This is a genomic window from Thermosynechococcus sp. PKX95, assembly GCF_031583295.1.
GTDB lineage: Bacteria > Cyanobacteriota > Cyanobacteriia > Thermosynechococcales > Thermosynechococcaceae > Thermosynechococcus.
Genome location: NZ_CP134171.1, coordinates 1149951 through 1204153 on the forward strand (window position 1 = coordinate 1149951; position 54203 = coordinate 1204153).

Annotated in this window: 68 protein-coding genes and 1 pseudogene (2 of these 69 cut by a window edge); 31 read left to right on the plus strand and 38 right to left on the minus strand. The window is 53.5% G+C overall.

Annotation, left to right across the window (positions count from 1 at the left end; genetic code table 11):
• A protein-coding gene (locus RHH81_RS05330) for a glutathione peroxidase (RefSeq protein ID WP_302679045.1) crosses the window boundary here: on the minus strand, positions 1-366 show its start. It extends 369 nt beyond the left edge of the window; 366 of the gene's 735 nt are visible here — the first part of the coding sequence; it begins with the start codon at positions 364-366; its stop codon lies off the left edge, out of view.
• Between the two features lie 247 nt (positions 367-613).
• Here RHH81_RS05330 and RHH81_RS05335 point away from each other — a divergent pair, with 247 nt between their 5' ends.
• The 3 genes from RHH81_RS05335 to RHH81_RS05345 all read left to right on the plus strand — a co-directional run bounded on the left by RHH81_RS05335 (position 614) and on the right by RHH81_RS05345 (position 3396).
• Entirely contained in the window at positions 614-1240 is a 627-nt protein-coding gene (locus RHH81_RS05335) for a hypothetical protein (protein WP_310743490.1), read from the plus strand.
• A 62-nt stretch (positions 1241-1302) separates the two neighbouring features.
• On the plus strand, positions 1303-1557 hold the full coding sequence (locus tag RHH81_RS05340; protein WP_206201399.1) for a hypothetical protein: 255 nt from the start codon (positions 1303-1305) through the stop codon (positions 1555-1557).
• A 21-nt stretch (positions 1558-1578) separates the two neighbouring features.
• Positions 1579-3396, plus strand: a complete 1818-nt coding sequence (locus RHH81_RS05345; protein WP_310438423.1) for an HMA2 domain-containing protein — start codon at positions 1579-1581, stop codon at positions 3394-3396.
• An 18-nt stretch (positions 3397-3414) separates the two neighbouring features.
• Here the strand turns inward: RHH81_RS05345 and RHH81_RS05350 are convergent, their stop codons facing one another.
• On the minus strand, positions 3415-3591 hold the full coding sequence (locus RHH81_RS05350) for a hypothetical protein (protein ID WP_302679048.1): 177 nt from the start codon (positions 3589-3591) through the stop codon (positions 3415-3417).
• A 63-nt stretch (positions 3592-3654) separates the two neighbouring features.
• Here RHH81_RS05350 and RHH81_RS05355 point away from each other — a divergent pair, with 63 nt between their 5' ends.
• Both RHH81_RS05355 and speY read left to right on the plus strand, forming a co-directional pair.
• Positions 3655-3786, plus strand: a complete 132-nt coding sequence (locus RHH81_RS05355; protein WP_255451698.1) for a hypothetical protein — start codon at positions 3655-3657, stop codon at positions 3784-3786.
• Positions 3787-3989: 203 nt separating this feature from the next.
• Entirely contained in the window at positions 3990-5153 is a 1164-nt protein-coding gene (gene speY, locus RHH81_RS05360; protein ID WP_286649814.1) for a homospermidine biosynthesis protein, read from the plus strand.
• Here the strand turns inward: speY and RHH81_RS05365 are convergent.
• Positions 5150-5896, minus strand: a complete 747-nt coding sequence (locus RHH81_RS05365) for a metal ABC transporter ATP-binding protein (RefSeq protein WP_206201402.1) — start codon at positions 5894-5896, stop codon at positions 5150-5152. The genes speY and RHH81_RS05365 overlap by 4 nt on opposite strands.
• Positions 5893-6843 (minus strand): metal ABC transporter substrate-binding protein, encoded by a 951-nt coding sequence (locus RHH81_RS05370; RefSeq protein ID WP_225901664.1) that lies wholly within the window; start codon positions 6841-6843, stop codon positions 5893-5895. Before RHH81_RS05370 ends, RHH81_RS05365 begins: the two co-directional genes overlap by 4 nt.
• Positions 6844-6903: 60 nt before the next feature.
• Here RHH81_RS05370 and RHH81_RS05375 point away from each other — a divergent pair, with 60 nt between their 5' ends.
• The 4 genes from RHH81_RS05375 to RHH81_RS05390 are packed head-to-tail and all read left to right on the plus strand — an operon-like array spanning position 6904 to position 9807.
• Positions 6904-8082, plus strand: a complete 1179-nt coding sequence (locus RHH81_RS05375) for a peptidylprolyl isomerase (protein WP_310743491.1) — start codon at positions 6904-6906, stop codon at positions 8080-8082.
• Positions 8083-8120: 38 nt separating this feature from the next.
• Entirely contained in the window at positions 8121-8582 is a 462-nt protein-coding gene (locus RHH81_RS05380; RefSeq protein ID WP_206201404.1) for a pentapeptide repeat-containing protein, read from the plus strand.
• A gap of 3 nt (positions 8583-8585) precedes the next feature.
• Positions 8586-8738: a hypothetical protein gene (locus RHH81_RS05385; RefSeq protein WP_310743492.1), complete on the plus strand. Its 153-nt coding sequence runs from the start codon at positions 8586-8588 to the stop codon at positions 8736-8738.
• A complete protein-coding gene (locus tag RHH81_RS05390; protein ID WP_206201405.1) occupies positions 8731-9807 on the plus strand; it encodes an Era-like GTP-binding protein in 1077 nt (358 codons plus the stop codon). Before RHH81_RS05385 ends, RHH81_RS05390 begins: the two co-directional genes overlap by 8 nt.
• Here RHH81_RS05390 and dcd read toward each other — a convergent pair.
• The 5 genes from dcd to petN all read right to left on the minus strand — a co-directional run bounded on the left by dcd (position 9774) and on the right by petN (position 12847).
• Positions 9774-10355 (minus strand): dCTP deaminase, encoded by a 582-nt coding sequence (gene dcd, locus RHH81_RS05395; RefSeq protein WP_181496856.1) that lies wholly within the window; start codon positions 10353-10355, stop codon positions 9774-9776. The two genes, RHH81_RS05390 and dcd, sit on opposite strands and share 34 nt — an antisense overlap.
• A gap of 84 nt (positions 10356-10439) precedes the next feature.
• Positions 10440-10703: a hypothetical protein gene (locus RHH81_RS05400; RefSeq protein WP_206201406.1), complete on the minus strand. Its 264-nt coding sequence runs from the start codon at positions 10701-10703 to the stop codon at positions 10440-10442.
• A gap of 126 nt (positions 10704-10829) precedes the next feature.
• Complete coding sequence (gene argS, locus RHH81_RS05405) at positions 10830-12584, minus strand: arginine--tRNA ligase (RefSeq protein WP_206201407.1); 1755 nt, start codon at positions 12582-12584, stop codon at positions 10830-10832.
• Entirely contained in the window at positions 12584-12739 is a 156-nt protein-coding gene (locus tag RHH81_RS05410) for a hypothetical protein (RefSeq protein ID WP_149817663.1), read from the minus strand. The genes argS and RHH81_RS05410 overlap by 1 nt, the downstream gene beginning before the upstream one ends.
• A gap of 18 nt (positions 12740-12757) precedes the next feature.
• Positions 12758-12847 carry a cytochrome b6-f complex subunit PetN gene (gene petN / locus RHH81_RS05415; protein WP_011056671.1) on the minus strand — a complete coding sequence of 30 codons (90 nt, stop codon included), beginning with the start codon at positions 12845-12847 and terminating at the stop codon, positions 12758-12760.
• Positions 12848-12941: 94 nt separating this feature from the next.
• Here petN and RHH81_RS05420 point away from each other — a divergent pair, with 94 nt between their 5' ends.
• Complete coding sequence (locus RHH81_RS05420; RefSeq protein WP_310438420.1) at positions 12942-13409, plus strand: ankyrin repeat domain-containing protein; 468 nt, start codon at positions 12942-12944, stop codon at positions 13407-13409.
• Entirely contained in the window at positions 13406-15190 is a 1785-nt protein-coding gene (locus tag RHH81_RS05425) for a mechanosensitive ion channel domain-containing protein (protein WP_206201410.1), read from the plus strand. Before RHH81_RS05420 ends, RHH81_RS05425 begins: the two co-directional genes overlap by 4 nt.
• On the opposite strand, the gene RHH81_RS05430 is transcribed toward RHH81_RS05425, so the two are convergent.
• From RHH81_RS05430 to lipB, 3 genes are all read right to left on the minus strand, one after another.
• Complete coding sequence (locus RHH81_RS05430; protein ID WP_302679057.1) at positions 15187-15696, minus strand: cupin domain-containing protein; 510 nt, start codon at positions 15694-15696, stop codon at positions 15187-15189. The genes RHH81_RS05425 and RHH81_RS05430 overlap by 4 nt on opposite strands.
• A complete protein-coding gene (locus RHH81_RS05435) occupies positions 15677-16660 on the minus strand; it encodes an RNA polymerase sigma factor, RpoD/SigA family (protein ID WP_315862901.1) in 984 nt (327 codons plus the stop codon). The genes RHH81_RS05430 and RHH81_RS05435 overlap by 20 nt, the downstream gene beginning before the upstream one ends.
• Positions 16661-16880: 220 nt before the next feature.
• The gene (gene lipB / locus RHH81_RS05440) at positions 16881-17561 is read right to left on the minus strand and encodes a lipoyl(octanoyl) transferase LipB (protein ID WP_206201412.1); all 681 of its coding nucleotides are present in this window, start codon (positions 17559-17561) and stop codon (positions 16881-16883) included.
• Between the two features lie 160 nt (positions 17562-17721).
• Between lipB and hpf the strand changes: the two genes are divergently transcribed.
• Together hpf and RHH81_RS13005 are read left to right on the plus strand one after the other, a co-directional pair.
• Positions 17722-18339, plus strand: coding sequence for a ribosome hibernation-promoting factor, HPF/YfiA family (gene hpf, locus RHH81_RS05445; RefSeq protein WP_310743494.1), 618 nt, complete (start codon positions 17722-17724; stop codon positions 18337-18339).
• Between the two features lie 2 nt (positions 18340-18341).
• Positions 18342-18455: pseudogene (locus RHH81_RS13005) on the plus strand (response regulator); the annotation flags it as partial.
• On the opposite strand, the gene RHH81_RS05450 reads toward RHH81_RS13005, so the two are convergent.
• The 3 genes from RHH81_RS05450 to RHH81_RS05460 form a co-directional block, all read right to left on the minus strand.
• Complete coding sequence (locus RHH81_RS05450) at positions 18452-18958, minus strand: hypothetical protein (protein ID WP_310743495.1); 507 nt, start codon at positions 18956-18958, stop codon at positions 18452-18454. The pseudogene RHH81_RS13005 and the gene RHH81_RS05450 overlap by 4 nt on opposite strands.
• A gap of 85 nt (positions 18959-19043) precedes the next feature.
• On the minus strand, positions 19044-19736 hold the full coding sequence (locus RHH81_RS05455) for a HEAT repeat domain-containing protein (protein ID WP_206201415.1): 693 nt from the start codon (positions 19734-19736) through the stop codon (positions 19044-19046).
• 152 nt (positions 19737-19888) lie between these two features.
• On the minus strand, positions 19889-20020 hold the full coding sequence (locus tag RHH81_RS05460; RefSeq protein WP_149817644.1) for a photosystem II protein Y: 132 nt from the start codon (positions 20018-20020) through the stop codon (positions 19889-19891).
• Positions 20021-20243: 223 nt separating this feature from the next.
• Between RHH81_RS05460 and RHH81_RS05465 the strand changes: the two genes are divergently transcribed.
• Positions 20244-21440, plus strand: coding sequence for a pentapeptide repeat-containing protein (locus tag RHH81_RS05465; protein ID WP_302676536.1), 1197 nt, complete (start codon positions 20244-20246; stop codon positions 21438-21440).
• A gap of 8 nt (positions 21441-21448) precedes the next feature.
• Here RHH81_RS05465 and rodA read toward each other — a convergent pair whose 3' ends face one another.
• A complete protein-coding gene (rodA, locus tag RHH81_RS05470) occupies positions 21449-22717 on the minus strand; it encodes a rod shape-determining protein RodA (RefSeq protein ID WP_206201417.1) in 1269 nt (422 codons plus the stop codon).
• A 146-nt stretch (positions 22718-22863) separates the two neighbouring features.
• On the opposite strand from rodA, the gene RHH81_RS05475 reads away from it, so the two are divergent.
• A complete protein-coding gene (locus RHH81_RS05475) occupies positions 22864-23580 on the plus strand; it encodes a pyridoxine 5'-phosphate synthase (RefSeq protein ID WP_310743496.1) in 717 nt (238 codons plus the stop codon).
• Here RHH81_RS05475 and RHH81_RS05480 read toward each other — a convergent pair.
• Positions 23570-24025 carry a YbjN domain-containing protein gene (locus RHH81_RS05480; protein WP_310743497.1) on the minus strand — a complete coding sequence of 152 codons (456 nt, stop codon included), beginning with the start codon at positions 24023-24025 and terminating at the stop codon, positions 23570-23572. The two genes, RHH81_RS05475 and RHH81_RS05480, sit on opposite strands and share 11 nt — an antisense overlap.
• A 31-nt stretch (positions 24026-24056) precedes the next feature.
• The gene (locus tag RHH81_RS05485) at positions 24057-24494 is read right to left on the minus strand and encodes a hypothetical protein (RefSeq protein WP_310743498.1); all 438 of its coding nucleotides are present in this window, start codon (positions 24492-24494) and stop codon (positions 24057-24059) included.
• Positions 24495-24689: 195 nt separating this feature from the next.
• On the opposite strand from RHH81_RS05485, the gene RHH81_RS05490 reads away from it, so the two are divergent.
• From RHH81_RS05490 to scpB, 6 genes are all read left to right on the plus strand, one after another.
• Entirely contained in the window at positions 24690-25298 is a 609-nt protein-coding gene (locus RHH81_RS05490; RefSeq protein ID WP_225901665.1) for a DUF3038 domain-containing protein, read from the plus strand.
• On the plus strand, positions 25298-25972 hold the full coding sequence (locus RHH81_RS05495) for a DUF4335 domain-containing protein (RefSeq protein ID WP_206201421.1): 675 nt from the start codon (positions 25298-25300) through the stop codon (positions 25970-25972). Before RHH81_RS05490 ends, RHH81_RS05495 begins: the two co-directional genes overlap by 1 nt.
• Positions 25973-26037: 65 nt before the next feature.
• Entirely contained in the window at positions 26038-26571 is a 534-nt protein-coding gene (locus RHH81_RS05500) for a gamma carbonic anhydrase family protein (RefSeq protein WP_302676532.1), read from the plus strand.
• Between the two features lie 117 nt (positions 26572-26688).
• Positions 26689-27714, plus strand: coding sequence for a phosphate acyltransferase PlsX (gene plsX, locus RHH81_RS05505; RefSeq protein WP_206201423.1), 1026 nt, complete (start codon positions 26689-26691; stop codon positions 27712-27714).
• Positions 27714-28703 carry a beta-ketoacyl-ACP synthase III gene (locus tag RHH81_RS05510; RefSeq protein ID WP_206201424.1) on the plus strand — a complete coding sequence of 330 codons (990 nt, stop codon included), beginning with the start codon at positions 27714-27716 and terminating at the stop codon, positions 28701-28703. Before plsX ends, RHH81_RS05510 begins: the two co-directional genes overlap by 1 nt.
• 2 nt (positions 28704-28705) lie before the next feature.
• Complete coding sequence (scpB, locus tag RHH81_RS05515) at positions 28706-29215, plus strand: SMC-Scp complex subunit ScpB (protein WP_206201425.1); 510 nt, start codon at positions 28706-28708, stop codon at positions 29213-29215.
• Here the strand turns inward: scpB and RHH81_RS05520 are convergent.
• Positions 29187-30065 carry an FHA domain-containing protein gene (locus RHH81_RS05520; RefSeq protein ID WP_225901666.1) on the minus strand — a complete coding sequence of 293 codons (879 nt, stop codon included), beginning with the start codon at positions 30063-30065 and terminating at the stop codon, positions 29187-29189. The two genes, scpB and RHH81_RS05520, sit on opposite strands and share 29 nt — an antisense overlap.
• A 51-nt stretch (positions 30066-30116) precedes the next feature.
• Positions 30117-30296, minus strand: coding sequence for a hypothetical protein (locus tag RHH81_RS05525; protein WP_302679063.1), 180 nt, complete (start codon positions 30294-30296; stop codon positions 30117-30119).
• A gap of 365 nt (positions 30297-30661) precedes the next feature.
• Here RHH81_RS05525 and RHH81_RS05530 point away from each other — a divergent pair, with 365 nt between their 5' ends.
• From RHH81_RS05530 to cysE, 3 genes are all read left to right on the plus strand, one after another.
• Positions 30662-31216: a late competence development ComFB family protein gene (locus tag RHH81_RS05530; RefSeq protein WP_206201625.1), complete on the plus strand. Its 555-nt coding sequence runs from the start codon at positions 30662-30664 to the stop codon at positions 31214-31216.
• Positions 31213-32823 carry a citramalate synthase gene (gene cimA / locus RHH81_RS05535; RefSeq protein WP_302676527.1) on the plus strand — a complete coding sequence of 537 codons (1611 nt, stop codon included), beginning with the start codon at positions 31213-31215 and terminating at the stop codon, positions 32821-32823. The genes RHH81_RS05530 and cimA overlap by 4 nt, the downstream gene beginning before the upstream one ends.
• A gap of 75 nt (positions 32824-32898) precedes the next feature.
• Positions 32899-33639, plus strand: coding sequence for a serine O-acetyltransferase (gene cysE, locus RHH81_RS05540; protein ID WP_149817618.1), 741 nt, complete (start codon positions 32899-32901; stop codon positions 33637-33639).
• Here cysE and RHH81_RS05545 read toward each other — a convergent pair.
• From RHH81_RS05545 to RHH81_RS05585, 9 genes are all read right to left on the minus strand, one after another.
• The gene (locus tag RHH81_RS05545; protein ID WP_302679064.1) at positions 33636-34154 is read right to left on the minus strand and encodes a DUF721 domain-containing protein; all 519 of its coding nucleotides are present in this window, start codon (positions 34152-34154) and stop codon (positions 33636-33638) included. The genes cysE and RHH81_RS05545 overlap by 4 nt on opposite strands.
• Positions 34155-34170: 16 nt before the next feature.
• Positions 34171-35058, minus strand: a complete 888-nt coding sequence (locus tag RHH81_RS05550) for a PRC-barrel domain-containing protein (RefSeq protein WP_225901667.1) — start codon at positions 35056-35058, stop codon at positions 34171-34173.
• 148 nt (positions 35059-35206) lie between these two features.
• Positions 35207-35677 (minus strand): allophycocyanin, encoded by a 471-nt coding sequence (locus tag RHH81_RS05555; protein ID WP_206201429.1) that lies wholly within the window; start codon positions 35675-35677, stop codon positions 35207-35209.
• A 21-nt stretch (positions 35678-35698) separates the two neighbouring features.
• Complete coding sequence (locus RHH81_RS05560; protein ID WP_302676524.1) at positions 35699-36172, minus strand: allophycocyanin; 474 nt, start codon at positions 36170-36172, stop codon at positions 35699-35701.
• Positions 36173-36217: 45 nt separating this feature from the next.
• Positions 36218-36904 (minus strand): V4R domain-containing protein, encoded by a 687-nt coding sequence (locus tag RHH81_RS05565; RefSeq protein WP_206201431.1) that lies wholly within the window; start codon positions 36902-36904, stop codon positions 36218-36220.
• Positions 36905-37061: 157 nt separating this feature from the next.
• Positions 37062-39134, minus strand: a complete 2073-nt coding sequence (gene ligA, locus RHH81_RS05570; protein ID WP_206201432.1) for an NAD-dependent DNA ligase LigA — start codon at positions 39132-39134, stop codon at positions 37062-37064.
• Between the two features lie 18 nt (positions 39135-39152).
• Positions 39153-40073 (minus strand): NAD(+) kinase, encoded by a 921-nt coding sequence (locus tag RHH81_RS05575; protein ID WP_206201433.1) that lies wholly within the window; start codon positions 40071-40073, stop codon positions 39153-39155.
• Positions 40074-40081: 8 nt separating this feature from the next.
• Complete coding sequence (locus RHH81_RS05580) at positions 40082-41074, minus strand: NAD(P)H-binding protein (RefSeq protein ID WP_149817603.1); 993 nt, start codon at positions 41072-41074, stop codon at positions 40082-40084.
• Between the two features lie 120 nt (positions 41075-41194).
• The gene (locus RHH81_RS05585; protein ID WP_310453436.1) at positions 41195-41722 is read right to left on the minus strand and encodes a pentapeptide repeat-containing protein; all 528 of its coding nucleotides are present in this window, start codon (positions 41720-41722) and stop codon (positions 41195-41197) included.
• A 51-nt stretch (positions 41723-41773) separates the two neighbouring features.
• On the opposite strand from RHH81_RS05585, the gene aat reads away from it, so the two are divergent.
• From aat to RHH81_RS05605, 4 genes are all read left to right on the plus strand, one after another.
• Positions 41774-42364, plus strand: coding sequence for a leucyl/phenylalanyl-tRNA--protein transferase (gene aat, locus RHH81_RS05590; protein WP_310743499.1), 591 nt, complete (start codon positions 41774-41776; stop codon positions 42362-42364).
• A 159-nt stretch (positions 42365-42523) separates the two neighbouring features.
• Positions 42524-43288 carry a YgcG family protein gene (locus RHH81_RS05595; protein ID WP_206201436.1) on the plus strand — a complete coding sequence of 255 codons (765 nt, stop codon included), beginning with the start codon at positions 42524-42526 and terminating at the stop codon, positions 43286-43288.
• Positions 43289-43362: 74 nt separating this feature from the next.
• A complete protein-coding gene (locus RHH81_RS05600) occupies positions 43363-43881 on the plus strand; it encodes a hypothetical protein (protein WP_024125793.1) in 519 nt (172 codons plus the stop codon).
• Positions 43882-43957: 76 nt separating this feature from the next.
• The gene (locus tag RHH81_RS05605) at positions 43958-44218 is read left to right on the plus strand and encodes a YkvA family protein (RefSeq protein WP_206201437.1); all 261 of its coding nucleotides are present in this window, start codon (positions 43958-43960) and stop codon (positions 44216-44218) included.
• A 3-nt stretch (positions 44219-44221) separates the two neighbouring features.
• Here RHH81_RS05605 and RHH81_RS05610 read toward each other — a convergent pair whose 3' ends face one another.
• Genes RHH81_RS05610 through RHH81_RS05630 form a run of 5 tightly spaced genes read right to left on the minus strand, consistent with a single transcriptional unit; the run spans position 44222 to position 47795 of the window.
• The gene (locus RHH81_RS05610; RefSeq protein ID WP_206201438.1) at positions 44222-44491 is read right to left on the minus strand and encodes a hypothetical protein; all 270 of its coding nucleotides are present in this window, start codon (positions 44489-44491) and stop codon (positions 44222-44224) included.
• Positions 44492-44493: 2 nt separating this feature from the next.
• Positions 44494-44931: a tetratricopeptide repeat protein gene (locus tag RHH81_RS05615; protein WP_310743500.1), complete on the minus strand. Its 438-nt coding sequence runs from the start codon at positions 44929-44931 to the stop codon at positions 44494-44496.
• A 12-nt stretch (positions 44932-44943) separates the two neighbouring features.
• The gene (locus tag RHH81_RS05620) at positions 44944-45297 is read right to left on the minus strand and encodes an iron-sulfur cluster assembly accessory protein (RefSeq protein ID WP_206201439.1); all 354 of its coding nucleotides are present in this window, start codon (positions 45295-45297) and stop codon (positions 44944-44946) included.
• A gap of 40 nt (positions 45298-45337) precedes the next feature.
• A complete protein-coding gene (gene lpdA, locus RHH81_RS05625; RefSeq protein WP_302676517.1) occupies positions 45338-46774 on the minus strand; it encodes a dihydrolipoyl dehydrogenase in 1437 nt (478 codons plus the stop codon).
• Between the two features lie 58 nt (positions 46775-46832).
• A complete protein-coding gene (locus tag RHH81_RS05630) occupies positions 46833-47795 on the minus strand; it encodes a DUF362 domain-containing protein (protein WP_206201441.1) in 963 nt (320 codons plus the stop codon).
• Positions 47796-47937: 142 nt separating this feature from the next.
• On the opposite strand from RHH81_RS05630, the gene RHH81_RS05635 reads away from it, so the two are divergent.
• The gene (locus RHH81_RS05635) at positions 47938-48342 is read left to right on the plus strand and encodes a hypothetical protein (RefSeq protein WP_149817595.1); all 405 of its coding nucleotides are present in this window, start codon (positions 47938-47940) and stop codon (positions 48340-48342) included.
• On the opposite strand, the gene RHH81_RS05640 is transcribed toward RHH81_RS05635, so the two are convergent.
• Complete coding sequence (locus RHH81_RS05640) at positions 48316-49773, minus strand: site-2 protease family protein (protein WP_310743501.1); 1458 nt, start codon at positions 49771-49773, stop codon at positions 48316-48318. The two genes, RHH81_RS05635 and RHH81_RS05640, sit on opposite strands and share 27 nt — an antisense overlap.
• Here RHH81_RS05640 and RHH81_RS05645 point away from each other — a divergent pair.
• Positions 49772-50446 carry an MBL fold metallo-hydrolase gene (locus tag RHH81_RS05645; RefSeq protein ID WP_206201443.1) on the plus strand — a complete coding sequence of 225 codons (675 nt, stop codon included), beginning with the start codon at positions 49772-49774 and terminating at the stop codon, positions 50444-50446. The genes RHH81_RS05640 and RHH81_RS05645 overlap by 2 nt on opposite strands.
• 232 nt (positions 50447-50678) lie before the next feature.
• The gene (locus tag RHH81_RS05650) at positions 50679-51116 is read left to right on the plus strand and encodes an Hsp20/alpha crystallin family protein (protein WP_206201444.1); all 438 of its coding nucleotides are present in this window, start codon (positions 50679-50681) and stop codon (positions 51114-51116) included.
• A gap of 102 nt (positions 51117-51218) precedes the next feature.
• Here the strand turns inward: RHH81_RS05650 and grxD are convergent, their stop codons facing one another.
• The 3 genes from grxD to RHH81_RS05665 form a co-directional block, all read right to left on the minus strand.
• Positions 51219-51542 (minus strand): Grx4 family monothiol glutaredoxin, encoded by a 324-nt coding sequence (grxD, locus tag RHH81_RS05655; RefSeq protein WP_181496364.1) that lies wholly within the window; start codon positions 51540-51542, stop codon positions 51219-51221.
• A 61-nt stretch (positions 51543-51603) separates the two neighbouring features.
• On the minus strand, positions 51604-51855 hold the full coding sequence (locus RHH81_RS05660) for a BolA family protein (protein WP_149817589.1): 252 nt from the start codon (positions 51853-51855) through the stop codon (positions 51604-51606).
• A gap of 69 nt (positions 51856-51924) precedes the next feature.
• Positions 51925-54203 carry the 3' portion of a response regulator gene (locus tag RHH81_RS05665; protein ID WP_310744319.1) on the minus strand. The gene runs 778 nt beyond the window's last position, so 2279 of the gene's 3057 nt are visible here — the last part of the coding sequence; its start codon lies off the right edge, out of view — the gene reads right to left on this strand; the stop codon is at positions 51925-51927.

The following is a 54203-nucleotide window of genomic DNA, read 5'->3' on the forward strand; positions in this document are numbered from 1 at the left end:
GCCAAAGCCAAGGTCTTCCTTATCAACAAGCATTCCCATGCCGGCGGTAAACTCACCATTACCATCGGGAATGAGGCGCACATTCTCGGCTTGCTGGGTTTTGCCCCACTCATTCATGACAAAGGCATCATTCACGGAAATGCAGAGGATATCATCCACGCCACAGTTACGAAATAGGGGTGCTAATTCGTTGTAGCCGGGGAGATGGGTTGAAGAACAGGTAGGGGTGAAAGCGCCCGGCAAAGCAAACACAACAACGGTTTTGCCATTGAACAAATCATTGGTAGTCACATTGACCCATTGATCGCCTTCACGGGTGCGAAAGGTGACTTCGGGAACACGTTGCCCTTCACGGTTGGGTAGCATGGTGGAGTCCTCTACATAACCTTACTTCCTAAAGTGTAATCGTTATGACTTTGATTTGTCAAGCGACAATGGCTAGTTTTTGATCTCAGGTGCTCCCCTCTAACCTAGGAAGTGATCTACAGCCTTCTGATATGGTCTCCTGATTGACAGGCTATTTGGAAAACTTTGTGGCTTGACTCAAGTTTGCTATCGTACAGGTAGACTTACTCAGCGTACGATTACGACCACAACCTTTGGCAAGCTTCTGATGGACGAACTGCTTAAAACCAGCCAAGAATTAGCTGAACTGTTCCCTGACGGTGCGATTTTTATTGGCGGAATCGCAGTTTATCTGCATAGCAAATCCCAAGGTCTATTGCATCTTGCTGAAAGCAGTCATGATGGAGACTTCTACATCTCCCTTATTGATTTTGCAGATTTACGAGATTTGGAAGAGATCACACCAAACCGGCGCTTAAATAAGTATCAGCTCATTAAGAATGGATGGGAATTTGATGTCTATGTTGAAAGAAATAATCATCTCGCTATACCCTTTTGTGAGGTCAATGCAGAAAAAATAGTTATTGATAATTTGCCCTGTGCGTGTTTAGAGCATCTATTAATTCTTAAGTTAGATGCTTATTCTGACAGGCTTCATTCATCAAAAGGCGATAAAGATAAGCGAGATATTATTCGCATCTTAAACATGATGAAAAATCCAAGAATTGATATTTTGAAAAACTACTTAAATCAAGAAAAAATAAAACTCATTAAATTGGCAATTAGTGATAATTCAAAGTATCTAGAAATGTGCAAAAACAATTCTCAACAAGCAAGTGCATTACGTAAGTCAACACAGAAAAATAGTCAAATTTTGCTCGATTTAGAAGTATGAGAAAACTATATCGTGTTTTTATACCACCGCCAAAATATGAGAAAAGGTGTTACTCCTATGAAGTGATTTATACACTTGAGGAAATATGTGAAAAAGCGGGCTACAAATTAAAAGTAACAGGATGCCTAACACCGAAAATAATTTTCGCAGAAAAAGAAAATACAATTGCTTTTGATCGAGAGGGAAATCCAATCTATATCGTAGATGTTAGAGGTATTGATTTGTCGAGACCTGAAGGGTGGGAAATGATTTTGGAAACATTAGCCTATGGCTTTATGGATTACGCCACACGAGAAACGGTGCGTCACCTGTCTTGATTGAACTTCATGGGAGCGTTGATGGAGCAGCAAATTGTCCATGCCACAACAGGACGGGTGCGATTTCGGGTGCCGCGTGTGCAGCGAGATTCGGCCTACGGAGAGTTATTGGTGCAGTTGCTGGAGTCTTTGGCCATTGTCGAGCGGGTACGGCTCAATCCCCAAGCGGCAACGGTGGTGGTGGAGTATCAACCCCATTTGCTCCATGAAGCGGCGGTCTATGAAAGTTTGAATCACTGTTTTCAGCAAGCCATGGTGGCCATGCCGCAGCCCTTGCCGGAGAGTGCGGCTCCTGCGGATGCGATCGCCCTTGAAGATTACGAAGCACAAGTCGAGGCCGATGCTCGCCTTGAAACCGATTGGGAACGCTTGGGTCTGCCCTTGGTGGCCTTGGGGGTCTCGCTCCTCAGTGTGCCCTTGGAATTGCCCTTCGCGGTGGTTGGGGCAACGGTCTTGGCCAGTGCTTGGCCGTGGTTTCAGCGGGTGGGGCATCAGATGCGTCAGGGGCATCCCCCGAATGTGGATTTGCTCGATAGCCTCTGGATGGCACTGCATACCGTCAATGGCCAGTTCTTAGCGCCTGCCTTGAAGACTGCCCTAGTGGGGGTACGGGCAGATGTGCGCGATCGCCAGCGACGACAACAGTTGCATCGATATCCCAGTGTCTTGATGGCTCACTACGAACACCTGACGGTGGAACGCCAAGGACATTCCCTGACGATTGAAAGTCAGGAGTTACAAGTGGGAGATCTCCTGTGGCTGCGGCCGGGGGATGTTGTGCCCGTAGATGGCAGTGTTGTTGCTGGATTGGCGGAAGTGGAGCCTGCCCATTTTGAATTCTCGCGACAGGTGTGGGTGTGTCGTCCTGGCGATGCTCTCTATGCCGGCTGTCAAATCCTGACAGGACAAGTCCAGCTGCGGGTGATGCGCACCGGTTGGCAAACGCGCCTTGGTCTCATTACAGATCTGCTACACACTGAACCGGTCTATGACAGTGCCCTTGCCCACCAACAGGGGGAATTTGCGCGCCATGCGGTGCTGCCAACCCTTGCCCTCAGTGGTGCCCTCTGGTTGGCTACGGGAGCCTATGGGCCAGCGATCGCCCCGTTACAATTTGACTTTGGCAGTGGTGTGCAACTGTCGCTGCGGACGGTAATGCTCTCGGCGCAGGTATTTGCTGTGCAACAGGGGATCTATTTACCCACCGCTGGTACTTTAGAGCAACTGGCACAACTAGAGAGCTTGGTGATTGATGCGCGCGCAGGTCTTCCCCAGCCCCAACGGGCACAAATCCTGATTCAGCAATTGCGACACCTTGGCCTTCATATCTATCTGCTGCAAGATCAAGGCTCGCCCCTTGAGGGCACCACCGATCTGACGAGCGATCGCCTCACCGATCTGCAGGCCTACCTCGTGGGTAAGCGGCGGCGGGTGGGTTGGATTAGCTTTGGTGACACCTGCTCCTGTCCTGAAGCCACATGGCTACCGATTCGCTGGCAGCCCCCTACCTTTGCCCCCAATGCCAAAGTGGTCGTTCTCTTGGATGGCGACTGGTCTGCCCTTGGCCGTGGCATGGCCATTGCCCGCGATGCCCTAGAGCGCACCTATCAAAATGTTGCCTTGATTTCTCTACCCAATTTAGCCGTTACCTTTGGCGGCATGTTTTTGGGCTTGCATCCTGTGGTCAATGTCGTTACCAACAACGCCACTGCCTTTATGGCCGAGTTTTGGCATGGAAACTCACCCCAGTTTCGTACCGCCCTATTGCCAAGTACACCAACGACCGTCCCCCTGCAACCGCTGCCCCTAGAATCCCCGCAACTAGCGGTGGCCTTATAGAGCGAGGCTATCCAAGCGTCAATAGCGCTGCTTCAAGAAGGTGAGCAGCGACCAAAGTCCCGTCAACCAACTGGCCATGGCAAGGATCAAGAAAATTCCTCCCGGCAGCATCGTCAGCCAACCGGTTCCTCGCAAGAGGTAGAGAATGAGGAAGACGGTGAAACAAGTACCAAAAACATAATAGGCACGGCGCACGGCAAATTAGGTAATGAAGTGTTATAGTGATCTCGTAATGTAAGGGCATGGGACTTGTCAACAGTGAAACAATTGACGTTGATGGGCTATCCCAACATCACCACTTGGTATCTCGAAATGGGGTTGCGCCAACGGCGAGCAGCCATCCCTGCACTCTCGGTTGTGGATAATTGCGAAGGACCGAGTATGAGCTGATCGGCCTGCAACTGGAGGTTCACACCGTTGTGAACTGGGTCGATCAGAAGTGTTGAGCACGTTCCGCCCTGTTACGGCACTTTAAGTTTTTAGCTATTCAAAATCATGAAACACCCCTCAGCGGGTTAAGCAATGCTATGGTTGGGGTAGTTCCCGCCTGAGCGGCTTCGCCTGCTGTGGAATTAGCTTGCGAGGAACGACCGATGTCTGCATTTGCTACCCCCATTACCCCTGCTCCCATTCCCGATAATATCAGCCTGACAGAACTCATTGATAAATACTTCACCGCCTATAACTCAGCACGGCTACGGGAAATTTGCCAATTGTTGAGCCAACGGGTGTTTCGGCCAGAAGTGACGGTTGGTCTGAGCCTCTCAGGGGCGATGACGCCTGCGGGTTTGGGAATCTCGGCTCTGGCGCCTTTGGTGCGCGCTGGGTTTATTGATTACATCATCAGTACTGGAGCAAACCTCTACCACGATATTCACTATGCCCTCGGCATGGATCTCTATGCGGCGCATCCTTTTGTCGATGATGTGCAACTGCGCAAGGAAAGCAAAATCCGCATCTATGACATTATCTTTGACTACGATGTGCTCCTTGAAACCGATGCGTTTTTGCGGCAAGTGCTGCGCAGTGAAACCTTCCAACGCCGCATGGGCACCGCCGAGTTTCACTATCACCTAGGGCGCTATGTCCGCGAACTGGAAGTGCAGCGGGGACAAACCCATTCCTGTCTCTTGGCCACGGCCTATGAGTGTGGGGTGCCCATTTACACCTCCTCCCCCGGTGATAGCTCCATTGGTATGAATGTGGCGGCGATCGCCCTCGAAGGGTCGAAACTGATCATTGACCCCGCCATTGATGTCAATGAAACCGCTGCGATTGCCTACTTTGCCCGCGAAGCCGCTGAAGGAAATGGTAAGAGCGCCGCTCTCATTATTGGTGGCGGGAGTCCGAAAAACTTCCTGCTGCAAACCCAGCCACAGATCCACGAGGTTTTGGGATTAGAGGAACGGGGGCACGATTACTTTATTCAGATTACCGATGCGCGGCCGGATACGGGTGGCCTCTCGGGCGCTGTGCCCAGTGAAGCCGTCAGTTGGGGCAAGGTGGATCCCCAAGGGTTGCGGGATACCGTGGTCTGCTACACCGATAGCACGATCGCTCTTCCCATCCTTACCGCCTACTGCCTCAATCGCTGTCAACCCCGTCCCCTCAAACGCCTCTACGATCGCCGAGGCGAAATGGTCGAACGCCTCCAACAGCTCTACCTGCAAGCGCAACTTCAGCACAAGGTGAAAGACCTGCCCCCTGCAGCACCTGTAGCCACCTATCCCTGTGGTACGCCGATTCGTCGGGGCTAGTCACAGCGGCGGGGGATCCGCAGGGATCCCTCGAAGGCTCGCGCGAGATTTTCAGGGGTAAAGACCTCACTGGTGCGGCCATAGGCTAGGATGCTGCGGTTCACCAGCACCACCTGATCACAAAAGGTGGTAATCGAGGAGAGATCGTGGGTGGAGATGAGAATCGTGTGCCCCTTCTCCCGCTCCGCCATGAGGAGATCAATAATCAGTTTCTCCGTTTTTACATCCACACCCGCAAAGGGTTCATCCAAGAGCAACACCTGTGCTTCTTGGGCAAAGGCGCGGGCAAGGAACATTCGCTTCTTTTGTCCGCCGGAGAGTTCGCCAATTTGGCGGTGCCGCAAGAGCCACAATTCCACCTGTTCTAGACTTTCCCGTACCCGCTGGCGATCGCGCGCGGTTGGTTGGCGCAGCCAGTTCATTTTGCCATAGCGCCCCATCATCACGACATCCCAAACCCGCAGCGGAAACTGCCAGTCCACATCTTCACTCTGGGGGACATAGGCCACCAAGGACTGCCGTTGTACCTGCTGTCGGGGTAAGCCATGAATGCGCACCTGACCTCGGATCGGCTTGACAAACCCCATGATGGCCTTGAAAAGGGTGGATTTACCCGCCCCATTCATGCCCACCACCCCACAGATCGTGCCGGCGGGCAGTTGCAGCGTTGCCCCATGGAGGGCAAGATGGCGATGATAGGCCACCGTCACATCTTGTAAATCAATGGCAGGGCTAGAAATCATGAGGCTGTCCTCCCGGTGAGACCGCGAATCAGGGTGTGGATGTTGTAGCGCAGGAGCTCAAGATAGGTGGGGGCATTGCCCTCAGGGGACGATAGGGAATCCACATAGAAAATGCCGCCAAATGTGGCGCCAGACTCCCGCGCCACCTGTTGTTGCGGACCGGCATTAACCGTACTTTCGCAAAAGACAGCGGGAATCTGTTGCCGTCGCACAATGTCAATCACCCGTGTCATTTGTCGCGGCGTCCCTTCCTCATCGGCATTCACAGGCCAGAGATACACTTCCTCAAGGTCATAGTCCCGCGCTAGGTAGGAGAAGGCACCTTCACAGGTGACGATGTAGCGTTTGTTGGCGGGGAGGGCTGCTAGGGCTTGACGTAGCTCTTGATCAAGGGCGCGAATTTGGGCTTTATAGGCTGCGGCGTTGGCGGCATAGATCTCCGCGCCAGCAGGATCGAGGTCTGTGAGCGCTTTGCGAATGTTGTCAACATAAATCAGGGCATTTTGGGGTGACATCCAAGCATGGGGGTTGGGTTGTCCGCGGTAGGCATCCTCTTGAATGGGAATGGGGGTAATCCCCTCTGTGAGCGTGACGCGGGGCACATTCGGTAGGCTGTTGTAGAAGCGATCGCCCCAGCGTTCGAGGCCAAGGCCATTTTCTAAAATGAGGGCAGCTTCCTGTCCCCGCACAAGGTCACTAGGAGTGAATTCATAGCCGTGGACTTCCGCTCCCGCTTTAATGAGTGACTCCACCCGCAGGCGATCGCCCGCCACCTGCTGCGCCATATCCGCAAGGACTGTAAACGTGGTCAGCACCAAGGGGCGTTCATCCCGGTCGGTTTGCATTTGACCAGTTGTTTCCCGCTGCTCAGGCGCAAGAGCGGCACATCCCCCCACTACGAGTACTCCCACCAATAACCAACTCAGTTGTCGCATTGCATTTTCCATTTTCATAATTCTTTCATAATTCTCAGCCTAACACAGAAGCTTCAAGAAAATGAAATAAAAATGAAAAGCTCCCCCTTGGAGGGCGATCGCCCTGTCCGATACACTGGGGGGAGACGGTCATGGGAAGAAACGGTGAAACGACGCAAACGCTGGCTTGCTGTTTTGGTGATACTGCTCCTCTGGTTGGGAACCTTCCTGCTGCCGCCACTGGCGATCGCGCTGCCTGTTGACCATCCATTAATTGCTGCCCTGCCCCAAGGGAATGCCATTACTGATCCCAAAGCGCTGCTCCGTTGGGCCTTACCGATTGACAATCCAACGGTACGAGAACTGCAAAAGGATCTAGAACAAATCTCTTTTTGGGTGCGGGGCAAACAGTGGTCAAAAATTGCCAGTAACATCAGCAAGGCGAAAGCCATTGTTCGCGATCGCGCCGATGAACTGCTCAAAAGTATCCCTGCCGAGAAACAGGAGGCGGCCAAAACCCTCTTGGCGGAGTTAGAGACCTCCCTCGATACACTTCAGGAAGCCGCCAAAGCCAAAGATCGCAGCCAACTCTTGCCCGCTAAAGCCGCTGCCCTCGACAAAGTGGGGGACTTGGAGGCCATGATGGTACAAAACGTGAGCTATACGCCTCCCAAGGGCTACGAGCACCTGCCGCGATTGCTGGGCCGTGCCACCGTGGAAATGGAAACTACTAAGGGGAACCTGACGATTGTTGTCGATGGTTACAGTGCCCCCCTGACCGCCGGCAACTTTGTGGATTTAGTACAACGCCACTTCTACGATGGCCTCCCCTTTACCCGTGCTGAGGAATCCTATGTGCTGCAAGCAGGGGATCCCCCAGGGCCAGAGGTGGGCTTTATTGATCCAGAAACGAACCAATACCGTGCCATTCCCCTTGAAATTCTGGTGGAGGGCGACAAGTATCCCCTCTATGGCATCACCCTTGAGGATGCGGGTCGTTACCTCGAACATCCTGTGCTGCCGTTTGCTGCCTATGGCACCGTTGCCTTAGCCCGACCCAGTGATGATCCCAATGGTGGTTCCTCGCAGTTTTTCTTTTTGCTCTTTGAACCGGAGTTGACCCCCGCAGGACTGAACCTTTTGGATGGTCGCTATGCCGTCTTTGGCTATGTCGTGGAGGGAGAAGAAACCCTGCGGCAACTGCGCCAAGGGGATAAAATTCTCTCGGCTAAGGTGGTGGATGGCCTTGAAAATCTGGTACAACCGGCGTAGGTTAGGATGTCCAGTATAGACACCGTTGAGAGAGTGCGATGATTGCCAAGGTTGCGCCTGCCCTTTTCCTGCTCCTAGTCAGTACCCCTGCTTGGGCCGCCAATCCAGCCCATTTAGAACAACTGCGGCGCACGGGCAACTGCCCCAACTGTGATCTCAGCTATGCCCGCTTACGGGGGCGGAATCTTCAGGGAGCGGATCTGCGGGGGGCAAACCTCAATGCTGCCAATTTACGCGGTGCCAACCTGAGCAGCGCCAACCTCAGCGGGGCTGTCCTCAATAACGCTGATTTAACGAAGGCCAATCTCACCAATGCCAACCTCAGCGGGGCAAGCCTACTCATCACCCGTTTGGATCGAGCCATTCTCGGGGGGGCAAAGTTAGTGGATGCGATTCTCGGGGGGCGCGATCGCCTAGCACGGGTACGGACATTCCGCGATGCCACCTTGCCCAGTGGGGAAAAGGCCTTCTTTTTAGAAGAACCCAGCCGCCGTCGCTAGCCTATGGGGATTGCGATCGCCAGCTTTATTATTTTGTTCCTGCTCAGCGAAGCCGTATTGCACCTACGGCAGTGGGTAATTCCCTTTCCTGCCGTCTTAATTGCTGCGGTTGGTTTAGTGGTGGCCTCCAATTGGTCGCTCCTTCGCCGTGAGTAGCCTCCCTATCCTAGACATAACGGCTAAATGTCTAGAGGAACTCCTCGCGTGGCATCAGGTGCACCATCCCCAATTGAGTGCCCAATGGCAGCCCCTCTATGAGTTGCGCGATCGCCTCCACCAGAGTGCATGGCACATTGTTGTCTTGGGTCAGGTGAGCCGCGGCAAGTCCGCCCTTTTGAATGCCCTCTATGGCGAAGCGATTTTTCCCGTGGGCGCCCTTCATGGCACGACTCGATGGCCGCGAACGGTTCGCTGGCACTGTCAAGATCAAATCGTTGATCTCACGGATACCCCTGGGCTGGATGAAGTCGCGGGTAGTGAACGGGAAAAAATGACATGGAGTGCCGTTGAGACTGCCGATCTTGTCCTTTTTGTGACCCAAGACAGCCTTACCCCCGTCGAATGCCAAGCCCGCGATCGCCTAAACACCCTTAGGATTCCCCACAAGCTCATTCTCACCAAGGCGGATCTCTACCCGCCAATGGCCGAAGGTATTGCCGTGAGCAGCACAACAGGTCAAGGCATTCCAGAACTGCGACAGCTTCTTCAGCAGTGGTTACAACAGGAGGCTCCCCAAGCCCGTGCCCTGCGAATTCTCCACCAAGCCAGCCAAGTTGAACAGAACCTCGGGGCAGCTCTTGGCACGCAAGACACGTCGGCATGGTCTTGGTTAACCGCACAGATGGTGGGTAGCCTGCTGCTGCCGGGGGGATTTTTCGATGTCGTGCTGGCGATAATCAGTACCCTTGCCTATATCCGCAAAGCGTGCCAAGCCTATGCCGTGCCCTTTCCCCTACCGGCCTTTGGGAGTCTGAGTCAGTTTGTCTTACTGTGGTATGCGGCGATTTATCTTTCCAGTTGGCAAGGCTTGACCTTCGGCAGTGAACTCTGGGGAGTCAATACGACTGTTGTCCTCCAGGGGGGAGTGATCTTCTGGGGCTACCAACAGATTCGCCGCCGCCTAGACCCCTATCTTCAGCAAGGCTATCAATGGGGACACCATGGACCCCAACGGCTGTTGCAGCAACTCACTCAAACCCGTGCCAATGTGACGGCCTCCGGCTGATCTTGGTATTTGCCCCGCCGCGTTTCATAACTGACATCGCAGGGTTCACCCTCAAAAAAGAGCAATTGCACCACTCCCTCATTGGCGTAGATGCGACAGTCTGCACTGGAAGAATTTGAGAATTCTAAGGTCAGATGGCCTCGCCAGCCCGCCTCTGCCGGTGTCAGGTTAGCAATAATCCCCGCACGGGCATAGGAGCTTTTACCAATACACAGAACCGTGACATTTTCAGGAACCTGTAGGCGTTCTAGCGCCACCCCAAGACCGTAGGAATGGGCGGGCAAAATAAAGAAGGCACCATTGGCATCTTCATGGAGGGGCGCAGATTCCAGATTTGCCGGGTTAAAGTTTTTGGGATCCACCACCGTCCCCGGCACATGGCGAAAGATACGAAACTCCTTCGGGCTGAGGCGAATATCGTAACCGTAGGAAGAAAGGCCAAAACTAATCACGGGCTGCTCAGCCACCCGCCGCACCAGTGTCGGTTCAAAAGGCTGAATCATGCCCTGAGCCGCCATGGCTCGAATCCAAATATCATTTTTAATCATTGTGCTGTCGCGATCGCACAAACAACCAATGTATCTTACAGCCCTTTTCCCATGAATAAAACAGGCTCAACACTGTGAAGAGACTTAACGCTTTGCTTCCCACTGACCCCAGCGATAGCCGAGTTCAAACCAGATCAGCGAATTCACAAAATAGATCGCGACCACCGTTAACCCTTGCCATAGTTGACCCAACTCAGGCCAAAGCCACGGCAATAGGCCCAAACCCACGGCGATACCCCCTAGCAGACCGAGACCTGTCCCCCCTGCCATGACGAACATGATGAACAAAGCGCCCAGTTCTAGGCTGTTGGGTAACTCACGGCGAAATAGCCGAAAATAACACTGCATGAGATACATGTGCGGCCATATCAGCAGGAAGATCACCGCCAGCAAAAGGTTAGAGAACAGGCTTCCCACACTCTAGAAAATTCCAGAAACAACATTGGTGCTGCGCCCCAGTCTAGCGAGAAGGCGCTAAATCCGATCCAAAACCCGAATCCCCAGTAGGGATAGTCCTAGCTTCAGGGTCTGAGCAGTGAGATAGGCAAGGGTGAGACGGGATTGCTTCGTTGGCTCAGTTGCCGAGAGGATGGGACAGCGATCGTAGAACTGGTTGAAAAGCTGGCTCAGTTCAAAGAGGTATTGGCAGAGGCGGTTGGGCAATAGCTCAGCGCTCACAAGGTCGAGGGTTTCCTCCAGTTGCACAAGGTGCTTGGCCAAGTTTTGCTCGGTCTCATCCTCTAGGAAGAGGGGGGTATCTGGTGAGAGGGTGCGCCAATCAATGTCGCCGCGCCGTGTCAGTCCTTGGACACGCACATAGGCATAGAGCAAATAGGGAGCAGTATTCCCCTGTAGGGAGAGCATCTTGTCGTAGCTAAAGACATAGTTACTGTTGCGGTTTTGGCTAAGATCTGCGTATTTGACAGCACCGATACCGATCGCCCGTGCCACGGTGTCAATGAATTCTGGAGATTCACGACGGCCTTCACTGGCAAGGCGCTGTTCTAAATCCGCTCGACTGCGGGCGATCGCCTCCGTCAACAAATCCATCAGGCGAATCGTTTCCCCAGAACGGGTTTTCAAGCGTTTGCCATCTTCCCCCAACACTAAGCCAAAGGGGACATGGGTTAACGTGACATGGGGCGGCACCCAACCCGCGCGCTGCGCCACTTGAAAGACTTGGGCAAAGTGGGTGGACTGCCCAACATCGGTAACATAGATAATCCAATCTGCTCGGTCTTTGTCAATGCGGTAGCGCAGGGCGGCTAAATCCGTGGTTGCGTAGTTGTAGCCCCCATCGGACTTCTGAATAATTAAGGGTTGGGGCTGCCCCTCTTTATTGGTGAAGCCTTCCAAGAAGACGACCTTTGCCCCCTGATCCTCCACCACGAGGCCAAGAGCGGCTAAGTCCTCAATCACCGCGGGCAAAAAGGGATTGTAGAAGGACTCCCCTCGTTCGGTGAGTTCAATATCCAGCAGATCGTAGATCTTTTGAAACTCGCGGCGGGATTGCTCACACAGCAGTTGCCAAGCGCGGCGACTCTGTTCTTCTCCCTGCTGGAGTGCCACCACCTGCTGCCGTGCCTTCTGCTGAAAGTTTGGATCGCTGTCAAAGCGTTGCTTGGCCTTTTTGTAGAATGTCACCAAGTCACCTAAGTCAAGGGCATTGGCGGTTGTGAGGGCGTCGGGATAAACCTCATCAAGGTAGGCAATGAGCATGCCAAACTGCGTTCCCCAGTCCCCCACATGGTTGAGCCGCAGGACATCATGCCCTTGAAATTCAAGAATGCGGGCAATGCAGTCACCAATAATCGTGGAGCGCAGGTGACCCACGTGCATTTCCTTGGCAATGTTGGGGCTAGAAAAATCAACCACCACCCGGCGTGGCTCTCGCGCTGGCGGAATGCCCAAGCGATCGCTCCCAATAGCGGCTTGCAGGCTGCGCGCCAGAAAGTCTGGCTTGAGACGAAAATTGAGAAAGCCCGGACCAGCAATTTCGACGGGTTGACAGAGATCCTCAACATTGAGATGTGCCACCACCTCTTGGGCTAGCTCACGGGGTGCTTTGCCCACCTGCTTGGCGAGGCTCAGGCAAACATTGGATTGATAGTCGCCAAACTTGGCTTGACTGGCCGGCAGCAGGAGCGGCTGGGGATAGGTATCTAAAGGAAGTGCGGTTTGCAGGGCACTGAGGAGGCGATCGCCCAAAAGCCGTAGAGGAGCAACCATTAACGCTTGCGCCCCCGTCGTTGTTCTTTTTGCTCCGCTTGCAGCCGCCGGCGATCGCGCCACTCCGCAAAAGTCAGATAGCCAATGCCACCAGTGACGACAATCAGCAGCAGCAAGGCCACCAGAACCAGAAGATCCGCCAATGAAACCGTCATTGCCCCAGTCCTAGGTGGCTACATGCCGTGGCGACCCCACACCACAAAGGCGATCGAGAGCGTAAAGACACTGAGAACACCCACCCAACCGAGCGTGATAATATCCATTGCATGCGATCCTGAACTCAATGCAGACCTCATTTTAACTCAGATAGATTATCTTTTCTTTATTAGAGGCAGGCTACAGGCAATGACGCAGGGGATGACAGCAATTGAAACCGCCATTGAGCAAGGAGACCTAACCGCTGTCCAGGAGGCGATCGCCAACGGTATCGAGTTGAAAACGGAAGCGCTGGCACTGGCAGCAGAACTGGGGCACACGGAGATTGTCAATGCCCTGATTGTCGCCGGCGTCGATGTTAACCAAGGGGACAGCGAGGGTTGGACACCATTGATGGCTGCTGCCGGCGGTGGACATACCGCCATTGTGGAGAAACTGTTAGCCGCCGGTGCCAATGTCAACGCTCAAACGACCTTTGGTTTGACCCCCTTAATGGCCGCAGCAGCCAAAGGACAGACGGCTACGGTCAAACAACTGATTGCAGCAGGTGCAGATCTCAACGCCAAGGATCAGAATTCTTGGACAGCTTTGGTGTGGGCGTTGGATGGAAAACATGCCGACGTGGTGGCAGTCATTAAAGCCGCTCGCGCACAATCTTTAGGACCATGATGAAGTACCTCAGTTTATTTTTAGCAGCAGCCCCTTCAAGTATTCTCATTGCTCAACTGGCGCGAACTCAACGGCTGCGGGTCGCGCTCATTGAAGCGGCTCAAATTGTGGGGATTGTTGGCATTGCGATGCTCACGGACTGGCTCCTGCTGAACTTGGGGATTCATCAACTGCAACAGCGGCTTGACCAAAAAGCCAGCCAACAATCCCAGCCTTGGCTCTCCCTTGGCGCTAGTCTATTGCGCCTGACGCTGCGGATTTTACTCTGGGCACTCGTTTTATCTTGGATTCTGCAATCGGTTCAAAGTCTTTCCCCTTGGCATGAGCGCATCGATAGCACGATTCAGTTTCTCCTCAAACGGGTGGCCGTGGTGTTTAACACCCCCTTTATGGAGTTGGGGCGGACGCAAATTACCCTAAACTTTCTCTTTTTAATTCTCTTTCTCTCCCTCGCAGTGATTTTTACCTCCCGCTGGGTGAGCGAGTGGCTCAAGAGTCGGATTCTCATGCAGTTACGGGTGGATCGCGGTAGCCAAGAAACCATCACCCGTGTGGTTAGCTATAGCCTCAGCTTTATTGGCTTTATTGTTGTTCTACAAACCGCGGGCATTGACCTCAGTTCCCTGACGGTGTTAGCGGGGGTCTTGGGGATCGGTTTTGGTTTTGGTTTGCAAACCCTCGCCAGTAACTTTATTAGCGGTTTAGCGATTTTGTTGGAACATCCGATTAAAGTCGGCGATTTTATTGAAGTGGATGGCCTGCTGGGCACGGTGGAGAAAATTTCAATTCGCGCTACGATTATCCGCACCAATGATAGCCAGTACGTGATTGTCCCCAACAACCGCTTTATTGAAAAGAACGTCGTTAACTGGAGTTACGGTAGTCCCGATAGCCGTATCCATATCCCTGTGAGTGTCGCCTATGGCAGTGATACGGTTCTGGTGACCGAAGCGCTCCTCAGTGCCGCCCGTCAGGATCCGCGCGTCCTGCTCACCCCACCCCCCAGCGTTTGGTTTCGCGGTTTTGGCGAGAATGCCTACCTCTTTGAATTGCTGGTGTGGATTAACCGCCCCCAAGATTCTGAACCCATTAAAAGCGCCCTCAATTTTCTCATTGAGCAGGAATTACGGCAGCGGCAGATTGAAGTGCCTTTTCCCCAGTTGGATTTGCGGTTGCGCGACTTGGGGGAACTGCGCTCCTTGGCTCATTACTACCACCGTTCTGTGGCCAGTGTGCCCGAAACCGCAGCGGTGAGTGAGCCAGTAGCTCCTGAAATGGTCAAAACCGAACCCTCCCTTGCTGATTTACTGCGCAATATCAGTTGCTTTTCCCGCTGCTCCAATGCGGAATTGCAAATGCTGATTGAGTTGGGCAATCGTCAATTTTATGGTGTGGGGGAAATTATCTGCTCTGAGGGCGATCCGGGGGATGCCTTTTACATTGTCCTTGAGGGATCAGTGGAAGTGCGCTCTGAGCAGTTGGATCAAATCTTAGCCACCCTCTATGAGGGCGATTTCTTTGGCGAAATTTCAGTGCTAACGGGAATGCCGCGATCGGCCACAGTGCGGGCGTTAGAAGAAACAGTTCTATTTGTGGTGCATCGTTCAGCGGTACAGCGCCTGTTGCAAGCTCAACCCCAATTGGCGGAAGAGATTGCCCACGAGCTAGCGGCACGACAACAGGTTCTCCAAGAACTCGGCCTCGTGAACTCCCAAGAAATCAAAAGCCTGCCCCCCTTGCAGTGGATTCGTCGCCGCTTGCAAACGCTCTTTAATGTCTAGGGCGTCAAGCGTTCAATTAATCTCTGGTGCTGAGGAAACTGCTGCTGCAATTGCTGGCGATCGCCCAATTCAAAATCGCGAAAGTCAAATCCCGGCGCCACCGTACACCCCACAAGACTAAAACTGTCTGGCGCATCCACCGTTGCTCCAAACCATGCTCCCGCTGGTACCACCTGTTGCCATTGCTCCCCCTGATCGATATTCATCCCCAAGCGCAGGGGCTGATACTCGCCCGTTGGTAGAATCACATGAATCGTCAGGCTACTGCCCGTGTAAAAGTGCCACAGTTCATCACTGGCAATGCGGTGCAGTCGCGAACAGGCCGTGGAGGGGAGCAAAAAGTAAATACTCGTACAGTAGGGGCGATCGCCCCCCTGAAAACCTGAAGGCAAAACCGCTGCGGGAATACTCCCTGCTGAGCGATAGACCTCACGGAAATAGCCCCCCTCTGGATGGGGTTGCAGATCAAGCGCCTCAATCCACGCCTTAGCTGGCCAAGTATTCATACATTTGCTGGCGCCGCCGCCGCAGATGATCGAGGGCTTGCCGCTCCAGTTGCCGCACCCGTTCACGGCTGAGGTTGAGTTGTTCACCCACCTTAGCAAGGGACAGCTCTTGGCCATTCCCTAACCCGTAGCGCAGGGTGAGGACTTGCCGTTGTTGCGGGGTAAGTTCCGCCAGCCACAGGTTGACATCATCGCGGAGGGACTCCACCGTAGTAAATTGCTCTGGCGAAAGACTGTCATCCTCGAGCAGTTCACCGAGTTCAGTGTCCTGATTGTCCCCAACGCGCAGATCAAGGGAAACGGGTTGGCGCGCAAGGGTCAGGTATTCACGAATTTGCTCCGGTTCGAGTTCTAGGGCTGCTGCCACCTCAGCAGGGGTTGCACTCCGTCCCAATTTTTGCGCCAATTCGCGTTGGGTGCGTTTGATCTTGTTCAGCTTCTCGGTAATGTGGATGGGCAGCCGAATGGTTCGCCCCTGTTGGGCGATCGCCCGCGTAATGGCCTGACGAATCCACCAGTAGGCATAGGTAGAGAACTTATAGCCGCGCGTGGGATCAAACTTTTCCACACCGCGTTCAAGGCCAAGGGTGCCCTCTTGCACCAAGTCCAGCAATTCAAGGTTGCGTTTTTGATACTTCTTGGCCACCGAAACCACCAGCCGTAGGTTGGCTTCAATCATTTTTTGCTTGGCGCGTTCGCCGCGCTTAAGGAGATTGCGCAATTCCGCCGGCGTGAGATGAGAGGCCGCCGCCCATTCTTCAAAGGTTGGTTCACGTCCCAGTTCCTTGGTGAGAGCCTCGCGTTTTTCCCGCAGTGCCATCATTTGCTGCACTTGTTTACCCAGAATAATTTCCTGCTCATGGGTCAGCAGCGGCACGCGTCCAATTTCCTGTAGGTAGGTGCGCACCATATCGGTGCTAACAGTGGGTGTAGGGGATGGGGTTTTGGAAGCGGAGTTCATCATAGCAGCACAGATTCTAAACAGTATTTGGCAAGGAAGAATGTAGATAAAAGATTTATCGCGATGAAGATGACGACTCGCACTGATAAAGCTGAGGTTCCTATAGCGTTAGCCTAGCAGGTGAGAGGGAGTTGGCCTGTATCCTAATCTACTTAGACTTAAATTGTGCCCCGAAAGTTGCCAATTCATAACAGCCGATTCCTGAAATAAAGATTAAAGTTTGTCAACTAGAGATGGGGATCAGGAGATCGGCAAGGGCTTTGGGGGCAAATTCGAGGGCAAAAACACGGCCAAAGGCCGTCACAAACTGCTGGCGCACCTCCTCTAGGGTAATGTTGGCACAAAACTGCCGTAGGTTCCCGACGGGGCGATCGCCAATGCCACAGGGGACAATGCGCCCAAAGCCCTTTAGATCGTTCACCACATTGAGGGCAATGCCGTGGAAGGTAATCCAGCGGGTCACCTTGATCCCAATTGCGGCCACCTTGTACCCCTCTACCCAAACACCTGTAAGGCCAGCAACGCGCTCCCCTTTAATGCCATAGTGCCCTAGGGTTTGAATCACAACTTCCTCCAACTGGTGGAGATACCAATGCAAATCGCAGCGGTGGCGGCGTAAATTCAAAATCGGGTAGGCCACCAATTGGCCGGGGCAGTGGTAGGTGACATCGCCTCCGCGCTCAATGCGCAAGACCTCAATGCCAGTAGCCACAGGATCAAAGTGAAGGTGGGCGGTGGTTGCCCCTTGACCAAGGGTGTAGATGGGGGGATGCTCCAAAGTGAGCAGGACATCTCGGGCAGTGGGATTGTGGCAGCGCTCAGCCACCAGTTGCTGTTGCCAGCGCCAAGCATCGCGGTAGGGAATGATCCCCAAGGCACAATGCCAACCAAGGGCAGTTTTCATAGGGGGTGCCAGATTGTCAAGAGCTAGAGGATAAGAATTATCACAGAACACGAATAAAGGTGAAGAGCGGCAGCACACCCTGTAATCGCCGATACGGAGATGTTAGGGTGGAAGTAGATCAGCCTTAGATGTATCTGTTTTGCTCAGGGGAGGCAACCCTATGAGGCTAGTGATTCATGGTAAAAACATTGATATTACGGATGGCATTCGCAGCTATGTGAACCAAAAAATTGAGCGAGCCACCAGTCATTTCCAAAATGTGATTAACGAAGTTGATGTGCATCTGTCCGTGGCTCGTAACCGTAGCACTGCTCCCAAGCAAACCGCTGAAGTAACCCTCTTTGTTAATGGCTGCGTCATTCGCGCCGAAGAAAGCAGTGAAAATCTCTACGCCAGTATTGATCTCGTTGCCGACAAAATTGCGCGCAAACTCCGTAAACTCAAAGAAAAACGCCAAGACAAGTCCCGCGCTAAAGACACCAATAGTGTGGTGGAGCCCGCAGTGGTGACCGACTTAGTGGGCGATCGCACACCGCAACTGCCCGAACAAGTGGTGCGCATGAAATACTTTGCCATGCCCCCCATGAGTATCCAAGAAGCCCTTGAGCACCTAGAAATGGTGGATCACGACTTCTATGTCTTCCGCAATCGCGATACGGGAGAAATTAACGTGGTCTATGAACGCAATCATGGGGGCTATGGCGTCATTCAACCCCGCCCCACCTCCCAAGAGAATCATCACGCTGCTGCTAAACCCATGGCGAAAACCAGCCACTAGCAGCGATTCAGCGGGCCATTGAAGAGGCTAATTTGCATCGCTGTTTGTACAAGCCTTGGCACAGCGAGGAACTGGTGGAAACCATCCGTTCGGGTCTTTCTTCAGAGGCCTCCTAGGGACGCAGGATCAACTGCCATTCCTGCGTTTGGCGATCGCGCTGAAGTTCGCTATTTTCACCAATCACATAGGGTCCCCAGTAGCGTTTGGAGCCATCCAGCGTGAAAGCAAGGACAATATCCCCTGACTGAAGTGCCAGCTTGCCCTCTGGCAGCGTTAATAGTAATCCCTTAATACTGCCCTCCATGGGGGCAAAATCCCAGTGAACTGCTCCTTCATTAGGATGGGCGCGATCGCGGGCAGCGAGCAACACCACGCGCACCGGAAAGGCCGTTTGATTACTGATGCGTAGCCCATTCGGTTGCGGGTTGGCTGGCGTTTGGGGAGGGGGTAAGGGCTGAACAGTAGTGGTTTCTGGTTCTGCCTCGACAATGGGGGGCGGTTGGGTCAGCAGGTCTGGCTCCCACCAGAGCGCAAAATGTAGTTGTGAAAGAATAATCGCACCCACCACCCCGACCAGCACTGCCACGAGGTAAGGAAGAAATTTAATTCGGATAGACATAGAGATAGGTTACTGCGGATGCCGCGCCTTTCTTTCCAGTTTAGAGAGTTGTGGCAGAAACCGCAGTGGGCAAAAAAGTTTGATCTCAATTGCCAGGGCCCTGAACTTCGGAGGAAAGTCGCTCTTGCAAGCGTTGCAAAGAAATCTGGGCTGCCGTCGCCACATGGGGATGCTCATCTTTAGCGAGGTATTCCAAAGCGGCTTGGGTTTTCGGGCTAGGGAGATTGCCCAGAGCTTCAGCGAGCCGTTGCCGTACCAACCAATCCTCTGTGGTCACAAAGGGCAAAATATCTTCGACAACACTGGGATCGCCAATTTCCCCCAGAGCGGCGATCGCCCCTTGGAGCATCACGACTTCCTGACTTTTCAGCGCCGAGCGCAATACATCCACCGCGCGGGGATCCTTAAGATTGCCCAGCGCCACAGCAGCACTAAAGCGCACTAACCAATCGGTGTCTTCATAAAAGGCGCGCACTAGCGGTTCAAAGGCACGCCCATCTTCGAGATAGCCCAAGGCACCCGCAGCATCGGCACGAATACCATAATCCGGTTCACTCTCGAGCAACTGCACCAGAATGTCAAAGCACTCCGGTGTGGATTTAACCCCAAGGGCAAACACAGCCATTGAGCGAATCTGTAGATTTTCGTCCCAAAGGACTTTTTTAATCAGGGGTACGGCATCCGCAGAGGGGACATCCCGTAGCGCGGCTAGCGCCAGCAGGCGATCGCGGGAATTGGGACTTTCCAGTTGATGGGCAAGCTGTTCGAGGGAAGGCATGGCAGTAACCTGAAAGCTAATTTACAAAAGTTAACAATATACTTCCTATTATAAAAAAGTCTCCCCGAAGTAAAACCAAGATCACACTTGGTCTGGTTCCTTGGGGAGCGCTTGCCCAACAATTTCACAGAGGATACAGCCGTATCAATGTCCTAGGCTGCTTTGGCTTTTTGCAGGAGCTTTTGAAACTGCTTGACAGCATAGGGCAGAATGTTACGAACTGCCCAACCCGCAGCCAGTAGGACAGGTAACAGGACAATCAGGACACGCCAATCCATACCCATAACCTCCCAAAACGTTTTCTGAAAACTTTATGAATTATTGTACAGCCTTCTCTAAGGAGAGAAAGGGGGGACACGATGCAACAAAGAAAGATTCTACCGACAGAGCTTTTCTAAACATCGACGGGCTATCCGATCCCAATGCTGACGTTCACAGTTTTGGGTGTGTTCTCCCCTTGGAAAAAGGTCTGTATGATTGGTTTAACTCCTTTAAGGCCAAATCCTGATGGGCGAAGACAAAATGACCCTCCGTGACAACCAAACGGCGGCTGCTTTGCGTCTCAGTAAAGTGTTAGCCGCTCGTAATCGTTGGCGCACGGGTTGGCAGTCTCTGCGTTCGGTGTTGATGCCGATCGCCATGGTCACTGTCTTGCTGGCTTGGGGACTCGATTGGGATGCGGTGGGTGTGGTGGCTGCTTTGGTGCTGGGGGGACTGAGTTTCCCCTTGGTCTGGACTTCGACCTATCACTGGTTTACTGAAGATCTCACGGAACAGCAACGGCAGTTCATTTTGGCCTCACTGGGCCTGAGTTTGACGGTGGTGGCACTCATTGCCATGACTGGCGCCATGGACTGGATTCGAGGACGCTTTCAAGGTACGAATTGGGATGCGGTGGGGGCACTGGCGGAGGGCTTCGGTGCCTTGGGACAGATTTTGGTGGCGCTCTTGGCCGCCTATGTGGCTTGGCGACAATACGTGATCTCGCGGGATTTGACGACGCAACAAAACCGCATTACCCAACAGCAAACGATTGACAGTTATTTCCAAGGGATTGCCGATCTCATTCTTGACGATGAGGGGTTATTGGAGGATTGGCCGCCGGAGCGGGCGATCGCCGAGGGACGCACTGCTGCCATCTTGGGGGGGCTCGATGCCGAAGGCAAGGCCAAAATCATTCGCTTTTTGTCAGGCGCAAAGTTACTCTCGCCGCTGAAGCGCGATCGCCGACTGGGACGGGCGATTTTTGATGGGCTGGGTGGCTATGAGGAAGACATTGAGTATGGTGTGCGGGTGATTAACCTTGGCAGTATGCTAGCGGGCGCTGATCTCAGTGGTACCGATTTGCGCTGGACCGAATTGAGTGATGCCAATCTCACAGGCACCCTCTTTCGCAACTGTAATTTGACGCGAGCCAACCTAGCAGGGGCAATTTTGCAGGGGGCGGATTTCACCAATGCCGATCTCAGTCGGGTTCGCTTCTTTTATGGCACCGCTGATCAGGCCAGCCCCCGCGATCGCCTGCATCCTCCCAACTTTCGCACTGGGGCGCAGACGGGTGCAGTGGTCGAGGATGTCAACTTTACCAATGTCAAGAACCTCTCCGAAGAACAACGCTACTATTGCTGTGCTTGGAGTGGTAGCCGCTCCCGTGAAACGATTCCCGGTGGCTGTGAGGGCATTCCGAATAAACTAGGACGCTAGCGCCTCGGTTAGTAGCGCGATCGCGGGCGATGATTCGCCACGGAGAGCACCATCCCTAAGCCAAGATAGGTCGCCAGCAGGGCTGAGCGGCCATAACTCACCAGCGGTAACGGCATTCCTGTCACGGGGAGCAGACCAATGGTCATGCCAATATTCACCACCACTTGAAACAGGATCATGGCAAATAGACCGATCGCCAGCAACGAGCCAAAGTCATGACCGGCACTATTGGCAATTTGCAATAAGCGCAAACCGATTAACCAAAAAAGGCATAGGAGAACTAAACTGCCAATGAACCCCGTTTCCTCAGCGATCGCTGAAAAAATAAAGTCTGTATGCTGTTCGGGAATAAATCCCAACTGGGTCTGGGTGCCTTGAAAAATGCCCCGCCCCCATAGCCCACCAGCACCAATGGCAATCCGCGATTGAATCAAGTGGTAGCCAGCCCCAAGGGGATCCTTGTCGGGGTCAAGAAACATGAGAATACGGGTTTTTTGATAGTCCTTGAGCACGCTCCAAAGCAGCTGCCCCAAGCCAGCCCCCCCGAGATTGAGCACCAGCCCCCCCAAGCCACCGACCCAGCCCAAGGGCAAGCTCCGCCATGCAACGACGGCCATCGCCAGTGTCCACACCAACCAGAGGATCAGGTTCAGTTGGTAGGGCAGAGGCAGGGCAACGAGAATCGCTGCCACCAAAGGGGAAAGCATCAAGACAATCCAGCTGCCGGGGGTATTCGCCCAGTAGAGCATTGTCAATGTAATGGCAATGAAAACAAGGGACGTGCCCAAATCCGGCTGCGTCAAAACTAGGAAAAAAGGGGGGGCGGTGGCTGCAAAGACACTGAGAATGCCCTTCAGAGAGTGGCCTGAAATGCGGTGCAACAGTGCCGCTTGGGTAAGAATGAGGGAGATTTTGGCAAACTCCGAGGGTTGCAGGTTAAAGCCGCCAATCGCCAACCAGCGCTCTGCTCCCTTGGCCTCGACCCCCACGAGATCAACCGCTAGCAGCAGGGCACAGCTCAGGCCGTAGATGACCCAATGACTGCCCATAAAGACTGATTCCGGAACGCGGGCAAGGATCAGGGCAAGCATCGTACCCATCCCCCCCACCAATAAATGCTGGAGACTATCGTTTTCCTCTAGGTGTAGTTGACTACTGTGGATGAAGACCGCCCCAATGACCGTGGTTGCCCAAACAGCCCCTAACAGCAGCCAATCCACGCCTCGCCATGGATAAAACCAGCCAAAAGTCCGCCGTCGGGGTACTCGCCAAGTCATCAGCCACTGTCCTGTCTCTCCTAGGGGGTTAGTCTATCGGCTGGCTCAAAAGGTTGCAAACGACCAGCGCGGACAACCGACATGGCACCTTGCCTTGGTGTATTATCCGAAAGGTTGGGCTTCTATTCCGACAAGGAGCGATCGCAGTGGCAACCCTAGGGGTCAACATTGATCATGTGGCAACGATTCGCCAAGCGCGGCGCACAGTTGAACCCGATCCCGTAGCCGCAGCCGTTTTGGCAGAACTGGGGGGAGCTGATGGCATTACCGTACATCTGCGGGAAGATCGTCGCCATATTCAAGAGCGGGATGTGCGCCTGCTGCGGCAAACGGTACGCACCCATTTGAACCTAGAGATGGCTGCCACTTCCGAAATGGTGGCGATCGCCCTTGACATTCGGCCAGATTACGTGACGTTGGTACCTGAGCGGCGCGAAGAAGTCACCACCGAAGGGGGGCTAGACGTGGTGGGTCAGCAGGAACCCCTGACCCAAGTGGTGAAAACGCTGCAAGGCGCAGGAATTCCTGTGAGTTTATTCATTGACGCGGATTCGGCCCAACTGGAAGCCGCCGCTAAAACCACGGCTCAATTTATTGAACTGCACACTGGTCGCTATGCCGAAGCCAAGGGGGAAGCGGCGCAACAACAAGAGTTAGCAATTTTAGCTCATGGTGTCCAACAAGCAAAATCCTTAGGCTTGCGGGTGAATGCAGGCCATGGCCTGACCTACACCAATGTGGGGGCGATCGCCCGCCTTGAAGGCATTGAGGAACTCAATATTGGCCACACGATTATCAGCCGCGCTGTTCTTGTGGGCATGGTGCAAGCCGTACGGGATATGAAAGCCCTCATTAGCTCTTAAACTCAGCCCTGAGGGCGTCATCATAGTCATCAGCGAGTGTCGCCACAATCGTAATTAGGCGGGAAATTTCACCCGCAGTAATCCCCCCTAGGGTGCGGGTAGCCACGACTTGGACTTGGTCTTCAGCAATGGCAAAGTGTGCCTCGAGGGTGGTGAGCCAGTTCAACGTCAGGAGCTTACGATAGAGTGCCAATTCATCCGCTACGGGCAGAGGCAGTACCGGTGACCAAATGGTGAGAAAGTCTTCCGCCGTATGGCCACTCAACTGCACAAAGACCTCGGCACTGCCATAGCGAAACATCCAAATTTTGCCACTGTCCGTTTGGCCAACGAGGGGGGCGTCCCCTTGGTGGAGACTAGAAATCACCGTTTCAATAATCTCAACCGCATTTTCTAGGGGCGCGTCAAGGGATGCTGCGGGGACGGGCTGCACTTCACTGACCATGGTCATTCCTTTCGTGAATCAGGACAACTTGTTAGAGGACTTGGTGGGTGTAGGCGTGTTGTTTGACATTGTCGGCAGTGGTAACGATACGCTCGGAGTTGAGCACCCGTTTGCGTTCTGTGGAGGTATTAAAGTTGCGGTAGGTTTCGCCAAGGGGAATATGGCGGGTACTTTGGGGACGGGCAATGTAGGTGCGTGCCGCTGCTGCAAGGCGATCGCCATAGTCATCACACAGATGGGCACTGGGGGGAAAGTGCTGCTGCACCTGCTGCGGATCTTGGGCTGTGCCATAGGTGAGGGCATGGGCTTCACTATAAGAAGTGGGCAAGCCATGGAGCAAGGCTTCCAACGCCGCTGAGGGAATCGGCTCAATCACCTCTACGGGCTGGAGTTTTCCCTCCACCTGCACAAAACAATGAGCCAGTCCAAGCACCACATAGGCTTCTGGGGGGGGAATCTCTTGACTCATTGCAACCTCACAATCATGTGGTTCTCCTCAAGTCTAGCCTGCTTTTCGAAAAATCAGCGCAGTGGGCAACATATAAAAAGAGGCGGCAGTCGTCAGTGGAGAAACGGCTAAGATCGTTTAGGCCTATTTCACCATGAGTCCTGTCATTATTGCTGTATAGTGAGCACTCTAGAGAGTATGGAAACGGCAAACTCAATGCCAGCAACAATCGAATCCCCTGAAGTTGAGCTATTACCTCCGATGTTGGCAGCACTGCCCGACCCCCAAGGGGTGAGTGTGTGTCCTCGGCGGGCACGTTGGCAATTAGACTTATTGTTGCTTGCCCTAGAGTGCGTTGATTTGCATGCCTCTGAGTTGATGTTGCAAGTGCTGCGAGATCTGCAACTGCAAGTGATGATCCCCAATCGGGTCGTATTTTGGCAAATTCGCTGCACCAATCCCTTTCGCCAAATTACCCAGCGTACCCCCTTGCCCTTAGCGGAAACAAAGGCACTCACCGCAGTGGTTGTGCAAGTGGCGCGGCGGCAGACGGCAATCCTGCGGCATTTACTTTTGGTGTTGGATCAATTGCAGGCGCAAAATTTGCCCCCGGAAACCTATGCCCCCTTGGCGGAGTATTTAGACCGCTTTCGCCGCCATTTTCGCAAACGCATGAACCTCCAGCGATCGGGTCTCTTTCTCTACAAAAATAACCAAGCCCTCAATGAGTTGGGTCTAAAGCTGTTGGCACAACTTCTGCTCTGTGCAGGCACAAAGGGCATGGAACGCCTTTGGTTTAGTTTATTTGACGGGGAAGTAAGTTAATGCTGCTGCAACGCCAGTATTCATTGCCCAATTGCACACTGCGAATTGAAGGGCTGAGTGGTCAAGCCGGCGCAGAGCAGTTGGATATTGTCACCCTCTGCGAGTGGGAGATTATTGGCCAGAATCAGCGGGTCAAGGGCGGGAAAGAATTCCTTGTGGCATTGCTCAATAGTGTGCCCGCAGCAGCGCAAACGTGGTTGAGTGGTGTTAAGTTACGGCGATCGCCCCAGTACCCGATTCAGGTCGAGATTCAGGCCTCTAATCAGGTAGTGCTGCATATTCCCCGCCAGCTATTGCAAGGCTCGCCTACAGAAAATGCCGATACCCCTGCCCAGAATGGCGCTGGTGAAACCCTAGAAGTGCAGCTCACTTGGTTGCAGCTAGCGGATTTAGTGGAGGCATTGGATCAACTCTGTAGTGATAGCCAAACACTGCCTACCCTGATACCGACATTCCATTCCCTCCCCCGGCAGGCGATCGCCCCTGCTGTGCCTTTGCGCAAACAACTGATGCCCTTGGGGATTGGCGCTGCTAGCTTAGCCGTCATGGCTGCGATCTTTTTCCATCTACCAGTGCCCGAACGCCGTCCCCCGCGCGAGGAAGCCGTGCCCCCCACCGCCGAAGCCGTCACACCCTCACCGGCACCCACGACACCAGCAACCCCGAATCCGTAAGCCCGTTTCAGGCCTACCCGCAATTTGGCAACTGTCGTTTAGCTTTTTGATGCTTGGAATCAACCATGGTAATCACTGCCCCTAGTGCTTTTTGGCCCCCCGTTGCCAGCGATCGCGCTGCCTTTATTGCCCCCAATGCCACCCTTGTTGGCGATGTCCGCTTGGGTGAAGGCTGTAGCATTTGGTATGGCGCTGTTTTACGCGGTGACGTGGCGTACATCGAGATTGGTGCCCACACCAATGTTCAAGATGGCGTCATCCTCCATGGTGATCCGGGACAACCCACGATCCTTGGGGAAGAGGTGACGGTTGGGCATCGCGCGGTGATTCATGGCGCAACCGTGGAAGATGGCTGCTTAATTGGCATTGGCGCCGTGATTCTCAATGGCGTTCGAGTTGGAGCGGGCAGTATTGTCGGTGCAGGGGCAGTGGTGAGCAAAGATGTCCCCCCCCGCTCTTTGGTTGTGGGCATTCCCGCTAAGGTGGTGCGGGAAGTGAGTGACACTGAGGCCGCCGATCTACGTCAGCATGCCCGTAAGTATGAACAACTGGCCCATGTCCACAACGGCACAGGCACTGATCTAGGGTTCCATCCCTAGAAGTTGCATCCAAGGCTGTCCTACACTGATTCCGACGGTGTTGGCTGTTGGCCATTCTTAGGAAAAGGGCTGTCATCTGCTAAAATTCTGAAGGATTTTCTCGTAAGAGTTCAGCCAATGACTCGTGCACGGATTGCTGTGGATGCCATGGGGGGTGACTATGCTCCCGATGAGATTGTTGCCGGTGCCCTCAGAGCCAGTGAAGAATTAGACGCCGATATCCTCCTTGTGGGTGATCCGGTGCCCATTCAGCGCTACCTCAATGAACATGCCCCCACAGCCAAGACCCAAATTGTCGAAGCGAGTGATGTTGTGGAAATGGGGGAAGAACCCCTGACCGCCCTGAAAAAGAAACCCAAGGCCTCAATTAACGTGGCGATGGATCTGGTCAAAGCGGGTGCGGCTGATGCGGTTGTTTCCGCTGGTCACTCAGGGGCAGCGATGGCTGCGGCGCTATTGCGCTTGGGTCGACTCCCTGGCATTGATCGCCCCGCCATTGGTGCCGTCTTACCCACCCTCATCCCCGGCAAATCCGTTCTTGTCCTCGATGTCGGTGCCAATGTGGACTGCCGCCCGAAATACCTTGAGCAATTTGCGGTCATGGGTTCGATCTACAGCCAGTACGTCTTGGATGTCGAAGATCCCAAGGTGGGCTTGCTTAATATTGGCGAAGAGGACTGCAAAGGCAATGATCTGGCCCTAAAGGCACATCAACTGCTGCGGCAAAATCGCCAAATCTCCTTTTTGGGCAATGCCGAAGGCCGCGATGTCCTGTCGGGACAATTTGATGTCGTGGTCTGTGATGGCTTTGTTGGCAATGTTCTGCTTAAATTTGCTGAATCCTTGGGTAGTGTCCTCGTCCAAATTCTCCGCGAAGAGCTACCTCGGGGCTGGCGCGGGCAACTGGGTACGGCGCTGCTGCGTCCCAATCTCCGCAAAATTAAACAGCGCATTGATCATGCCGAACATGGCGGTGGCCTCCTCTTGGGCGTGGATGGCATCTGCATCATTAGCCATGGCAGTTCCCAAGCACCTTCGATTTTTAATGCCATTCGCTTGGCCAAAGAAGCGGTGGATCATCGCGTTTCAGAGCGGATTCAAGCTTGTTACCAGCATGCCGTTGCCGTTGAGGATCAGGCTTAGTGGCTGTGCAGGGCGTTAAATTTAGCGGCGTGGGCGCGGCAATCCCCCGTCAATGCTTGACCAATGCCCACCTCAGTGCCCTTGTGGATACGTCTGATGAGTGGATTCAATCCCGTACCGGCATTCAAGAACGGCACGTGGCAGCTCCTGACCAGCGCCTTGTGGATTTGGCCAGCGAAGCGGCAGGCGCAGCCCTACAGATGGCCGGCCTAGAACCCACAGCAGTCGATTTAATCATCTTGGCTACCTCTACGCCCGATGATCTCTTTGGCACCGCCTGCTTGGTGCAAACTCGCATTGGTGCGCTAAATGCCGTGGCTTTTGACTTAACGGCTGCCTGTTCTGGCTTCCTTTTTGCCTTGGTTACGGCGGCTCAGTATTTGCGCACCGGTGCCTACCGCAGTGCCTTGGTCATTGGTGGTGATATTCTGTCGCGCTGGGTGGATTGGGGCGATCGCCGCACCTGCATTCTCTTTGGCGATGGCGCCGGCGCAATGGTGTTGCAAGCGAGTGACGTGGATCAGCTTTTGAGCTTTGAGCTGCGCAGTGATGGCCGTCTCAATGAGCACCTCACCCTTGCCTTTGCCGGAACCCCTCAATCTCTAGGGGAGCAGCTGGCGATCGCCCAAGGGGGCTTTGCCCCCATTGCCATGAATGGCCGTGAAGTTTATCGCTTTGCCGTCACCCAAGTTCCCGAAGTGATTGAAAAAGCTCTCCACCGCGCTGCCTGTACGGCTGAGGACATTGATTGGCTGGTGCTGCATCAGGCAAACCAACGCATTCTTGACGCTGTGGCTGAGCGTTTGGGCATTCCTCAGGAAAAGGTGATTAGCAATGTGGGGCAGTGTGGCAATACCTCAGCCGCCTCAATTCCCCTTGCCCTGACGGCTCCGATTCAACAGGGGCATATTCAACCCGGAGACTTAATTGCCACCGCTGGCTTTGGTGCGGGGTTAACTTGGGGAGCTGCCCTGTTCCGCTGGCAATAGCTATGCAAAGGGACACTGACCTGCGTACATTAACGATGCGGGTGGAGGCCATTCTCTACCTGAAGGCGCAGCCCCTCACCCTTTCTGAACTAGCAACCCTCGCCGCCACTGCTCCTGAGGCCGTTGAACTGGCACTGATTGAGCTACTCAACGACTATGCCCATCGCCAAACGGCCCTTGAAATTGTCCAAATTGACGATAGATACAGCCTGCAACTCAAGCCCGCCTTTCAAGAATTGGTTCAGTCCCTTGTCCCCGTTGAATTGGGGGTTGCGGCACAGCGCACATTAGCCCTGATTGCTTTTCGTGGCCCCATGCGCCAAGCAGAGGTGATTGAACTGCGGGGATCCAGTGCCTACCAACACATTCAAGAACTCCTCACCCTTGGGTTTATTCAGCGGCGGCGGGATAGCCAAAGTCGCTCCTACATCCTCCAAGTCACTGAGCGCTTTCACCAGTATTTTCAGGTGGATCAACTGCCAACTATTCAGGGGGAAAGGGCGGACGATTGACATACTCACTGAGCAACTGGGAGGGCAAATCATCATTGGTCGCCAATTGCAGATTCAAGAGAGCCACTGCGAGCTTGTCTTGCTCTAGTTTGTTGCGTCCCAAGGCCTTGAGAATGCGCCGTAATTGAGCCGCAATTTCTGCCCCAAACATGGTGAGATTTTCATCGGGCAGTGCGGGCAGCCAATCAATTGCCCCATGTTCTACTGCCCATTGTCGCTGCATGGGGGAAATGTGGTTGTCGTAGCGGTCAATAATGAAACTGCGCAGCTTGGGATAGGTTGCCTTGATCCAATTCAAAAGGTTACCAATATCCGGGGTTTCCAGTTGCGAATCAAGGAGCAACAGGTCAGGGTTGCGCTGCATCACGGTCACAAAATCACTAATAATGCGGCGGCTATTGATTTGCCCCGATTCAACGATAACTTCTAACCCCTGACTACGCAGCAATTCTTGCCAAATTTGTACTTGAATGCCGGGGGGTTGAATGATGAGAATGGTGGGTTGAAGGGCAAGAGGAGCATCCGGCGGGGTGGTGGAGACAGCCTCATCGGTACGAAATTCAAGGGTTGTTTTGCCGATAATAAAGCGATCGCCCGTTTTGAGGAGCGTCGGCACCTGAATCATTTGACCATTTAGCACACAGCCATTACGACTCCCCAAATCAATGAGATAATAATCGTCATTATCCAGACGCTGAATCATGGCATGGCGACGGGAAGACCAGCGATCCGCTAAAACAATTGTGCAGTCTTTACCTCGACCAATCACCCATGAATTGCCTTGGGTAAGAGGGACGATATAGGTGCTGGCCTCTGTGGAGATGACCAATTGTGGATACTGTGGTAACAAGGTGACCCCTCTTCCAACTCCCTGTAGGAATAAATTCGGTCTCTCAGTCCTCTATTCAAAATGATAATCGGGACATTGAATGGCGGCTTCCGTTGCTGCCCAATCGGGATGTAGTGAACACTTGAGGCGATAGTCTCCTGAAAAGAAACGACAGCGAGAACAGGGAATTTGATGTAAGCGGCGGGCGATCGCCAGCCCTTCTTGGGTGAATTGCCACACATTCCACGCCATGATTGCCAGCAGCAGCCAAGCAACACAAAAACAAATTGGTACTAGTAATGGCTCTACGGTATGTAAAAAAGATGACAACCAAACAACCATAGGCTGCAACAGAAGAAGAAATGAGAATGATGTGGGCGACTGCTAGCCTTTAATTATTTCCTACGACAATTTTACCACTTGGCTATACAGGTATGAAGATTTCGTAGGATTTGGCAGTTCTTTGCAACAGTTCTCATCGTTATCTTAGCGTTACCGCCTTTTTCTAAAATATGGACTACCTACAGTGCAAAATTGCCCCTGCCCTTGGCAGTTCCTCGGCATATACTAAATTTGAGTGGGGGAGTGCCCCTACAGCAATTACAGCGGAAACACGTATGGGGATTCAAGAGATTGTTGAACAAGCACTGCGCAATGGTTATCTCACACCAACGCAGGAGGCAGAAGTCGGACGCATTTGCGACAAAGCCACCGAACTCTCCGTGGAAGACTATATGGCGTTGGATCGCCTTATGGGTGCTCTCTTGACGGGGCAAGTGGTGGCGGTTCCCCGCAAGCAATTTATCAACGTTATGGAAGAATTGGTGCTCACCGAGGCAATTACCCGCATTGCCGCCATTGAAGCAGAGCAAGAATGCGCCCTTGATTTGGGAGATATTGCCGCCTACGCCCTCAACCGCCTTCCCCCGCTCTACGCCACAACCGAAGAGGGCGCACAGTATCAACGCCAGCGGGCTGAAGAGGAACTCATGGATCTGATTCGCGCCCAAGTCCAAGAGGCCATTAACCGCAGCATGGCACGGCCACAATTTCATCCGGAGCGATCGGCCATCGGCAAAACCTCCGGCAAAGAGGTCTTTTCCCAAGTCAGTTCTCTGCTGCAAGCCTACGCCAATGACTATGAGCGTCCCAAGGGAGAGTCAGCACAGTGAAAATTTGGCTGTACGATACCACCCTGCGTGATGGTGCCCAGCGGGAAGGTCTCTCCCTCTCCCTCGAAGATAAACTGCGGATTGCTCGTCAACTGGATCGCCTAGGGATTCCTTTTATTGAGGGGGGCTGGCCGGGCGCCAATCCCAAGGACGTACAGTTTTTTTGGCAGTTGCAGGAAACGCCCCTCCAACAGGCAGAAATCGTTGCTTTTTGTGCTACTCGTCGCCCCGGCCGCAAGGCCGCAGAAGAGCCAATGTTTGAGCCGATTCTAGCGGCCGGTACCCGTTGGGTGACACTCTTTGGCAAATCTTGGGATCTGCATGTCACCGACGGCCTCAAGACCACCTTGGCCGAAAACTGCGCCATGATTGCCGATTCCATTCAGTTCTTGAAATCCCATGGGCGACGGGTGATCTACGATGCCGAGCATTGGTTTGACGGTTACTTTGCCAACCCCGACTATGCGCTACAAACTCTTGAAACCGCTTTAGCGGCGGGTGCCGATTGGTTAGTTCTCTGCGATACCAATGGCGGTTGTTTGCCCCATCAAATTCAGGCAGTGGTCGCCGAGGTGGTGGCGCATTTTGGTGCCTTGGACTGCTTGGGCATTCACACCCACAACGATGCTGGCACAGCCGTAGCCAATGCCCTTGCGGCGGTTCAAGCGGGGGTGCAAATGGTGCAGGGAACGATCAATGGCTATGGCGAACGCTGCGGCAATGCCAATCTGTGCACCCTGATTCCCAATCTGCAATTGAAACTGGGCTATGACTGTGTCACCCCAGAGCAGTTGGCAACCCTCACAGAAGTGAGCCGCCACGTGAGTGAAATTGTCAACCTTGCCCCCGATGATCACGCGCCCTACGTGGGGCTGTCGGCCTTTGCCCATAAGGGGGGAATTCACGTCAGTGCCGTGCAGCGCAACCCCCGTACCTACGAGCATATTGAGCCGCATTGGGTGGGCAATCAACGGCGCATTATTATTTCTGAGCAGGCGGGCATCAGCAATATTTTGGCGAAAACCAGTGAACTTGGCTTTGAGTTGGATCGGCAGCATCCCCTGAGTCGGACAATTTTGGAGCGGATTAAGCATCTCGAAAGCGAAGGCTATCAATTTGAAGCGGCGGAAGCGAGTTTTGAACTCCTGATTCAGGAGGTTCTAGGGCAACGCCAGCGACCCTTTACCCTCAAGGGCTTTGATGTCTTTTGCCGCACCGATTCACGTCAACTGGAGGCCACGATTCGCAGCCAGTCTCTGGCCACGGTCAAAGTTGAAGTCAATGGGGAGGAGATGCTCACGGCGGCAGAGGGCAATGGTCCTGTCTCAGCATTAGATCAGGCGCTGCGCAAGGCCTTGATGTCCTTCTATCCAGAGATTGCCGAGTTTCACCTCACGGACTACAAGGTGCGGATTTTAGATGGCCATGCCGGCACGGCAGCCAAAACACGGGTGCTGGTGGAATCCAGTAATGGGCGCGATCGCTGGGCAACAGTGGGTGTCTCTGCCAATATCATTGAAGCCTCCTACCAAGCGGTTGCCGAAGCCCTCGAATATGGCCTACAGCGCACTCGGCGATCCCAACCGTCCCCTTTGGTGGCCTCCTGAAGCCTCTTAGACCTTGGCAAAATCCGCTAAGATCAAAACTGCTGTTTAGGTTGCATCACTGCCAAGGAGCCGCGTGTGCTCAGCACCCTCAAAGCAGATTTCCAAATTATCTTTGAGCGGGATCCCGCTGCCCGCAATTGGTTAGAGGTTGTTTTTTGCTATCCCGGACTTCAGGCCATTGTTCTCCATCGGTTGAGCCACTGGCTTTGGCGGCGGGGTATTCCCTTTATCCCCCGCTTTATTTCTCACATTGCTCGCCTGCTGACGGGGATTGAAATTCACCCCGGCGCCACGATTGGCAAGGGCGTTTTCATTGATCACGGCATGGGGGTCGTCATTGGCGAGACTGCGATTGTGGGCAATTACTGTTTGATTTATCAGGGAGTGACCCTCGGCGGTACCGGTAAAGAAACGGGAAAGCGGCACCCTACCCTCGGTGAAAATGTGGTTGTCGGTGCTGGGGCAAAGGTGTTGGGCAACCTCACGATTGGGGACAATGTGCGCATTGGCGCGGGGTCTGTGGTGCTGCGGGATGTGCCCTCGGATTGTACCGTGGTGGGGATTCCCGGGCGAATTGTCTATCGTGCAGGTGCCAAAATTGCCCCCTTGGAACACGGTCAACTGCCAGACTCTGAGGCCGAAGCAATTCGCTATCTCTTGGATCGCATTGAACTCCTAGAGAAACAGGTGCAAACACTGCAACAGCAGGAAAAGGTGCCTGCTCTGGCGCAAGGACATTTGCAAGCCTCCCAAGGTCAAGCCTGCCGCCTCAGCGATCGCCCCATTGAGGAGTTTCTCAACGGCTCTGGCATCTAGGCTGGCCGCATATAACACAGGCCACAGAGTCCCCAGCGCTGCAATTCTTTGATGGGTGTAGGGCACTGACAGCGGGGGCAGAGGGGATAGTCTCGCGATCGCTGACGCACTTGGGCTTGCCATCGTTGAAAAGCCTCTTGGGGAGTGGCGGCAGGTGTCACATTGGGAAGATGCCCGACTTTCGGTAAGGCCTCATGGCTAGCGATCGCCGAGCGTTGGGGGTGCCAGTCCCGATTGGAAAAGCGAATATCGCTGAGGACAATGCCAAGGGTCTGCTGAATTTTGACCATGAGGGGCGATCGCGAGAACATCAGATGGTGCGCCCAAGTACTACTGGCAACGGCCACATGCAAAACCCCTTGACTGGTGAGTTCCACAGGAACAGCGTGCTCAGCGACGACCGCCCCCACGAGCTGCGGCCACTGCTCCAAGAGACGCAAGAACCGCTGCGGCTGCTGCCATTCAGGAGCCTGCTGCCATTGCTGAAGTACCGTGGCCAGTGGGACATAGGCCATCGTGGACTATTCCCGACTATTCGTGATCGTATTCCTCTTGCTTCTGCCGCTGCTCAAGGCGAATCGGTTGTTGCTCTTCCCAAGGATCGGCAGTGGGTTCCGATTCCGGCAGTTCTACGGGCATGGCTTGAGCTGGAGGTTTAACTTGACGCGAGCGGGGACGCTCTTCATACTCATACTCCTCCTCATACTCCACATACTCGGGCTGGCGACGCCGACGCCGGGGAGCGGTTTCCCAATCGGCTTCGTAATCACTGCGGCTGCGTTGGGGGGGATAGACGGGCGATCGCGCTCCGGAGGGCAATTGATTACTGCTCGGCGTAACGGGCTGATAGTACTCGTCCTCGTCGCTTTCCCAAGGGGGTGCCCCCAAGCCGACCCGTTCTAAGAGACCCACTGTTAATTGCCGCAGGCGGGTTTCTGCCCCTTCAAAGACAATAATGCGATCAGGGCCGGTGCTGACAATTTCCTCAATGGGCAACTCGTAGGTGCTAATCAGTTGCGCCGGAATCCAAGGCAAGCCAATGGAAGCTAAAATCAAATCCGTAATGTCGCCCGTTTCAGGATCAAACTTAAAGCCCCGTACCTTACCCAGCACTTCGCCGGTTTCGGTGACAATCTCACTATCAATCAGTGTGCTGTAGTTGTAGGTATTGAGAGCTTCGGTGACATCATCATCGTGCTCAACGAGAATGACATCGCCAATTTGGCGAATACTGTCGAGAAGAATGTAGCGTTGCTCCCCTGTAAAGAGGGTATTGCGTACCCCCAAGGCCACCACTTGCCGCTGGTCAATATCGACCCAAACTTGATTAATGACGCCTAACTTCCGACCAGTATCACGGGTAATTATCTGTGTACCGATCAAATCTGCCCGTTGCAGCAATTGCGCCGATATGGTCATGCCTTTGTGTATCCCAATGAATCTTAGTAATACTATAGCGGCGAATACCAATGGTACGCCAAAGGCGATCGCAGGAGTGATAAATTGCCCCGTGCAATCGGTGCTTCTAGGCTAGCGCATTTTTGCCACACTGCTGAGTGGGGTGAGTCTATTCCCCTAGGATGGACTGGGTCAGTGCCATCACAGGCTGCATTAACGGTGTTTCCTCACCCGAGAGCACTTGATTGACCGCTTGGGGCAGGACTTGGTACGTTACTTGTGCCACCTTCTCATCCTTGAAGGCCTTAATGATCGTGCGGTACCACAGCAAGAAGCCATCCCGCAGGGCATCCAAATCGGCAAATAACATCGCCGCTGCCGCTAGGCGTAGTACATGCTTGCGATCGCGCCGACACACGGCGGAATAGTCGTGATTGCCCTTACGGAAAATATGGGGACTTTTGGCGCGCAGTTGCTGCTCCACCTGATCTAGGATTTTCTCTTCAGCATCGCGGATTTTTTCGTAGGCACGAATGCGCTGCTCCGCTGCTGCTAGATAATTTCTGAGAAATTCCAGTTCCTTGGCACTGGCATAGCGGCCATCGGCCTCAAGGCTGAGTTTTTCTAGTTGACGCAGCATCAGTCCCACCCCACAACAACTCTATTCTGACAAAATTGAACTGCCGAGGGCAAGGACAGGCTGCATCACCCGTTGTTCTTCGGGCGTGAGCAGTTGCTTTATCATATTCGGCAGGTACTTGCCATAGGTGGAGGAGGCAGTTGCTTCGTAGTTAAAGGATTTGACAATGGTGCGGTACCAAAGTAAGAAATTATCCCGCAGCAAGTCCAACTCCGCAAAAAGCATGGCCGAGGCACACAGACGAATGGTATCCACTAAATCACGACGGCAAATTTCTGAGCGATCGCCATTGATGAAATGGAAGCAGCGGGGATTTTCTGCCTTTTGCATGGATTGAATTTTATCCGCCATCATTTCCGCCTCAGTGCGGATTTTTTCGTAGGCACTGATGCGACTCTCCACCGAGGCCAAGTACTCCCGCAGAAAATCTAATTCCTCGGCCCGGGCATAGCGACCATCGGCAACAACAGTTAAGTGATTCAACTGACGGAACATAGGGCAACCCTCGCTAGAAAATAAATGAACACACTCGCTTGTGGCTTATCGTTTCACCAACTCCCCTTGGCGCAGGCGTTTTTCAATATCCCGTGCCGTAGCCCCTTCGTTTTGCCAGAAGGCAGCAGCATCAATGCGATCCTGTTTACCAACGAGAAACTTACAGTAGGTTTCCCCCATGGCATAGCACTGCAACTCGATACAACTCAGGGGCTTTTGAATCAATCCCGTAAAGAAGCCCGCAAACAGACCAGCATAGATGTAGCAGACGGGCTTACCCACATCCCCAAGGGTGCGCGCCACCACGGAGTCAAAGATATTGATGAACATAAAACCATTCTTTTGCTCCGTGAGATCCACTTCCCAGTTGCCCCAGCCTAGGGTTGTCAAAGGCCACCACCAAGCCTCGAGAATAAATGTCAAGGCGGCCTTGCGTAGTTCGCGCTGGTACTCCTGCTCAAAGTGTTGCTTAAAGACAACCGCATCGCGTTTGCCCCACTCTTCGCCAATTTTGTACATGACGAGGGCAGAGGCAGGGCCAACTTCCTCTTCGAGACCTTCCACTAGGCCAATGACAAAGTCTTCTGTCGCTAGAGCGATCCGCTGATCATACCAGTCGGTAATGCTGCCCCGTTGGCGATCAAATTGCAGATAGTCCCGCAAGCTATAGTGATTGGTGCGCATCGGATGAGTTTGGTGTAACTGATGCTGATAGTCCTGAGCACGGGTCATAGCATTGGCACTCCCAGCAGGTCGAGACGGCGTGACAGAAACCATAGATCAGCGAATTGCCCCCTATTGTGCTTGAACGTTAGGTACTGAGCAGCCACACTTTTTAGGCTAAAAGATTTTTCAGGGTCGTGGCTCCGCACTCCCACTGATTTTTTGTCTAACGACACATTTCTATAAGTTCTGTTTCATTGATGCAGGGGATGCCCAATTCTTGAGCGCGTCGCAGTTTACTCCCCGCTTTTTCGCCCACCACTAGATAATCCGTTTGCCGACTGACACTCTCACTCACTTGACCGCCATATTGCTGGATCAGCGTTTTGGCTGCTTCACGGGTGAGGCTGGGCAGGGTGCCTGTAATCACAAAACGTTTGCCCGCAAGGGATTGTCCAGTCGTTGGTGCAGTGGCGATCGCCGCCGCCAGTTGTAGCCCCAAGGCTTTGAGATCAGCAATGAGGGTTTGGTGCGCTGGGTCTTGGAACCACTCGTGAACCGCTTGGGCAATTTCCTGACCAATGCCATAGACCCCACACAGATCGGCGACGGTAGCAGCGGCCAGCTCCTCAACAGACTTGAATTGATCGGCAAGCACTTGGGCATTGACACTCCCCACATGGCGGATGCCTAGGCCATAGAGCACCCGTGGCCACGGTTGTTCTTTCGAGTCGGCGATCGCCTGCAACAATTTAGCAGCGGACTTTTGACCCATGCGCTCGAGGCGCAACAGTTGTGCTGCCGTCAGGCGATAGAGATCCGCCGGAGTGTGCACCAACTCCTTGGCCACCAATTGCTGTACTAGCTTTTCCCCTAACCCTTGAATATCCAAGGCATCCCGACTTGCCCAGTGGAGGATTTGGCCGCGCACGATCGCCGGACACCGCGGATTGACACAGCGACTCACCGCTTCGTTGGCAGGGCGCACCACCGGCTGATGACATTCAGGACACACGGTGGGCATCGTAAAGGGTTGAGCCGTTGGCGATCGCAATTCGGGAAAGACCCGCACAATCTCTGGAATGATTTCGCCGGCTTTGTGGATCACCACCTTATCGCCAATGTGCAAATCCAATTCGGCAATGTAGTCTGCATTGTGCAGCGTTGCCCGTGATACCGTGGTACCCGCTAATTGCACTGGCACCAGTTCAGCGACTGGGGTGAGCGCACCCGTGCGTCCCACTTGAATGGTAATGGCCACCACATCAGTAATGGCCTGCTCTGGTTCGTACTTCCAAGCAACACAGCCGCGGGGAAACTTTTGCGTAAACCCAAGGGTCTGTTGCAGCGTTAAATCATTGAGCTTGACCACAATGCCATCGGTCAGATAAGGCAGTTGGTGGCGGGCGGTTTGCCAGTGGTCGTAGTAGGCTTTCACCGCCTCTAGGTCAGGGCAGTCGGCATTGTGGGGATTGACCCGAAAGCCAAGGCGTTGCAGCGCATTGAGCACTTGCCGCTGCGATTGGGGTTCCCCTGCTTGGTTCTCATCCCAAGGAACGCTACCCCCTTCAGGTAAATGCAGCGCATAGGCAAAGAAGTCCAGTTGGCGTTGGGCAACAATGCGCGGATCCAGTTGACGGAGAGTACCAGCGGCGGCATTACGGGGATTAGCAAAGGGAGCTTCTCCTTGGGCTTGGCGTTCTTGGTTGAGTTGATGGAATCGCGCCAAAGGCAAAAAAGCTTCCCCACGAACTTCAACGATTGGTGGTGGGTTCTCGATAGCTAGCCGCAGGGGAATGGTGCGAATCGTGCGCACATTGCTGGTAATATCCTCACCGCGTTGGCCATCGCCCCGAGTTGCCCCCCGCACCAATAACCCGTTTTCATAGGTCAAAGCAAGGGCCACGCCATCCATTTTGAGTTCGCAGACATATTCCGTCGGGGGAATTGGCTCCTCTCGCCGTAGGCTACGCCAATAGCGCTGCCAGCGTTCCTGCCACGCCACCATATCGGCAAAGGTAAAGGCATTTTCGAGGCTATAGAGGGGAATGCGATGGCTGACACTCTCAAATTGACTGACGGGAGCTTCGCCGACCCGCTGGGTAGGGCTGTCGGGGGTGATGTACTCAGGATGAGCCGCTTCGAGTTCCTGCAGTTCGCGATAGAGCTGGTCATAGACTTCATCTTCCATGATCGGCTGATCGAGGGCATAGTAGGCGTAGCTCGCCCGCTGGAGCAGGTGCCGCAGTTGTTGAATCCGTTCGGCTGCTGTCGTCATCGGGGGTTCCTTCGAGACCATTTGCCCCAGGGATTTGGACTATTCTTGACTATTCTTGGGGCGTGGTTTGGCCACATGGGGCAGTCCCCAGCCCAGTTTTTGCCGCAGCACATGGAAGAATTCTGGCGCACGCAGGCGAATGAAGCGGGCACGGTAGGGGGCACGTTGTACAAAAACTTGATCCTCCGGCTGAATGTAGCAGCCCGCATTGCCATCCACCACCAGAATGAGATGCTTGAAGGGGTTCGCCGGATAGATCCACACTGGTTCGCTGTTGGCAAAGACAAGGGCACGGGAGGCTAAAGAGTGGGGACAAATGGGCACCAATTGTAAAGCCGCCACACCGGGGGTAATCACAGGGCCACCCGCCGAGAGGGCATAGGCCGTAGAACCGGTGGGGGTGGAGAGAATCAAGCCATCAGCAGCAATATCCACGCGGGCATGGGCACCCACATCCACTTCAAAGTGGCACATTCCTGTCAGGGGTTCTTTGTGGATCACCATTTCATTGAGGGAGAGGGCTTCCCAAATAACGGTTTGATCGCGCAGGACTTGAACCGTGAGCATCGTGCGATCTTCAATCGTGTAGTCGCCGCGCAGCACTTGATCAAGGGCAGGTTCTAAATCGGCGACATAGCCCTCGGTGAGAAAGCCCAAGTGGCCGGTGTTGATGGTGAGCAGCGGAATCTCACAGGGAGCCAACTGGCGAAAGGCAGAAAGCACAGTGCCATCGCCGCCAAGAACAACCGCAAAGGCCATGGAAGCATCAAAGCCGGGGGGCACCAGTTGATCAATGGGGGTATGGCAGACGGGACTATCGGGACGGGAATAGCCAAGAATGCCACCAATCCCCGTGGCCATGTGCACTTCCCAGCCCTGAAGCTCTAAGATTTGACGGACATGGGTAGCCAATTCGACCGCAAGGGGTTTGCCTTCGTTGTAGATGATCCCCGCCTTCACAGCAACTCCTAGGGGGTGGACTTAAAGGGACTGCGTTTTTTGCGTCCAGATTTTTTCTGTTTGGCTTTTTCGTAATCCAATTCTTTGAGTTTACGCAGAATTCGGGTGAAATAGTCCTGTAAATAGGCCTCAAGGGTCAGGGTTTCGCTGGGATCGAGGTCAAAGGTGCGATAGACTTCCTCCATCGGGGCATTGAAGACTTGACCACTGGCAATCACTTCCGTAAAGGCAAGGCGATCGCTAATGTTCCATGTCCACTGAAACCACTGGGTGGCCTGCCGTGCGGCTCGCAAAACCCCAATGGGCAAGCGAGTAATTTTTGCCTCCTGCCCTGAGAGATTTTCACATAGCTTAATAATTTCATCGGCTGTCCAAGCGCGGGTGCCCGCTAGATCAAAGGTTTTGCCATAGGTGGCAGGCCGATCAATGGCACGCACGGCAAATTTGGCCACGTCCTGAGTATCCATGTAGGCAATGGCGGTGGACTCTCCCAAAACCCAAATGGATTGATTTTCCAGAATCGGGATCGCATATTGGCCAATCAAGCCCTGAAAGAAGCCACAGGGACGCAGGATCGTGTAGTTTAGCCCTGATTCGCGCAAGAAGTCTTCGGTACAGTGTTTGATTTGCATCAGGGGCACGTGGGGATAGTCCTGCGCTCCCATAATCGAGAAAAAGATCAGGTGCTCAATATCAGCAGCTTGGGCAGCCTGAATCAAGTTGACTTTGCCTTGCCAATCCACTGCTTCGATGGTTAGGGTATCGGTGGGGCGAGTGGCAGAGGCATCAATGACCACTGAGGCCTTGGCGTACTGCAATGCCTCAAGAATACTGTCAGCAGCACAGAGGTTTCCCTGCAGAATGGTGGCGCCCCATTCCCGCAGAAACGTGGCTTTGGCTGGACTGCGGACAAAACAATAGACCTGATGTCCTTCATCTAAAGCGCGGCGCACAATTTGCCGCCCTAGGGTACCCGTACCGCCAACAATAAAAACGTTCATGAAAAACTCTAGTCATAAATCTTAACTTTTGTAATACTTTATCAGAATTCCCGACACGGGCGATCGCGCAGCGTGTTCTACGGACAATCGCGGGGATCATCTTGAGCAAACGCAGACGGATTAAGTGGCAAAGTCTTCACAGTGGAGCGTTTCCCATGTTTTGCGCCCCGTCACGGGATTAGTGCCACTGGCAACGTTGCAGAGCTTGCGTTGGGCGTCTTCCCGCAGTTCCACATCGGTAAAGTCAGCACCGGTGATAATGGCATCGTCAAAGTTGGTATTAAAGGCAAAGGCACCTTCAAGGATGGCATTGGTGAGATTGGCCTTGGTCAGCCGTGCGGTGTCCAATGTGGCGTAGCGTAAATCGGCACCTTCAAGGTTAGCCGTTTCCATGTTGGCACCAAAGAAGCTTACCCCCTGAAGATTGGTGTGGCTGAGGTTACTGTGGAAGAGGTTGGCTTTTGTGAATTCCGACCCCCGCAGATCCCGCCCGGAAAAATCCATATTGATCAGGGCTTCTTTCGTGTAATCTTCGGCGATCGCTCCCGTGGGGGTGAGCAGAATCCACAGGATGGCCAATAGCAATGCTACACACCAGCGCCAGTAACGGCTAATGGTTGTCGTGACAGCCGAGGATGAGAGTAGCATAGGCAACACTAGAGTTAATGTGAAGTGTCTATTGTTCAGATTATCAGCAGCATGGAGATTTCTGAGGCCGAGTGGGTACGCGATATCTTTATTGATGATGGCTATGCCGAAGGCTACTTTCTCATGGGGGAAGGCGATCACCTAGAGTGGTACACCAGCCGCCAGCGGGCATTGATTCCCCTCGATGAGCGGTTTTGCTATCCGAAGTCTTTGCAGCGAGTGCTCAATCAAAATCGCTTTCAAGTTGCGATTAACCGGGACTTTGCTGCTGTGGTTGAGGGGTGTGCCGATCGCCCGAGTACATGGATAACACCCCGTCTTAAGGACGTGTACCATCTGCTTTACGCCACAGGTTGGGCAGTAAGTTTTGAAACGTGGCAGGGCGATGAACTGGCAGGGGGCATTCTCGGTATTGTGATTGGCGGCGCATTTATCGGCGAGTCCATGTTCTATCGCATCCCCGACGGCTCGAAAGTGGCGATGGTGAAACTGGTGGAGCATCTGCGGCGTCGCGGCTTTCTGCTGTTTGATGCCCAACTGCAAAATCCCCATCTTGAGCGCTTTGGGGCATATGTTGTCAGCGATCGCGAGTATCGGCAGTTATTGGCACAGGCAATTCGTCAACCCTGTCAATTTCTCTAATGCTCTCAGACCAGTGCCTGCGTCAATTATCTATCAAAAACAATTAATCTATTCTTAAACCAAACTTAGTCATAAATTAGTCATCAATACACACATTATTGAGAATGTTTTTGAGCAGAAAAGCTATACTGTGATTCAAGACGCACTCCCTTCAAAAAAATGATGACTTTGCGCTGGCGAAACCGCCCTTTGTTGCCGCTCCTTTCTGTGGTGGCCGGTTTGATGTTGACGCTGGCGCCGTCGCCGATTCAAGCCTATGTGCGCTTCCCTGATTTACCCGATACCTACGTCAACGATCTAGTGAAGGTGTTAGAGGATCCTCAGCGGGAACAGGTTCGCTCCGAACTTCAAGCGTTTCATCAACGCACGAATCAGCAAGTCCTACTGGTAACGATTCCTTCCTATCGCGATTACAGCAACCAACACTCAAGTTTTGAAGCCTTTGCCACGGATTTATTTAACCATCGGGGCGTGGGTAGCCGTTGGCGCAATGATGGCGTGATGATGTTGGTTGCCCCTGGCGATCGCAAGGTGCGGATTGAATTGGGCAGTGCCTATGGCAGTGGTTGGAACCCACGCATGCAAACCGTGATTGATCGCTATATGCTGCCGGACTTTCGCCGGGGCCAGATGGCGCAGGGCATCATGAATGGGGTGCGTGCTCTGCTCAATGAACTGGGGACCAATCAGTTGACCACCTCCAGTAGCTCTGTCCCCTCAACTTACACCAGCACTGCCGGCGGGGACATTATTACGGGCATCTTCATCATTGTTGGTCTGATCATTCTTATTCCTTCCAGCATCATTTCTGCGATCGTCAAGTTTATTTTCAATAGTTCCTCCAGCTATGACGACAGTTACTCGAGCCGCAGTGATGATGAGGGTGGGCATTCCTCAGGTGGGGGGGCTTCGGGCAGTTGGTAACTGGATTCACCCCTACTAGAATTGAAGGCCAAAATGCTAAAATAGCGTCGTTCCGTAGCATATGAGACACGCTCTTGACGCAGGCGACGAATCTTCCGGGCATTGATTCCCCCCAAATTGATGAGTTTTTGCAGGAATTAGCGACAATCCAAGACTCTGGTCCGAAGCGGATTGCGCTCCTTGGCTCGCGTCACGTCCCGATTACGCATCAGCACCTCATTGAAATGATGAGCTATGCCCTCGTGCTGGCGGGTAACCGCTTGATGACCTCAGGTGCGGTGGGAACCAATGCAGCGGCAATTCGGGGAGCCATGCGGGCAGACCCCAATTTGCTAACGGTGATCTTGCCCCAAAGTCTTGAGCGCCAGCCTCGCGAGTCCCGCCAACAACTGGATAAGGTGATGCACTTGGTGGAGAAGCCCGAAAACGATCACCTGCCCCTCGCAGAAGCCAGTTCCCTCTGCAATCAGGAAATTATTTCCCGCTGCCAGCAACTGATTTGTTTTGCTTTTCACGATAGCCACACACTGCTGCAAACCTGTGAACTGGCGGAAGAGCAGCATAAGGTGGTGACGCTCTTTTACTTTGATTAACCGCGGACGGTTTTCCCCACCTAGGGCCATTGAGTCCCTATGCCAGAATAGGAGCAGGATTCAAGGTTGATACGCCATGAGCGGCTTCTACAACTGGTATCGGAATGTGTTGCGGCATCCTAAATATCGCTGGTTGATCATTGCCGCCAGCTTGATCTATTTGCTCAGTCCTCTGGATATTTCACCCGATCTAGTGCCGATCATCGGTCAATTGGATGATGTCACGGTCATGGTGATCCTTGCCAGTGAGCTAACGCAATTGCTGGTGGAGCGGATTAAAAGCCGGCGATCGCCCAACATCACCACCACGGTAGATGTGGAAGCAGAGCAAGTTTAGGGATTAATCCCGCGATCGCAAGTCACTGCCAACAGAGCGCAGCAGCCAGCGGTTTTGCACATAACTCAGGGCACCGTTAATGAGTGCGGCGGCCATCAAGATGCCAATCGCAGGCATAAAGAGGGGTTCCCAGAGGCTGATCCAGAGATCAAAGCCAAGGGGTAGCGCCAAGGAGCGCCCTACAAGGGCAACCACAAACCAGCCAAAGCTAGCCAAGACAAAGAAGGTATCCGCCACCAAGAGCCAATTGATCACGTCCCGCAGCCGTGCCATAGCTATCCCCCCAATACCCACTGTTTGACGCGGGCAAGGGTCTCCCAATCGGGTTTGCGCTGCAGGCCGTCGGCAAAGTTATCGATGACCTCTTGGCGTAGCTCAGCGACAGCAGCAACCACAGTTTGCGCCAATTCAATGTGGGGACGAACCCCCTTTTGGCCTGTTTCTAGCATCGCTACCGCAAGGTTAATGCGCGCTTGGGGGTCTTCAGGATTTAGCTTGACCGCTTTTTGGGCGGCCTTCAGGGCAGATTGGGGCTTGTCATCGAGGAGATAGAGCCACGCTAAGCACGTCCAAGCGGCGCTACTTTTTTGAGCACGCTGGCAAATCTCTTTGAAGGTGGGAATCAGTTCTCCAGGCGGTGTCCCTTCTTTGTAGCGGGCGATCGCCGCCTCAAATTGACGTTCAACGTCACTCACCGGTTGAGATGTGGTCAAGGGCAGAACTCCTTAGGCAGAAAATGAGGTACCACAGCCACAGGTTTGGGTGGCATTGGGATTCGTAAACTTAAAGCCGCCACCAATAAGGGCGTTGCTGTAGTCGAGCACCAAGCCATAGATGTAGAGCATACTCTTGGGATCGGAGACCACTTTGAAGCCATCATAGTCAAAGACTTCATCATCGGGACGGATATTGGCGGGGTCTTCAAAGTCCATCGTGTAGGACATGCCGGAGCAGCCACCCCCTTTGACGCCGACCCGCAAACATAGGTCTTTGCCGTGCTTATCGCGGAGTTCAAGCACGTGCTTGAGGGCAGCTTCGGTCATCATGATTCCCTTGGCGGGTTGTGTGGCCTGTGTCATCACCCACTCCTGAAAGACTCCAAACTTTATCGTAGCAAGTTCAGCGGTGGCTCACCATCTCGTGGGCACGCTTAAAGGCTTCGTCAAGCACCTCCGAGAGGGTGGGATGGGTGTGGACATTAAAGGCTAAGTGGCTCACGGTTTGGCGATCGCGAATGGCATTGGCGGCCTCTTGAATTAAATCCGAAGCATGGAGACCAAAGATATGCGCCCCCAGTAGCTCGCCCGTATCCACACGGAAGATCACCTTGGCGAGGCCATCGGTTTCCGTTTCCGCCAGTGCCTTGGAGTTGCCCTTAAAGTAGGTACGTGCCACTTGTACCTCAAAGCCTTCTTTTTCCCCTAGCTCACGGGCTTGGGGTTCCGTCAAGCCGACAAAGCTCATTTCCGGATGGGTAAAGGCCGCCGCAGGAATACTGCGATAATCCACTTGGCGCGGCCGCCCGACAATGGTTTCAACAACAGCAATCCCCTGCGCTGAAGCGGCATGGGCAAGCATCATCTTCCCCGTGGCGTCACCGATCGCCCACAGGTGGGGAACGGGTTTCCCTTTTTTCGTTACTGCCAAATACTCATTGACGGGGATAAAGCCACGCTTATCGGTGTTGACGCCCACACTCTCTAGGCCAATATCTTGAGTGGCGGGAATGCGACCGGTGGCCACAAGGCAGGCATCCACCTCTAGGACATCCACCACTTCTTTGGTTTTGGCATCCGCCAATTCAATGACCACTGGACTACCGGGAATCACCCGCTTGGCTAGGGTACCGCTGTAGGTTTCAATGTCGCGAGGGGCAATCAAGACCCGCTGTGCCTGTTTGGCAATATCTGGATCAAAGGTGGGCATGAGTTGATCCAGTGCCTCAATCATGGTCACTTCGCAACCCAAGGCGGTGTAAATATCGGCAAACTCTAGGCCAATATAGCCACTGCCAATGATGGCTACCCACTGCGGCAACCAATCCAGCTTAATGGCATCATCACTGGTATAAACGGTCTTGCCATCCACTTCAATGCCGGGGGGAACCCAAGGGACTGAGCCGGTGGCAATAATGATGTCCTTGGCCGTAACCGTTTTCTCACCCGTGGGGGTGGTAATGCTGACTTTCTGACACCCCGCTACTTTGCCCCGACCAATAAGGGTGTCTACGCCAAGGCGCTTGAGGCTGTTTGTCAGATCACTGCGGATTTTTTGTACCAAATTGGCGGCATGGGCAGCCACACCCGCGCGATCCACATTCACCTGCCCCAGTTGAATCCCCAAGGCTTGCCAATGACTGGCTTGACGCAGTTCTCGTACCCGTCCGGCTGCCGCAAGGAGTGCTTTTGAGGGAATACAGCCGCGATTGACGCAGGTGCCCCCCATTTCTGCGGCTTCGACAATGGCCGTTTTCAGACCGACGCTGACGGCATGCAGGGCAGCCCCATGACCCCCCACACCCGCACCGATAATGACGAGATCGTAGTCAAAGCTCAAGGACGGTTCTCCCCAACAGCATTTTCCTAGCTTATCAAAGGGCGTCCCCGCTGAGAACTTAGACCTTTTGGCTATAGGCGGTTAGGGGTTCCTTGATCCAGCGAATATAGAGGTGTTTGAAGGTGGACTTGAGGACACGCGGCGCACCAAAGTCAATGGGCATCATCTGCTGGGGTAGTTGCCAGTCTCGAACAGCTAATTCGTGGGGCTGTGCCAAGGGAAATGTCATCTCACTCAGCTCATAGTTGTAGCCAAGGGCGGTGGCGGCACGTTGGGTAGGAATGCGCTCAGGATCTACATTCAGGATAGCCACGAGGGCGCGATCGAGGGCAAAGACATCACGACTGGCACCCAAAATATTCAGGGGGCGCGGCGTTCCCCCACTGGGGCCATTGCCTTCATGGCCGATAATGCCATCCACAATCGTGAGGTCGGGGGCGATCGCCCGTGCAGTTTCGACGAGCATGCGGCCAAAGCGATCAGCATCCTTACCCGCTTCCATATGCCACCATGCCTTCATTTTGCCGGGGACACAGCCAAAGAGATTCTTGACCCCAAGGGTGAGGGTGAGTTGCACATGGGATTTCACCTTGGGTAGGTTAATGACGACATCGGCGGCCATCGCTTCTTTGCTCAGGCGCAGGTGGGCAAATTCAGGATTGTCTGTAGCATAGCGATCGCCATGGAATTCAATGACCGGTAAATTCAATTCCTGAATAAAGGGCAAATAGCCATTGTTGCGGGCGACCCCCAATGCCGAGCCAAAGGCAGGTCCATCCCCTAGGAAGGGTTGTCCCCCCACCGCCTGCACCATTTTGGCAACGCAATAGACCAGTTCTGGGCGAGTGACGCATTCGTGTTTTGGTCGTGCGCCGGTGAGTAAGTTCGGCTTGAGCAGCACGCGATCGCCCGGTTTGACGATCGCCGCCATTCCCCCCAAGGGCGCTAGGAGTTCCTCAAGGGACGCACTGAGACGGTCAAGGTCATAGGATGTTGCCCGCAGTAAACTCACGCTTGGCATTGGAGGCTCCTTGTCACTGGCATTGTTTCTCAACAGTGTGCCACAAAGATAAAATTGAGGCTTTGCAATCCCTGCCCAATGATCCTCTCAAACCAACATTAGATGATGAAAAAGCTGCAAAAAGATACGATAGAGAAGAGACATGTCTGCTAACGAGCGATCGCGAATGCCCCAAGGCCTTGAGTCAGAATTTCGGCAGCAGGTGGATCGCCTGCATCGCTTTACCGTTCTCATGCGCTGGAGTGTGGTGCTCTTTCTTTGGCTGACGGTTGGCACATTGAGTCTCTGGGGCTTCCGTTATGAAATTAGCCTGATGCGCGAGCATTTTACGTGGGCAGCGTTGCGTTATGGCATTCTCTTCAATCGGCTGCCGGCGATCGGTTTGGCGCTGTGCATTGGCATGACCCTGAGCGTTCTCTACTGGCAGACCCGCAACATTTTCTGGGGCAGATCCCCCAAGTGGCAGCAACGCCTAGAAAAACAAGTCCTGCGCATTCGTCAACAGGGGCAACGCCATCCCCTATGGCATTGGGTGTGTCGGCAGTAGCAAATCCCCCAGGGGTGCCGGCACCGGCAAAATAATGAGCAATAGCAACACCAGTGCCATCAAGCCAAGGGCATCGCGCCAGTTATCCAATTCACTGACATCATTGAGGGCAGGTTCATCAAAGGCGGGCATAAAGAACAGGATCAAAGCCCAGACAAAGAGCCACGGTTGAATAAAGGAGAGAATCAGCACCAGTAAACGGCTGACTTGGCCAATGACTGCCCCCGCCCGATGACCATACATCGCATGGACAATGTGCCCCCCATCCAATTGACCCACCGGCATCAAGTTCAAAGCCGTCACCACCAAGCCCAGCACTCCCGCCACTGCCATCGGATGGAGGTGTAGCGCACTATCACTCTTGAGGGCAGCGCCAAAAATGGCTTTGGCAATCAGGGCAAAGAGAATCGAAATGCGGGGACTAAACACTTGGGGATTGAGGGGCTGCTCGGAAGCATTGGCGGGCAGTTGTACCACCTCGGACTGCTGTAGTCCCCAAATTAGAATCGGTAGGGTCACGAGCAATCCCGCAAGGGGACCCGCCATACTGATGTCAAAGAGGGCACGGCGATGGGGAACGGGCGATCGCATCTGGATAAAGGCCCCCAGTGTGCCCATGGCAAAGGGTAGAGGAATAAAGTAGGGCAGCGTTGCTTTGACGCGGTAATACCACGCAGTGGCAAAGTGTCCCAGTTCATGGATGCCCAAAATCAACAGCAGACTGACACTGTAGGGCAACCCCTGCCAGAGCAAACTGGGATTGAGTCGCAGTTCCGCCGCCGTCAGCTCAGGCGCCACGAGTGCCAAGCCAGCAACCGTTGTCGTCAGAAACGTTAAAGCCAATAGTCCAAGGCTGAGGCCGGGACGAAAAAGCTGTTGGGGCTGGGGCAAGCGATCGCGGGGAATCAAGGCAAAAAAGGGCTTATTACTCAAACCCATTTGAAACATGACCAGAAAGCGATCGCCAAAGCGTTGGGCAATATTGCGCTCCACGGTTTCATAGACTTGGTTCGCATCCCCGCGCATTTGCCCCCGGCAGATCACCGCCTGCGGACGATACTCAATTTGTTGCAGATAGTACATGCCCCAAGGGAAACAGCTCTGCAATTGCGTTTCTTCATCCTGATTGAGGAGCTTGCCATTTTCCGTCGGTGTGGGCAGTGGGGGTGTGGGTGGTGCCGCTGGTAAGGAGGGCTGGCCTCGGCGCAAAAGCACAAGATAGAGCACCGAACTGGTGACAAAAACAAGGATCAACCATCCCGACGGCACAGGGGTATTCCCTAAAAGCAGCATCCAACCCCCAATAAAAAATGCTGGCAACATCAGCACTAGCCATAGGAGCCACCAAGGGGTTTGACTGACACGGGCAGCACTCTGGCGGACAATAAAGACCAAGATCAAACCCAATACAATAAGGGAAATCCATGTCATGATTTCGATCCCTGTGGCTCAACAACAGAAACCGCCCCGCCTTGTATTGCCCATGGTTTACGGGTTTCCACCAAACCGCGAGACGCTGGGAGGCACTGCTTATCTCATTGTAGAAAATGATGGCAATACCCTTATTGATTCCCCCCCTTGGACAGAGAGCAGCCAAAATTGGCTCAGGGAGCAGGGTGGCGTTCAGCGCCTCATCCTTACCCATCGAGGGGCGATCGCCCGCGTTCGTGAGCTGCAGCGCACCTTTAACTGTGAAGTAATCATCCATGGTCAAGAAGCCTATCTTCTACCCCAAGTGACCGTAACTCCGTTTAACCACCATCTAGCGATTAGTGAAACCCTCGAAATCCTCTGGACACCCGGTCACTCCCCCGGCAGCGCCTGTGTCTATTGGTCTGGCCAAGGGGGTGTTCTCTTTAGCGGTCGTCACCTACTCCCTACGCCGACGGGAGAACTAGCACCGATGAAAACGGCGACCACCTTCCACTGGCCGCGGCAACTGCGCAGTGTTGAGACATTAAAAGCCTTTTGTCGGCAGAAGTCCCTGAGTTATCTCTGTCCGGGGGCAAATATTGGTTTTCTGCGGGGGACACTGGCGATCGCCAACGCCCAAGCCATTCTGCAAGAAATCCCTGTTGATAACCTTTTGGCTAACAAGGTTTAATGTTTCCTTAATTTCCCCATCAGGATAATACAGGTTCGGGAAAAGGAACTTGGAGAGATCGTTAAACCCCACTTAGATCAAAGCTTGCATCCTCTATAGTGAAGGTAGGCAGAGGGAATAAGCCCAAGCAATACCAAGGCAAACAAAAACAAAGTTAATTGTTGGTGCTGTTCTCTCTGTAAATCATCCCGTGGGCAATCTAAAACCTTAAGGAATACAGGAGGATCAGCGTATGGCACTCGTTCGTTGGGAACCGTTCCGCGAAATCGATGCGCTACAACGCCAAATGAACCGTCTATTTGATGAATTGATTCCCTTGACCGAACGTCGCAGCGATCTCAGCTTCTTGCCGGCAGCCGAACTCGAAGAAACGCCTGATGCTTTGCTTCTAAAAATTGAACTGCCCGGCATGGAGGCCAAAGACCTCGACATTCAAGTGACGGCAGATGCCGTCTCTGTCAGTGGTGAACGCAAATCTGAAAGCCAAAGCGAAAGCAATGGTATCAAACGCACCGAATTCCGCTACGGTAAATTCCAACGGGTCATTCCTCTGCCAGTGCGGATTCAAAACACCGATGTCAAAGCCGAATACAAAGATGGCATCCTGCACCTGACCCTGCCGAAAGCGGAAGAAGAGAAAAACCGCGTCGTCAAAGTAAACCTTGGCTAATCCGCCACTTTCTCGGCCAAACGGTCAAGGTTGTTGAACAGATGATGAAGCTCCCCCAGCAATGGGGGATTTATTTTGGGCGTCAGTGAAGGTGAGAAAAAACTAGGAAGCTAAGGCCACCTCAACCAGTTGTTGCAACTCACCACTTTGGTATAGCTCAATGAGAATGTCCGAGCCACCAATAAACTCACCATTGATAAACACTTGGGGAATCGTTGGCCAGTTGGAATACTCCTTAATCCCTTGGCGAATCTCAAAATCCTCAAGGACATCCACCGTTTCATAGGGAACACCGAGGGCATTCAGGATTTGCACCGCATTGTTGGAAAACCCGCATTGGGGCATGAGCTTGCTGCCCTTCATAAAGACAATGATTTTGTTGCTTTTGACGAGGTGATCAATTTTGGCGTGGAGTTCGGGTGTCATCGTTGGCTTTCCCTCTTGAGTTCACAAGTTACAAAAGAACAGCAATAGATTGCATTCTAAATCACTGGCGTTGTGCCCATTGCTGGGGGGTATAGGTCTTGAGGGCAAGGGCGTGGAGTTCATTGCTAGCCATGAGATCCTTAAGGCTGCTATAGACCAATTGGTGCTGCTGCACCAGTCGCTTACCCTCAAAGGCAGCAGAGACCACTACAGCTTCGTAATGATCGCCACCCCCGGTCAAATCTTGCACTTGAACAAAGGCATCGGGCAAGCTGGATTGAATTAAGGTGGTTAGTTGTTCAGGGGTAACCATAGATAATTATTTATTCCTAGCTGGAATCAAGAACCAGTTAATCTATCTCCTTTAGTCTATCGCTAAATGTTAAGTTGTTGGGGTCTGGAGGGGATGGCACTGACGGAGGGCACGCACCAAGTCTTCAAGGTTAATGGGCTTGCTCACATAGTCATCCATACCTGCATCTAAGCAAAGCTGGCGATCGCTCTCCATGGCATTGGCGGTCATGGCAATAATTCGCGGACGGGGTTGGTTCAGCTGTTGAAACAGATTAATCACCTCACGGGTAGCCGTTATCCCATCCATCTCCGGCATCTGCATATCCATCAAAATCACATCATAGGGCTGCCGTTGCACCGCATCCAGCACCTCCAAACCATTGGCAGCAATATCACCGCGATAGCCCAATTTTTCTAAGATGCGCAGTGCCACCATTTGATTGACTTTGTTATCCTCGGCAATGAGAATCCGCAGCGGCGGCAGACCGGCTTTTAAGTCTTCAAAGGATAGGGCAGCCGCTGGCTTAGGCGATACCGTTGTCGGCTTTTTGTCAAATAAATGGTTAAGGACATTGTACAGGGTGGACTGTTTGACCGGCTTGCTGATCAGGGCAGAGAATAAAGCAGTTTCCGACTCTGGCAGTGTATTGCCTAGGGAGGTTAGCAGAACCAAGGGCAATTGCGTGTAGGTGGCGCGAATTTTACGAGCAAGGGAAATGCCATCCATCTCCGGCATTTGCAGATCTAAAATGGCCACATCCGGCAGGGCTTGTTGTTGAAGCAGCACAAGGGCCTTGGGGCCACTCTCAGCCACAAGGGGGTGCATTTTCCAGTTTTTGGTTTGTAGGGCGAGAATTTGCCGGTTAGTAGCATTGTCATCCACAATGAGCACGCGCCGATTTTCAAGATGGCCGACCCCCCTGCTCTCTTTGGAAATGGCCCGCGGATTGACGAGAAATTTGACAGTAAAGTAAAAAATAGAGCCACTTTCTTCAATTGGGATCGAGTCATAGTTGGCTGGGGGTGTGCCGCCAATGGCCAAAGGATCTGTGGCCGTTTTACTTTCTACCCAAATTTGCCCCCCCATATGCTCCACAAGGCGTTGACAAATGACAAGGCCCAAACCTGTGCCGCCGTAGTGGCGAGTGGTTGAGGCATCCACTTGCATAAAAGGCTGAAAGAGGCGAGCCATGCCCCTTGGCGAAATGCCGATGCCCGTATCCTGAATGGCAAACCAGTAGGAGTAATAGGAGGGCATAAACTCATACTGGCTCATTGGTGCAGGCATGCCCTTAAGGTAGAGGGTCACATTGCCACCTTGGGTAAATTTGATGGCATTGCCCATGAGATTCACCAAGACCTGCCGCAGTCGCCCCATATCACCAATGACCTCATAGGGAATCCCTGGCTCAATATGGGCAGCTAGTTCCACCTGGCGATCGCTGGCTCGACTGGCCAAAAGGTCGAGGACTTCTTCGACACAGTCACACAGGTTGAAGGGATAGCTCTCTAACTGCAGCTTGCCCGACTCAATCTTAGAGAAATCGAGAATATCATTGATGATGGCGAGTAGAGCGTCACCACTGAGGCGAATGGTGTTGACAAATTCCCGCTGTTGGGGATTGAGGGGGGTATCCAGCAGTAATCCAGTCAGGCCAATGATGGCATTCATTGGGGTGCGAATTTCATGGCTCATGGTGGCTAAAAACTCACTCTTGGCCCGGCTGGCTTCCTCAGCAGCCCTGCGCGCTTGCTCTAGGAATTCCTGCTGCTGGATCATTTGGGAGATGTCTTCCCAAGTGCCGACAAAGCGATCTTTGCCACGGCTTTGCTGCAGAGGAATAATCCGCGCCCTAATCCAGCGACTGCTGCCGTCTTCTTGAACCACCCGGAAGCGCTCGTTGAGGGGTAGCCTCTTTCGCTGGCAGGCGACCCATGCCTTCAAGACGCGATCGCGATCTTCAGGGTGCAGGCGTTCTATCCACTGTTGTTCGGCTTCCTCCAGACTGTTGACGCCCAACAGGTCTAGAAGTGCCTGATTCAAAAAGGTGGGTCGTCCCTCGGCATCTAGGGTAAAAATGCCCACCGGCGCCATTTTGCTGACACTACGAAAGCGCGCTTCACTTGACTTTAGGAGTTCTCGCAATTGCTCTTTGCGCTGGCGATCGCGGGCAATGATCAGGATAGCACCACCCACCAAAACGGATAGGGCAGCAAAGAGGACAAGGAACTCCTGATGTAGGCGGCGGTTGTATTGCGCCAACTGGGTGTCAGAGAGCCGCGAAACCAACCACCAACGGGTGCTGCTCCAGTCACGAGCTGAATTGGTTGCTCGATCGGCAGAAAGGTAGTTGGCCTTTAGGGGAA

Coding starts and splice junctions, on each gene's coding strand:
- RHH81_RS05335 (WP_310743490.1), top strand. CDS start 614: ATGGACGAACTGCTTAAAACCAGCCAAGAATTAGCTGAACTGTTCCCT.
- RHH81_RS05345 (WP_310438423.1), top strand. CDS start 1,579: ATGGAGCAGCAAATTGTCCATGCCACAACAGGACGGGTGCGATTTCGG.
- speY (WP_286649814.1), top strand. CDS start 3,990: ATGTCTGCATTTGCTACCCCCATTACCCCTGCTCCCATTCCCGATAAT.
- RHH81_RS05365 (WP_206201402.1), bottom strand. CDS start 5,896: ATGATTTCTAGCCCTGCCATTGATTTACAAGATGTGACGGTGGCCTAT.
- RHH81_RS05370 (WP_225901664.1), bottom strand. CDS start 6,843: ATGGAAAATGCAATGCGACAACTGAGTTGGTTATTGGTGGGAGTACTC.
- RHH81_RS05375 (WP_310743491.1), top strand. CDS start 6,904: ATGAAAAGCTCCCCCTTGGAGGGCGATCGCCCTGTCCGATACACTGGG.
- RHH81_RS05380 (WP_206201404.1), top strand. CDS start 8,121: ATGATTGCCAAGGTTGCGCCTGCCCTTTTCCTGCTCCTAGTCAGTACC.
- RHH81_RS05385 (WP_310743492.1), top strand. CDS start 8,586: ATGGGGATTGCGATCGCCAGCTTTATTATTTTGTTCCTGCTCAGCGAA.
- dcd (WP_181496856.1), bottom strand. CDS start 10,355: ATGATTAAAAATGATATTTGGATTCGAGCCATGGCGGCTCAGGGCATG.
- RHH81_RS05400 (WP_206201406.1), bottom strand. CDS start 10,703: ATGCAGTGTTATTTTCGGCTATTTCGCCGTGAGTTACCCAACAGCCTA.
- argS (WP_206201407.1), bottom strand. CDS start 12,584: ATGGTTGCTCCTCTACGGCTTTTGGGCGATCGCCTCCTCAGTGCCCTG.
- RHH81_RS05410 (WP_149817663.1), bottom strand. CDS start 12,739: ATGACGGTTTCATTGGCGGATCTTCTGGTTCTGGTGGCCTTGCTGCTG.
- petN (WP_011056671.1), bottom strand. CDS start 12,847: ATGGATATTATCACGCTCGGTTGGGTGGGTGTTCTCAGTGTCTTTACG.
- RHH81_RS05420 (WP_310438420.1), top strand. CDS start 12,942: ATGACAGCAATTGAAACCGCCATTGAGCAAGGAGACCTAACCGCTGTC.
- RHH81_RS05425 (WP_206201410.1), top strand. CDS start 13,406: ATGATGAAGTACCTCAGTTTATTTTTAGCAGCAGCCCCTTCAAGTATT.
- RHH81_RS05430 (WP_302679057.1), bottom strand. CDS start 15,696: ATGAATACTTGGCCAGCTAAGGCGTGGATTGAGGCGCTTGATCTGCAA.
- RHH81_RS05435 (WP_315862901.1), bottom strand. CDS start 16,660: ATGATGAACTCCGCTTCCAAAACCCCATCCCCTACACCCACTGTTAGC.
- lipB (WP_206201412.1), bottom strand. CDS start 17,561: ATGAAAACTGCCCTTGGTTGGCATTGTGCCTTGGGGATCATTCCCTAC.
- hpf (WP_310743494.1), top strand. CDS start 17,722: ATGAGGCTAGTGATTCATGGTAAAAACATTGATATTACGGATGGCATT.
- RHH81_RS05450 (WP_310743495.1), bottom strand. CDS start 18,958: ATGTCTATCCGAATTAAATTTCTTCCTTACCTCGTGGCAGTGCTGGTC.
- RHH81_RS05455 (WP_206201415.1), bottom strand. CDS start 19,736: ATGCCTTCCCTCGAACAGCTTGCCCATCAACTGGAAAGTCCCAATTCC.
- RHH81_RS05460 (WP_149817644.1), bottom strand. CDS start 20,020: ATGGGTATGGATTGGCGTGTCCTGATTGTCCTGTTACCTGTCCTACTG.
- RHH81_RS05465 (WP_302676536.1), top strand. CDS start 20,244: ATGGGCGAAGACAAAATGACCCTCCGTGACAACCAAACGGCGGCTGCT.
- rodA (WP_206201417.1), bottom strand. CDS start 22,717: ATGACTTGGCGAGTACCCCGACGGCGGACTTTTGGCTGGTTTTATCCA.
- RHH81_RS05480 (WP_310743497.1), bottom strand. CDS start 24,025: ATGGTCAGTGAAGTGCAGCCCGTCCCCGCAGCATCCCTTGACGCGCCC.
- RHH81_RS05485 (WP_310743498.1), bottom strand. CDS start 24,494: ATGAGTCAAGAGATTCCCCCCCCAGAAGCCTATGTGGTGCTTGGACTG.
- RHH81_RS05490 (WP_225901665.1), top strand. CDS start 24,690: ATGCCAGCAACAATCGAATCCCCTGAAGTTGAGCTATTACCTCCGATG.
- RHH81_RS05495 (WP_206201421.1), top strand. CDS start 25,298: ATGCTGCTGCAACGCCAGTATTCATTGCCCAATTGCACACTGCGAATT.
- RHH81_RS05500 (WP_302676532.1), top strand. CDS start 26,038: ATGGTAATCACTGCCCCTAGTGCTTTTTGGCCCCCCGTTGCCAGCGAT.
- plsX (WP_206201423.1), top strand. CDS start 26,689: ATGACTCGTGCACGGATTGCTGTGGATGCCATGGGGGGTGACTATGCT.
- scpB (WP_206201425.1), top strand. CDS start 28,706: ATGCAAAGGGACACTGACCTGCGTACATTAACGATGCGGGTGGAGGCC.
- RHH81_RS05525 (WP_302679063.1), bottom strand. CDS start 30,296: ATGGCGTGGAATGTGTGGCAATTCACCCAAGAAGGGCTGGCGATCGCC.
- RHH81_RS05530 (WP_206201625.1), top strand. CDS start 30,662: ATGGGGATTCAAGAGATTGTTGAACAAGCACTGCGCAATGGTTATCTC.
- RHH81_RS05545 (WP_302679064.1), bottom strand. CDS start 34,154: ATGGCCTATGTCCCACTGGCCACGGTACTTCAGCAATGGCAGCAGGCT.
- RHH81_RS05550 (WP_225901667.1), bottom strand. CDS start 35,058: ATGACCATATCGGCGCAATTGCTGCAACGGGCAGATTTGATCGGTACA.
- RHH81_RS05555 (WP_206201429.1), bottom strand. CDS start 35,677: ATGCTGCGTCAACTAGAAAAACTCAGCCTTGAGGCCGATGGCCGCTAT.
- RHH81_RS05560 (WP_302676524.1), bottom strand. CDS start 36,172: ATGTTCCGTCAGTTGAATCACTTAACTGTTGTTGCCGATGGTCGCTAT.
- RHH81_RS05565 (WP_206201431.1), bottom strand. CDS start 36,904: ATGACCCGTGCTCAGGACTATCAGCATCAGTTACACCAAACTCATCCG.
- ligA (WP_206201432.1), bottom strand. CDS start 39,134: ATGGTCTCGAAGGAACCCCCGATGACGACAGCAGCCGAACGGATTCAA.
- RHH81_RS05580 (WP_149817603.1), bottom strand. CDS start 41,074: ATGAACGTTTTTATTGTTGGCGGTACGGGTACCCTAGGGCGGCAAATT.
- RHH81_RS05585 (WP_310453436.1), bottom strand. CDS start 41,722: ATGCTACTCTCATCCTCGGCTGTCACGACAACCATTAGCCGTTACTGG.
- aat (WP_310743499.1), top strand. CDS start 41,774: ATGGAGATTTCTGAGGCCGAGTGGGTACGCGATATCTTTATTGATGAT.
- RHH81_RS05595 (WP_206201436.1), top strand. CDS start 42,524: ATGATGACTTTGCGCTGGCGAAACCGCCCTTTGTTGCCGCTCCTTTCT.
- RHH81_RS05605 (WP_206201437.1), top strand. CDS start 43,958: ATGAGCGGCTTCTACAACTGGTATCGGAATGTGTTGCGGCATCCTAAA.
- RHH81_RS05610 (WP_206201438.1), bottom strand. CDS start 44,491: ATGGCACGGCTGCGGGACGTGATCAATTGGCTCTTGGTGGCGGATACC.
- RHH81_RS05620 (WP_206201439.1), bottom strand. CDS start 45,297: ATGACACAGGCCACACAACCCGCCAAGGGAATCATGATGACCGAAGCT.
- RHH81_RS05630 (WP_206201441.1), bottom strand. CDS start 47,795: ATGCCAAGCGTGAGTTTACTGCGGGCAACATCCTATGACCTTGACCGT.
- RHH81_RS05635 (WP_149817595.1), top strand. CDS start 47,938: ATGTCTGCTAACGAGCGATCGCGAATGCCCCAAGGCCTTGAGTCAGAA.
- RHH81_RS05645 (WP_206201443.1), top strand. CDS start 49,772: ATGATTTCGATCCCTGTGGCTCAACAACAGAAACCGCCCCGCCTTGTA.
- RHH81_RS05640 (WP_310743501.1), bottom strand. CDS start 49,773: ATGACATGGATTTCCCTTATTGTATTGGGTTTGATCTTGGTCTTTATT.
- RHH81_RS05650 (WP_206201444.1), top strand. CDS start 50,679: ATGGCACTCGTTCGTTGGGAACCGTTCCGCGAAATCGATGCGCTACAA.
- grxD (WP_181496364.1), bottom strand. CDS start 51,542: ATGACACCCGAACTCCACGCCAAAATTGATCACCTCGTCAAAAGCAAC.
- RHH81_RS05660 (WP_149817589.1), bottom strand. CDS start 51,855: ATGGTTACCCCTGAACAACTAACCACCTTAATTCAATCCAGCTTGCCC.